This window comes from Bacillus sp. bc15 (assembly GCF_900142585.1).
GTDB classification, from domain to species: domain Bacteria; phylum Bacillota; class Bacilli; order Bacillales; family Bacillaceae_G; genus Bacillus_A; species Bacillus_A cereus.
In genome coordinates, this window is sequence record NZ_FRBJ01000001.1 from 742,047 (window position 1) to 792,947 (window position 50,901).

Below are 50,901 nucleotides of genomic sequence, written 5' to 3' on the forward strand. Positions count from 1 at the left end.
CAAAATCCAGCCATGTATACTTGTGGTGAAAATAAAAATAATTTTAGGTATCCATATTGTTATGGTGATTTCACATATGCCACAAAGGTAAATGAAAAAACAAAACTTATTGAAGAACTTCTTCAAAATGTACATAGCTTTTCTAAATAAGTTGCAGAATGAAATATAATGATACCATCAGTTATTAACAATAATATCTAAGAAAAAACTACTTTCTTTCTTAGTTCGCATAATTTTCAAAAACAAATCCCGTGGATGTTAATATTTGTTATATAATATATTTGTCAAAACATTACCCCTAAAGTTTCTAAATTCAAGCTGTAAGATAGTTTGTTTGGCCCGTATTTTCACCTTGAAAGTGGAGTTTAAATATAGTTGCAATTTTTTGAGGGGGAAAAGTAAATGTTTATAAAAACAGAAAGATTATTAATACGAAAATTTGAGTTCAAAGATTGGCAAGCTGTTCATGAGTATACATCAGATATCAATGTTATGAAATACATACCTGAAGGGGTCTTTACTGAAGAAAATACAAGAAACTTTGTGAATGAAAACATTGGTGAAAACGCTAAGAACTTTCCTGTAGTATTAATTGATAAAGATATTCTGATTGGCCATATAGTCTTTCATAAATATTTTGGTGAGCATACATATGAGATTGGTTGGGTGTTCAATCCTAAATATTTCAATAAAGGATATGCTTCTGAAGCAGCAAAAGCTACTTTGAAATATGGCTTTAAGGAAATGAAATTACATAGGATTATAGCTACATGTCAGCCACAAAATACCCCATCATATCGAGTAATGGAGAAGATTGGAATGAGAAGAGAAGGCTATTTCAGGAAGTGTATACCACATGGGAATGAATGGTGGGATGAATATTATTACGCTATTTTAGAAGAAGAGTAGTGCCTAGGAACGCATCATTTAAATTGACACTCCTATTCTTAAATAGGCAAGTTGGCTATCTTTAATGGGGATCCTTGCTACTAAAGGCGAACTTTATTTCCGGTATCGCTGACGTGCAAAACTTTGTATAATCTGATCTTATCTCTAAATCACAACTGTTACTCCCATCACCATCAAGTTAAAGTTTCATTTTATTTTGCTAACTTGATGGTGATGTGACGTAACGTTAATTATTTGAAAATTTCAAAAAGTCCCCTTAGTCATGTTAAAGGGACCTTGATCACGCAAATGATATGTAAGCCAATTTATTTTTGATATACAGATTATTTGTATAATAATTTTTATAAATAATTGCTAAATAGTAAATTTACATAAATGCTTTTAGAAGTTCTTGAATTAATGGGATTGCTCCACCTATAAATTTTAAAACTGCCATTGCGATTTCCATATTATTCTCTCCTCTTTTTCGTATTAAGATGTGATAAATCTTTATAACCTCATCATAGTAACCGCTTATAATAATAACAATACATTTTCGTATGCAATATTGCATATTTATACATTGGATCTCTATTATTCATTTTTTAATGGTACTATAGCGAGGTGAGAGTCTTTAAGAGTTCTCCTTAATAGGAGGAAATATGGAAAGAGTGCAAGCGATTTACAGTAATCAAAAATTTAAGAGTTGGGTTAAACAGGTATTAGCTGTAGGAGGAGTAATAGGGGGCTGTTATTTGGTGTTATATGTTTTCTGTTTCTTAGTTATCATGTAAATATTATACAACTAAACTAGTAGAGTCTTGCCTAGAGAGGTAAGGCTCTTTTATTGTAGTACCTGGAGATGAGCAAACTACATACAATATCTCTCAGGTTTTTCAGATCACTTTGTATAATTCCTTGTTTAGAACACTAATTTCTATTATTGAAACTAAATAAACATCTATTTAAAAGTTTCAATTTATATTGAAAACAGAATTCCATTGATAAAAAATATGTTTTTACTAGATACATATTAAAAAGACAAGCATAAATTATATTAGATTTTGGCAAAGTCTTTTTGACTTGGAAAAGGATTTAAATCTTACTTATAGATTTGATTCCTTTTTATATACTATAATCATTATATTTCTACGTAAATATAATACATTAATAATGATTTAAAAGCAAGAATTTTAGTAGCGGTACGTTCACACATCCATCAACTTAAGATTTTAAAGTAGCTCTTAAACAAAAAAATTCTTTTTTTAATTGATTAATTAATAGTAAACAAGGAAGGTTGGCAAATTAACAACTAAAGAGATTTCTTCAGGTAAGCTAATAAGTAATCTATCAAAAAGTCCTTTACAAAATTTATACCTAAGTCAATTATAAGATCATGTAAATTTAAAATAATGTAAATATTATACATTTTTGTAAAAGGCACTCATTGACACTTGTGTATATAAGTAACTATACTCGTTACATCAAATTGAATGTGTGATAATACGATTTTATTATTATTACAAACATGTAAATATAAAAATAGAAAATCCCAATTTGATAAATACAATGGTAGAGGTGTATATTTTAATGAAGCACAAATTAATTGCAACAGGTATCCTTGCAGGATCTATATTATCCTATTCTTCTAATATTTTAGCAGATACTCATACATTCCCTGATGTTCCTGTATGGGCCGATAAATCTGTTAATTATTTAGTTGATAAACAGGTATTGAATGGTTATCCAGATGGAACTTTTGGTTCAAATGACTCATTGGACAGAGCTTCGGCTACAAAAATTATGACAAAAGTTTTAGGGATACAAATTGATCCTAATGCAAAACCATCTTTTACTGATTCACAAAATCACTGGGCTACTCCTTATATTGCTGCTGCTGAAAGAGCTGGTATTGTTAAGGGTGAAGGTAATGGAATCTTCAATCCATCTGGAAAAGTAACTCGCGCTGCTATGGCTACGATGTTAGTAAATGCATATAAACTACAAAGCACAGCAAATCATAACGAGCAGGTTAGATTTGTAGATTTAAAAGGGCATTGGGGAGAAAAATACGCCAATATTTTAATAGATTTAAAAATCTCTAATGGTACCGAGAACGGTTGGCAACCAAATAGATTTATAACACGTGCTGAAGCTGCTCAACTTACTGCAAAAACAGATATGTTACAACAAAATTTAAACGATGAAAAAGAGATTATTACTGCTACCTCATATGAAGATTTAAATTTAACAGTGGCTTCGAAAATTACAGCTCAAGAGATTGATAGTTTTATTGCGAAATATCATTCGGATAGTCCTTTAGTTGGCCATGGGCAAGATTTTATCAATGCGCAAAATCAATATGGTGTGAGTGCTCATTATTTAGCAGCGCATGCGATTTTAGAATCTGGATACGGAAAATCAGAAATCGCATATCAAAAACATAATCTATTCGGTCTACGTGCATATGATGGAGATCCGTTTAAATATGCGAAATATTTACCAAGCTACGGCGATAGCATTGCTTATAATGCTAATTATGTACGAGAAAGATATTTGGAAGAAAGCGGTATGTATTATAACGGGCCAACATTAACTGGCATGAACGTGAAATATGCATCAGATAAAGGCTGGGCTAAGAAAATTGCAGGCATTATGGAACGTATTAAACCGTTTCGTGTAGAAGACTATACATATGCAAAAAAATTACCAAAGAATCCTGAAACATTAGATGTCGACGCGTTATCTAATGAAATTCCATATAAAATGTATGCAGACGATTCAAGCTCAAATGTTGTATCATCAGCTACTTACTATCAGGTACCTTATCCATTTAATTTAAAAATTAAAAGTAGACCAGATGTAGCTGTCGAGGAGAATAAAGTTGGTACAGTAACTCCTGGAACAACCATCTTTATTTATCGTGAAGATCCAAATGGATGGGTAGAATTCTCTTTTGAAGCGAATGGAGAAAAATACTGGACATTAAAAAGTAAATTAAGTATGTAATTAAAAAGATCTATTTCACTAGTTTTAATCTCATATAATTGAGAGACAAGTTTTTTACTTTCTTAAAATAAAGTTATGTATACAAGAAAAGTTAGAGAATTATTTTCTCTAACTTTTCTTCGCTAGTATTTGAAATTAAAAAGATGGTGGAGTTACTCCAAATATAACAGTGACTTTGTTTAAAGAAGTGTTTTCCCACTTATGCTTTGCATAAGGTGGGATTTTAACACTATCACCTGTATTGAGAAGTAAAACCGCATCATTTAGATATAGTTTCACTTGTCCTTCCATAATAAATGCTATTTCTTCCCCTTTATGTGCCACAGGCTCCATAGATGAAGCAGTTTGAGGTAACAGATTCATTAAAGCCAATTCTAGTGCTCCATCTAAATTAGGAGATAATAGCTCATACGAAACATTGCCGCTTTCAGGAAAAATTATTTTTTTCCTTTGGTTAGCTCGTACAACTAATTCTTCTGTATTGGTATCCTCTAAGAAAAAATTAAACAATGGAATATTTAATGCTACAGAAATTAATTTTAGTGTTTGTAATGAAGGATTTGTGATTCCTTTTTCAATCTGACTTAACATGGAAGGTGTTATATCAGCTAACTCTGCTAAACGCTTACTGGTTAATCCGGCACCTTTTCTAAATGCCCTAATTCTGTGACCAACATTAATATCGTTCATATATGTAATCCCCTTTAAATAAGTAAATAAAATTAAATAATTATTAATTTTATTTACTTATACTTAATATATTGTTAATATATACTTAATTATAATAAATTATGATTAAGTTTAAAACATCATATGTACATATGGCAGCAGCTGCGAAAAAGTGGGAAAAAGATTTACTTAGAAACAAAGGGGCTACTATTTTTGAATATACAGCGGGCTATAGTAAAGCAGTAGAAGAAGGAAGAATACAAGTTAATAAGAATCAAATGTGCTATTTGATTGACGATGAAAAATCAAAGCATTTATTTTAAGGTTATGCAGTAGCTGCTACTCGTCTGAATAATTGATATACAAATAAAAGTTGATGAATCGCATCCTCTATTTGTATATCTACCGTGTGGAGTAGGATTTGGTGGTGTTTCGTTCGGTTTAAAAATTATTGTACGGGATCATGGACATGTAATTTTTGCTGGGCCTACCATTTTCCGTATATGCTAATAGGTATGATGACCGTATTATATGATGGGATTTCCATACAAGATTTTTAATGAAAAGGATTCTAATAAGTAAAGGACAACTTAAGAGTAGACTTCAATGCTGTATTGTAAAATTTTTAAGGAAGTGAAAATAGTATGAAATCAGCTTTAAATAGTATTATGATCTCCTCGATTCTTGCAGTAGGAGGGATCCTTTCGCTTTTGTTTAATTTAATGGGGGATCAAGATTGGATCTGGAATTGGGTAGGGTTATTACTGGCATATCTATCTTTGGGCATTTTAATCGGTTTATATAATAAAACTGTGGATCACAAAACATTTCCTAAAATACTAAAAAGAACTTTGTTTATTTCCTTTAATGCTACTATATTAGGGATAATAATAGGGGTAACATACCAACTATTAGGAAAGTGGAATCTTACTATAATGATGTATTATTGGTTGATAATTTTATTATTACATTTAATTACTATAATAACATTAGTCATCCTAGTATTCGAAAACCGTAATAGTAAAAATTACAGCTTACTATATAGTTTTATTATACTTTTAAACATTGTCCTTACCTTAGGACCAGTATTATTTCCAGTAGTTCTAACTATTATAGGAAATGCCATGAACGCTAGTGCAGGGCACTAATTTTCACCTATATAGATTATTAAAATGATTAGTCCAAAATTGAGATTGGTTAAGTTAAAAAACTTAATAAACAAATAGGATAGTAAAACTAAACGACATAAAGTGGAATGATTTGATAGAAAGAAGATTATAATATGAAAATTAAGCTTAAGAAAAAAAGAATTATAAGTGTATTGTTGGCTATTACATTAGTAGCAATAGGGTATTACATGTTTCAATCTATTACGAATCCTAAGCTGGTAAATGCGGAAGAGGCAAATAGTGTTCAACAAGTGAGCAGTCTACCTAAAAATGAATTGAAAAAATCGATACCTAATCGTTTTGATGGTAAAGAAAGAAAAGTTGTATATTTAACTTTTGATGATGGACCAGGAAAATATACAGCTAATCTATTAGATGTATTAAAGAAAAATGATGTGAAAGCAACATTCTTTTTAATTGGCGATAACGTGAAAAGGTTCCCAGATTTAGTGAAACGAGAGCATGTAGAAAACCATTATGTGGGCATGCATAGTATGACACATGATTTTAAAAAGCTGTACACCAATCAGGAATATGTTAAGGAAATGAAAGAAGATCAATCTTTAATTAGAAATGTTATTGGAAACACACCGAAATTAACACGTCCACCATATGGATCAATGCCTGGCTTAAATGAATCACTTCGAAATGAAGTGGTCGGAAATGATTTGAAAGTATGGGATTGGACAATTGATTCTTTAGATTGGAAATACAATAAATTACCTGTGGATGTAGCGGCCGCAAAAATTGTTCAAAATGTCTTAGTAGGTGCGACGTCTTCAAAGGAAATTGTTTTAATGCACGATATTCATCCACAATCTGTCGCAGCAGTTCCAGCAATAATAAAAGGATTAAAAGAAAAAGGGTATGAATTTGAAGCTTATGATGAGAATAATCATTTTCCAATAAACTTCTGGCATGATAATCGTATATAAAGAGATGTATTAGTTAAAAGAAAATCAGAATGGAATAAGCAAATCATATAGGGTTTAAATATTTGTAAGAGCGTGTTTAGATAGATGAAACACGCTCTTTTTACTGGGCTATTTTATTGTAGATTTAAGTATAGGCTTTCTAATTTTAGAAAAATTTATATGATTTTTTCATTCATTTCTACATAAGCGTTGGATATTTCGTATGTTTGTCTAGAGTGAAAAGAACTCATAAAAAACCGCCATTATTCACGTTCTTCTTCATATAATTGCACCGCACTTATTTTTTGTATGTGGTTAAAACTAGTTTTTAAGAAGCATATGTTTTAGCAACTGCAGAAATTCTGTATCACTTTTATCATCTTTTATATAATCCTGTTCGTAGTTAAAAATCATTCGTACTAACATAAAAGCTGTAAGCGGTAATGGGACCTTATGCAAAGCTCCTTGCTGATAACCTTTTTCAAGTAAATTACTTATCATGTTAATTGCTTCTTCTTCAGATTGTTTAAAACAAGTTGTAATTTCAGGTGAATGGTACTCTTTATATTCTTGAAAGAGTGTAGAAACAAATGGATCTTGATGATATTCTAGGCTGATATAATGAAGAATTTTTTGTATTCGAAGTAAAACATCTTTTTCTTCTTTATATAAATTAAATAATTGTGAGCGTTTAAGCTGAATATGACGCATATAGCAGTCACATAATATTTCAGTTTTATCTGTATAGTAATAATAAATAGTACCTTTACCAACTTTAGCTGTCTTTGCAATTTCATCAACCGTTGTGTTACGGACACCACGCGTAGAGAACAGTATTGTGGCAGATTGAATGATTTTCATTTTTTTATTTTCTTTTTCTAATTTGATCATTGTCTACACCCTATCCTTGAAATATTTAGCGAAGTTTTCTGTCTTTACATTCTGTATTAGTTCATTTCTAATTTTGTAAATCCTAATAGAAAGTCCTCTATTTGCTTCTTATAGAATAACATACACCATTCTTATTTCTAGTATATAACTATAATAGAATGCAACTGTATCACTTAGGATGAAAATGAAAGTTTAAGGTAATAATTTTTTAATCGGACGATGAGAATTCAAGTGAAAGGGGACGGTGATTTCTTTCTTGAGTGAATTATTTGATTTTTTATTCAATTCATTTTATTATATAAACATGACTAAAAGATGATTTTAGTCGGATTTTTTTACGAAAAACCGACTGATATTTGATTTTAGTCGGTTTCTATACTATTTGAGAGAAGGTAGACACTATGTGTGGAATTGCAGGGTGGATAGACTGGTCTAAAGACCTGTCTAATGAACAAGAAACGTTAAAAAAAATGACAGATGCTATCATTCACCGAGGACCTGACGCAGAGGGGCATTGGTTTTCAAAACGAGCGGCATTAGGTCATCGACGTCTCATCGTCATTGATCCTGAAGGTGGCCTTCAACCTATGCTGTATAAAGATGGAAATAATACGATTGGCCTTACGTTCAATGGAGAAATTTATAACTATCAAGAATTACGTAAAGAACTTGAGGAGAAAGGTCATGAATTTCAGACCAAGTCGGATACAGAGGTATTACTACACGCTTACTTAGAATGGCAAGAAGATTGTGTTCAACACTTAAATGGGATTTTTGCTTTTGGTATTTGGGATGAAAGATTTGGGAAATTGATGCTTGGTCGTGATCATCTAGGTGTGAAACCTTTATTTTTTGCTCAAAGGGGAAGTGCAGTTCTTTTTGGTTCAGAATTAAAAGTTTTACTTTCGCATCCATTTGTAGATGCAGAGGTAGATAAAGAAGGACTTTCTGAAATATTCTGCCTTGGACCAACACGTACTCCTGGTCATGCTATTTTCAAGGATATACATGAAGTGCGTGCTGGCCATTATATGACGTTTACCTCTAATGGCTCGACTACGACACAGTATTGGAAACTTGAAAGTAAAAAACATGTAGATGATATTGATACAACAGTCGAGACAATCCGCTCCATTTTACAAGATACGGTTAAACGGCAGTTAATTGCTGATAAACCAGTGGTATCTATGCTTTCCGGAGGTTTAGATTCCAGTGGTTTAACAGGTTTAGCAGGAAATGAATTTGGGAATAAAGGGGAACGCCTTCATACATATTCCCTGAATTTCATCAATGATGAAAAAGACTTTGAGCAAGACTTCCTTCGTTTTGATCGTGATGAACCTTGGGTGAAACGTGTGGCTGAATATGTAGGAACAAAGCATCATTCTATAGAGTTAGGATCAGATAGTTTAATAGAGTATTTATTAACTCCAATGCGAGCGCGTGATCTACCTGGAGTTGGAGAACTGGAAACGTCTCTTTATTTGCTATTTAAGGAAATGAAAAAAGACGCAACAGTTGCACTTTCAGGCGAATCCGCAGATGAAGTATTCTCAGGATATCCATGGTTCCATCAAGAGAAGTTTCTAGATGCAGAGATATTCCCTTGGAGTGTTAATTTATGGTATAGCACAGAAATTCTATCAGAGGATTTTAAAGCGAAGATTAGCCCTGAAAAATATCAAAAACAAAAATTTGAAGATGCGGTTGCTGAGGTTCCTTTTTTAGAAGGTGAAAGTGATCTGCAAATGAAGCAACGTCAAATGTCTTACATGTTTATTACACGTTTCTTGCCATTTATGCTAGAACGAAAAGATCGCACAAGTATGATGAATGGCTTTGAAGTACGAGTTCCATTTTGCGATTACCGGCTTGTAGAATACTTATGGAATGTCCCATTCGAAATGAAAAGCATAGACAATATTGAAAAAGGTATTTTACGTCGAGCTTTTGAAAATGTACTTCCAGAAGATGTGCGTTATCGCAAAAAAAGTGCATATCCAAGCACAAAGGATGCCTCTTATGTACAAGGTATTAGTGATTGGATGTTACATGTGTTGAACAATCCTGAATCACCTATTTTGCCATTGATTAATGTAGAAAGAGTTCGTGCTATTGCAGAAGGAAAAGACGAAGTAATTTCAGGTAATGATGCACGAGGTATAATAGATTATTTACTTCAAGTTAATAGTTGGCTTCAGGAATATAATATTAAATTAGTATGGTAGATGTAATTTTCAAATAAAGAGAATAGCTGAAACATCAATGACCTAAGTGAACCGCATTTCCAATGGATTAGATATTTATCTAATAATTGGAGATGCGGTTTTATTATTTTGGGGTAACTAGTTCTTTTAGCATAATAGCGATGTGTTAGTTCTAAAAACTCAAGAAAGCTTTAGAATACTATTATAGTTGGTCAAGGACATGAACTAGACACCTAATTATTTCAGAGGATTTCTCGATTTGCTCTGGATCAAAATCTGAAAGGTTCGCATTAAGAATATGTTTTAGTTTTTTCTCTCTTTCTAAGTGACAGTTTAAACCACTAGGCGTAAGTTGGACATTGACAACTCTCCGGTCGTTATTTGAACGAACACGCTCAACGTAACCAGCCTGTTGTAATCCATTGATTAATTGAGTAATACCAGCGGCGGTAGTTTCTGCTCGATCAGCTAATTCTTTGACTGACAATTCGCCTTCTTCAGCTAATACTTTAAGGGTTCGAGCATGGACCATTGAAACTGCCCCTAATGTACGAGTAGCTCGCCCTCTTAAACGTCCATCGGCTGCAGTCAGACTATATATAGCTTGACTAAGTTCGTCTATCGCAGTTAACTTATTTGAAGAATTTTTCATAACATCACCATTTTCCCGTTAACTAAGTACTTAATTATATGGTGTTAACATTAACATATGAAAAAGAGTAGAGTCAAATTAAGTAGAGACTGGCTATTCATTTTCCAAGCAATATTATATATGCTCACCTTAAATCATCAATAAAATAATAAGACGACTTGGTTTGTAGTCTTGACAAAAGTACATATTATCCTTCATTATTTTAATTAAGTACTTAATTGTTAAGTACTTAATTAAAATAATGAAGGATGATTATTATGACTCAACGTTCACAATCTCAAGGATGGGCTTTAGATATAGCCCTTGCACTTGGTGGGTTTGATGCTTTGCATCCTGAAGCAAAGGCAACTATGGAACAGTTAGGACATGACCACACTGATTTTGATAAAGTTTTTTCTCAAGTAAAGAGTGGAGCAATGATACCAAAAGCATGGGCGACGGTTGCTTCTCAGGCTCAAGAACGTGCAAAACATTATGAACAAAAGGGATTCACTGTTACTGCTCGTGATCTATATCAGCGAGCTGCTGTTATGTGGGGACGTGCACAATATTCATATTTTAATGATGATCCACGAAAATTGGCATTTCGAGAACGTTGTAACGAATGTGTGGCAGCTATTTCATCACTTGGAGGAGGAACAGTACAACGTATAGTACTAGAATTTGAAGGCAAACAGATATATGCATTACTTCATTTGCCCTCAGGTGAAGTTCAGAATGCACCAGCAGTAATATTAGGTCCAGGTATGGATATGATTAAGGAAGACTATATACAGATTGCGCAACGTTATTATACGTCTCGTGGTATCATAGCTCTATCAATTGAAGGACCGGGTCAAGGTGAATCTGTATCTGAAGGTCTAAAAGTCGATTTGACTAATTACGAACGCGCCGTTAGTTGTTATATCGATTTTCTATTAAAACGGCCTGAGGTTGATCCAAAACGGATTGGATTTTTTGGTATCAGTATGAGTGGGTATTGGGGGATGCGAGCTGCTGCGAGTGATAATCGTATAAACGCTATAGCCACTTTTGAAGGTGTATATGGTGAATTTGATACCATCTTTAACAGAGCTCAGCCGAGTTTCAAAGCCAATTTTATGTACATGTCTGGTTACACTGATGAAGTTGCTTTTGAAAACGAGTTGAGTAGCCAGATGAACCTGTGGAAATTGGCGCCAAAGATTACTTGTCCAGTCTTCATGGGAATAGGAGAATTTGATGAACTTACCCGTTTGGAAGAAGCATTAAGTCTTTATGAGTTTGTAGAAGCACCAAAGGAGATACGCGTCTATGAGAATGAATTTCACCCGCTTGGTGGAGTAGCTGCAGAAATTTTTCGTTTTGGTGCAGAGTGGGTGGAACTTGCACTTGAAGGAAACTTTAAAGCTAACCATGATGAGCGTTATTACATGCATCGTGATGGGGGTGTTACTGAAGGGACAGCTTTTCCAACTTATTGGCTTGGTGCCCAGCCGGCGGAAATTAAAGCACGCAAAAAGTGTAATAAATTAAACGCTTGTAATAATTAACAAATTTATACTGATTAAAAAAGAAAACAACAAAAATAGTATGTAGCTTTTTTACACTATTTTTGTTGTTTTCTTCAAATTTTTAGACTCCTCATAATTATGGACATTGATGAGGATATTCAAAGTGCGGAAGACTTCGAATTGCTGAAAAACACGGAGGAAAGTTACAGGAAATGTTAAGGGATTTATAAAGTAGGAAGACAAACTATATTTTTTCTTGAGCACAACTAGCATACATATATTCTCTAGGGATCCAGACCCGAATTGTTGAGACAGACAATGACAAATCTACGGTCTGAGGAACATGACCTTCATAAAAGGCTAAGTATCATTGGATGGGATTGCAAGACAAATCAAAGTCCCTATTTTTGAATTTTTAAGTTGATGGATGTGTGGCGGTACCCCATAGCTATTAAGTTAATATTTTAAATTACCCCCATAACGAAAATTTTATATCACTACAACAGTCATTTATGAGAAGTTAAGGCATTTTATTTATTGCTATGCTGTTTTCTTGTGACACAGAGTACAATTATAGACAACATCTAAAATATTAAAGACTTTCTTTTTCTCATAACAGTGGAACTTTCGCCATTTTTCTGTAGGAGGATAAACAGGCGAAGCAGAATTACTTGAGTTGAAAGTTCTTGATACAATCCGATATAAGCTTAGTAAATTTCGTGGGTTTGTCCTGGTTATAGCTAGAATGAATTTGACAATTGTTACAGAAAAAAGAACTGACATTCTTACAAATCTGGAAAATTGAAAATGGCTGTTTATGAAACTTTCAATATTTATAATTAAAGTTGGTGCTACTTCTTTATTGCATTAGATAGCAATGTAATTTATAATACGTTTAAATGATTAAATTCTTAAACGGAAGGTAATGTTAGCGAAATGAACTGTAATGATAAAGTAATGCATATTTTAGAAAATTTAAGACCATGTTTCCAAGGGTTGGGAGATCCAACTCGTCAGCAAATTGTATCGCTTTTAATTGATAAAGATAGCTTGAATGTGACGCAAATTGCGGAGCATATTCCCATGTCAAGACCTACTGTATCTCATCATTTGAAAATATTGAAACAATCAGGGTTACTTCGAGTTCAGAAAAAAGGCACTGAAATGTATTATTGTCTTGAATTTAATGAAACAATAAATCTTTTAAAAGAACTTGTTTCTTTAGTTGAAGATGAATGTAAGAATTAGGTACTCATTTATAGTTTAGGGGCACCCTTTGTCCCTTTTTTTAGTGACATTATGTTTAAAGGTTTAAGTTTTTAATCATTTAAACTTATGATTTCACACTAATTAAAATGGAGGTTTCAGATGAATAAGAAAACAGTATTAATTGTTGGTGGGTATGGTGTTGTTGGTAGTCAAATTGCTCAAATTTTACATGATCGACATCCTGATTTGGAAATTAGATTAGGAGGAAGAACTTTAGGGAAAGCGTTACCTTTTGAATCAGATAGAGTAAAAATAGTCACTGTAGACAACACAACAGATGATCCGTTAAGAAATTTGGATGATAATTTCACATTAGTTGTTAATGCGGTTAATGACCCGCAAGATAGACTACTTCTATCTGCAGTTCAAAAAAAAATCCCATTGGTTGACATTACTCGTTGGACTGAACGTTTTAAGAGTTCTATTGATCGATTAAAAAATGTTGAGGTCCAATCCCCTGTTGTATTAGCTTCAGGGTGGATGGGAGGGACAGCAGCCCTTTTTGCTAAAATGTATTCAAAAGATATTCAAGAGGTTACGGTTGATATCAACGCACTATATTCTCTTCAAGACAAAGCAGGACCAAATTCAACAGCATATATGGACCGGTTAACGATTCCATTTGAAGTCAAAGCTCGAGAGGGAATGCGACAGGCTTATCCAATGACTGATCCGATCAAAGTCCGCTTTCCCAACGGTTATATAACCAAATGTTATCGTTTGGATACTCCTGATCACGTAACCCTGCCAGAATCAATTCATGCTGTTTCGACTAACTTTCGGATTGCTTTTGATAGTAAAATATCTACATATGGACTGGTTTCTCTGGTGAATACAGGAATTTGGAAACTGATTAGTGGAGAAAAATTTAATGACTTACGAAAAAATATTCTTTATAAACCCGGAAGTGGAAGTGCACATAACATAGTTATTCATCTTAAAGGTTATGATGCTAATGGTGTATTGCATAGGCGATGTGTGAACATATCAGATCCGTTAGGACAGACACATCTTACTGCTTTAGGAGCAGCTGTCCAAGCAGAGAACATTTTACAAACATCTGATATTATGGTTCTGGATTCTAAAATTTACTTTCCGGAAAATTTATTAGATTTGGGTATGAATGCATCTGTAATTTTAGATTTTTATAGGGAATATGGGGTTAATATTACGAAAGAAAATATATAAAAGGTATCGTTCTATTCGTGGTAGTACACATATGGCTATCAAGCAAAGAAGAGCAAATACCCCAAATAACTTAATGGCAGTTTAGTTTAATAAGAACCAATGGTAAAATGATGAGAATTAATTATGCTATGGGGCTGGTCAGTTGTAATTTTATAAAGGAGTTGTGAAAAGTTGAAATATCGCAAAGCAAATATCGATGATATTGATAAATTGGTCGAGTTAAGAAAAAGCAATTAGTTGATGAGGGGATAGAACCTAATATAGATATTGGTAGAGAACTATATGCTTTCTTTAAAAATAAACTAAGTGAAGGTACTTTAATTAAATGGCTAGTGGAAGATAATGAAGAAACTATAGCTTGTGGTGCAGTAATTTTTTATGAATTTCCACCTTGTTACACCAATAAGACTGGAAAAAAGGCTTATATCACAAATATGTATACTAATGAAAATTATCGTGGGCAAGGAATCGCAACAAAGCTGTTAACTAAATTAGTTGATGAAGTTAAGATTTCAGGTATCTCACAAATATGGCTTGGGGCTTCAAAAATGGGTAGACCAGTGTATAAGAAGTTTGGTTTTATGGAAACTGATGAATTTCTAGAATTAGGGTGTTTTTGCCCATCCACCGAAAAAGGGGAATAAGACAAGATATTCCAATGTGGAAAAGTAACTCTAAAATCAACCTTTATTATATATTTTGGAGTTACTTGACGTTAACTTTTCTACGGAAAGTTGACACTTTTATCCTATGCCTAAAGGCGGACTGAATTCCTGCATAGGTTTTCCAGTATCACTGAATTTGTAATGAAAAGTTGTGAACAATTGAAAAAATAATGGTTGAAATAATGAAAGGTGAAAAGGAGTTTATTTCTAATAAGCGAAATATTATATTGTATTGTTTTATCCTAAATTATTTGTAAAGGTGGATACATAATGACAGTAAAGAAGCTTTATTTCCTCCCAGCAGGTCGTTGTATGTTGGATCATTCTTCAGTTAATAGTACACTTACACCGGGTAAACTACTAAACTTACCTGTTTGGTGTTATCTTTTGGAGACAAAAGAGGGACTTATTTTAGTAGATACAGGTATGCCAGAAAGTGCTCTTAATAATGAGAATCTTTTTAAAGGTACATTTGTTGAAGGACAAGTTTTACCTAAAATGAATGAGAACGATAGGATCGCAAATATTTTAAAGCGTGCCGGATATGAGCCAGAAGATCTTCTTTATATCATTAGTTCTCACTTGCATTTTGATCATGCAGGAGGAAATGGCGTTTTTACAAATACACCAATTATTGTACAGCGTGCTGAATATGAGGTAGCACTCTACAGAGAGGAATATTTGAAAGAATGTATATTGCCGAATTTAAACTATAAAATCATTGAAGGAGATTATGAAGTAGTGCCAGGTGTGCAATTAATATATACACCGGGACATACGCCAGGTCATCAGTCATTATTAATTGAGACGGAAAAATCAGGTCCAGTGTTGCTAACTATTGATGCATCATATACGAAAGAAAACTTTGAAGATGAAGTACCGTTTGCTGGGTTTGATTCGGATTTAGCTTTATCTTCAATAAAACGTTTAAAAGATGTTGTTAAGAAAGAAAATCCGATTATTTTCTTTGGCCATGATATGGAGCAAGAAAAGGGCTGTAAAGTGTTCCCGGATTATTTGTGAGATAGCATATAAAAAGTCATGGGCTCGTTTGAGGTGACCCCGAAAGTTAGGTCATGACTTTTTGTTTTGGGGTGTTATAAAATTCTTAAGTTGATGGGCATGGGGTAATAATATGAATTGGAGGTTCCTTTCTAAGAGTAGGGAGTCTCTTTAATCTCGCTACCGATAATCAAATGATATGTTAATTAGATTTGAATATTGTATGCATCGCCTTTTCTTCAATAAATATTAAGTGATAAACTTCATATATAGTATATAAGGAGATTATCTCATGGGTTATTTGCAAATATTAGATGGGGAGTATTTGACACATACATAACCTAAAGATTTAGATGAAATTAATATAGATAAGTATTTACTACGATTGCCTTCCTATTTTTCTTAGAATTTTTTTAGTGAATCAAAATTTAAATTGCGTATACATCTTTTGTATTAGTAGACCTAAGTCTAAAAGTATGTACAATTACACCATTTGACTAATGGGTAAACTTCACAAACTGATATATACTAGTATTGTGTCTTGCCTTTTTAGGTGTAGTACACAGCCGGTGATTGGCTAGTGGATGTCCTTCCATTTTGCCAGTGCCGGTTTTTTGTTGGATAATAGAGAAGATGAAGTTTTTATAAGGAAAGAAGGGGTTGTTTTGAAAGATGTAAATTCTATCTTTATGAGAGAAAAGATTGCTAGTTTTTATCTTTATTTTATTTCTTTTCTTGGTTTGGTTACTATAACTATATCTTTACTTGAAATTAAAATCCCTTCTCATCTAACAATACTAATATTGTTGTTACTTTTTATGGGGATTGCAGAGTATTTTCCTGTAAGATTTTGGAGAGGAACTAGTTCGCTTACCTTTCCGATAATTTACGCTATGAGTTGGCAGTTTGGAATCCATATAACTATTGTTGCTATTGTACTTGTCACGCTAATTATTCACCTGCATCGTCGTTCACCGATACAAAGAATGTTATTTAATAGTACTCAACATGCACTTAGTTTGATCTTTGCCAAATGGTTTTCAGACAAATGTATGTCCTTAATAATTAATAAGATAGGTATGTCAGTTCTGTATGAGAATTTAATATCTTTGTTATTATTTTGCGTGTTTTTTTGTTTTTTCAACAATCGCTTTTATGATTTGTTAATGATACTTCTTCCGCAGCCATATTCAATTTATCAATGGTATAAAAAAACTATTACGGTATTTCTTTGCGAAACTTTTGGTTTCTCTTATGCGGCACTGATGCATGTACTAATTAGTACATATAGTGTGGAAGTAAACGAAATTACAGTACTGTTTTTCTTTTTTCCACTTGTAGCAACTTCCGTTATTAGTTCTTTTTCTGTACGGATAAGGATGGAGAAGGAACGATTATATGAGTTATTCCTTATTACGACTGAAATTAGTCGAGGATTAACCGGAGGAAACTTGAAACATATTAAACAAGCACTTAAAGGGTTTTTTGGCATACAAGCATATGTAATATGGACAAAAGATGATGGGAACTGGAATATTCTATTAAAAGATGGGAAAGTCCGCTCTGATATATCTGATGATTCAGAAAAGATCAGGGAGTTTGAGGAACTTTCTAAAAATCTTGTATTTAATGATTGGAAAATTGGCACGGCTCCTGAAGATGAAATATTTGATAGTGTTATACGCTCACTTGTATATTTTCCTCTTATAGTAAATGATGAATTAGTCGGAATGTTTGTTGCAGGGAAAAGTAGAAATGCAGGTTTCTTTCCGGAGGATGTACAGTCGTTAGCTACATTTTCTAACCAATTAGCTAACGTTGTTAAAACAAGGATATTGATTTCTGAACAGGAAAAAAGAATGATTTTAGAAGAAAGAAATAGAATCGCCCGTGAAATTCACGATGGTATTGCGCAAACATTAGCCGGGGTGATATTCCAACTAGAATCCGCGCAGAAAAAATACTGTGATAAACCAAAAGATATGCAGCAAGTAGTAGAGAAAAGCATAAAAGATTTAAGAGTAAGCCTAGGAGAAGTTCGCTATTCTATTTATGCTTTAAAACCATATCCGACACAACAATTAGGCCTTAAGCAGGCGATAGCAAGTAAAATAAAATCTTTAAAACAAGAATATGAACTAGATATTACATATCATGAAAGGGGTCATGCACGTGCGCTTAGTTTTTCAAAAGAAAGGGTTATTTTTGATACATTACAAGAGAGTTTGCAAAACATTGTAAAACATGCGCAAGCAAAAAAGGCTGATGTTTTAATCAGTTATCAAAGGGAGCACGTGCTTTTAAGAGTTAAGGATAATGGAGTTGGCTTTTCACTATTTGAGTCTATGGTTAAAACGAAGAATGAGCCACATTATGGTATATTACATATGAATGAACAAGCTGACCAATTAGGGGCTACTTTACAGATTGATAGTTCTGTAGGAAAAGGGACAGAAATTACACTGTTAATTCCAGATTCACAAACAAGGGGTGCGTAAAATGATTAAAATATTAGTAGTAGATGATCATGCTTTTTTACGGGATGCAATTCGGAGCATACTAGAGGATGAATCTGATATAAAAGTGGTTGGAGAAGCTAGCTCTGGGGATGGAGTATTGGGAAAAGTAGAAGAATGCCGACCAGATTGTATTTTGATGGATATTAATCTTCCAGGGAAAAATGGGATTGAAGCTACAGAGTTAGTGAAAAAAAAATATCCGAGTTGCCGTGTACTTGTGTTTACAATGTATGAACATGACGAGTATTTAATGGATGCACTCCAGGCCGGTGCTGATGGTTATTTATTGAAGGATTCATCATCAGATCAGGTAGTAGCAGCAATTCGAATGTTATATCGAGGCGATTCAGTCATTCATCCGCGTATGACTAAAAAATTAATTACATATCATCAGCAAAAAATGAAAGTAGAATCAAATGAAAATGAACTGACGGAACGTGAAAAGGAAATTCTCTTTGAACTAGTAAAAGGACTTAGTAATAAAGAAATTGCTGAAGTTTTATATATTAGTGATAAAACAGTTAAAATTCACATCAATAAAATTTTTAAAAAGCTAAATGTGAAAAGTCGATCGCAAGCAGTGATTTATGCAGTCCGAAATCAATTAGTTCCGCTAGATTAAATAAGAAATCTATCAAAGAACTATCGTGTCGCTTTATTCTGTATTACAAAGAATAAAGGACAAGGTAGTTCTTTTGTACTATGTAGGCATAGAATCCTTAGAGAAAAGATACTCCTTTTGTTTAATTTTCAGAATAATCAAAATGTGGAATAATAAAAATAGAATTACATTTTAATCTTGTTAATAATTCATTTTGTGAAAATCTTTTGTTGGAAATAAATGACGGAGGGCTCTTATAGAAAGAGTAAAGTGAGTGGTTAGCTATGTAAGGTATGGGGATGGTAGTAGTGTTGGAAATCTTTCATGATACAAAAGATTAAGATTAATAGAGTTTCCAATGCTACATGGGAATTTAAGAATCAATTTGTTTCAAAAAATAATATTAATAATGGGGAGATGTAATATGAAACGAGGGAAATTTGGAAAGATTCTTATTGGAACGTTAACAGCTGGAATGTTATTGTCTCAAGGAATTCCATATAACGTATTAGCGGAAGAGGTAAATACATCTACTTTAACTGGAATTGATGATGCAAATGCTATCTTAAAAGGTCTTACAAAGGAACAACGTAATGCCTTAAAAACGTTAGATACAAAACCAGGTTTTGTTATTTCGCCAGGTATCAATACAACAAGTCCTAATAATGTGAATGTGATTATAGAATTTAAGCAAGCGCCTAGCAAAATAGAGGTATTAAAACAAGCGGCTAAAGGGAAAAAAGTAGCTCTTTCAAATGCGGAACAAAAGGTAGAGGCATCACATAAAGGATTTAAAGCAGAGCTTGAGCAGCTTCAAAAGAATAAAGAGAAAGGAACAAATGTAAAATCTGCAAAAATAACAAGAGAATATAAGAATGCTTTTAATGGTGTAGCGATTTCTTTACCAGCAAATATGATCGAAGACTTAGTTCGTACCGGTATCGTTAAGCGCGTATGGGAAGATCATGAGGTTAAAATTGATTTGCCGAAAGAAACAACTAAGACTGCTGTTGAACCGAAAATGGCGGATAGTGTACCGCAAATTGGTGTGGACAAGCTGCATGATGAAAAAATAACAGGGAAAGGAATTAAGGTAGGTGTACTGGACACAGGTATTGATTACAACCACCCGGATTTGAAAGATGCATATAAAGGATATCGTGCAAAACAAGGTGAAGATCCAAGTAAAATAGATTCGAACTCCATAAAAGGATGGGACTTTGTTAATAATGATGCTGATCCAATGGAGACAACGTATAAGGATTGGCAAAATTCTGGAGGATATCCTGAGATTTATGAGGGGAGTGCATATTATACATCCCATGGTACGCATGTAGCTGGGACAATTGCTGCAGACAAACAGAATAGTGTGGATTATGCAGTGAAGGGTGTTGCTCCAGATGTAGATTTATATTCATATCGCGTATTAGGTCCATATGGAAGTGGACAAACAAGCGGTATTCTTGCTGCGATTGATAAAGCGGTGAAAGACGATATGGATGTTATCAATTTATCACTAGGAGCGTCTATTAATGATCCTTTATATCCTACTTCTGTCGCAGTGAACAATACGATGTTAGCTGGTGTTGTTACAGTAGTAGCAGCAGGTAACAGTGGTCCGGAAGAAGGTACCATTGGATCACCTAGTGCAGCGGCACTTCCAATTACAGTTGGAGCCAGTGATGCTGCAATGACGATCCCAACGTTTTCTATCGATGCAGGTGATTTACATGTGGATAAGATGATGCTACTTGGAAAAAGCTTTACTGATAAGATTGAAGATTTGAAAGGTCAATCCGTATCAGTTGTATATGCAGGGCTTGGAAAATCAAATGATTTTACAGGAAAAGATGTAAAAGGAAAATTAGCTCTTATCCAACGCGGTGAGATTACATTTGATGAAAAAATTAAGCATGCTAAGGAAGCAGGCGCAAAAGCGGTAATCGTATATAACAATGTAGATGGTGAAATTACAAGTTATCTTGGGGAAAGTACTTCGTCTATTCCATCGTTCCGCTTAACAAAAGTAGATGGTGAGAAATTACAAGTAAAAGCTGTACAAGGAGATGTGTCGTTAGCGTTTGGAGAACTAAGTAATATAAAAACAGAGGGAGATCACTTAGCTGATTTTAGCTCCCGCGGTCCTGCAACTAAGACAGATGATATTAAGCCAGATATTGTAGCACCAGGTGTGTCTATTTTCTCAACTGTTCCTGAATATATTAATGATCCAAAAGATGGAGATAATTATCCGGTAGCGTATGGACGTATGTCAGGTACCTCTATGGCAACTCCTCATACTGCAGGGGTAGCGGCACTTATTTTACAAGAACATCCAAACTATAGTCCATTTGAAGTAAAAGAAGCACTCATGAATACCGCAGTTGATTTAAAGGAAGAGCGTTCTGTATTTGAGGTGGGCTCAGGACGAATTGATGCATATCGTGCAGTTCATGCAGATACATCTATCGAGGTTGTTGATAAAACATCAAACGTTGTAGGTGATGAAGAAGTAGAAATTGAAGAAAAAACAGGTTCTATTGCATTTGGGTATAAAAATCAAATTGAAAATGGGCCTATTAAAGATAGTCGAAAAGTTTTAATTAAGAACAGCAGTAAAACAGATGGGAAAGAGTTTAAATTAGAGGTGAAATTTTCACCTACAAGTGTAGGTGTGCAAGATGCAGCGAAGAATGGTGTGAAGCTAAACGTACCAGATTCTATTAAAGTAGCTCCTGGTGCATCAGAGGAAATTAACCCTGAAATTACCATTCCAGAAAACGCTGAATTTGGTAGATATGAGGGCTATATTCATATTTCAAATAAAAACAATGAAAAAGAAGTATATCAAGTACCATTTGCAGTTAAATTCACAGAAAAAGGGATTGCGTCTGTAGATTTACTGAGAGATGCAATGGCAACAGATGCTTCTAAATTCCATCCATTTATGGAAAGACCAAGTTCGCCGTTGTCATTTAAATTAAATAGTCCTCTCGAAACCATTGATGCAATTGTGAAGGACCGAACGACAGGGAAGGCATTAGGAGTCGTTGGTACACTTAATGCAAGTAGTCTAACACCGAATGTTGAATATATGATGTTTTCTGGTATGGGAGGGTATGTACTTCCATTCACAGGAAATCCAGCTCATCCAATTGCGGATAAACCTGTTATGTTGCCTGATGGAGATTACGAATTGAACTTCGTTGGATATGATAAAGAAGGAAAATCTTATACAAAAGGCGATAGCATTATCATTGATAATGTAATACCTGAAATGAAATTTAAGGATGTACAACCTGGTATACACGAAGTCAATGATTCTATGTTTAAAGAAGAAGACGGCCAGCGTGCATTATGGGTGCATGGTAATATTTATGATTCTACAGTAGATGCATTAAAGGCAAAAGGCTTGCAATATGATCAAAAAGCGAATCAAATTGTATATTATCAAAACTCAGCCTTCCCATCGGGATGGTTGAATACAATTCAAGCAAATGGTGATTTTAAATTTGGAGTACTTCCAGAGGAAATAAATGAGCCGTTAAATTTAAAATTATTTGGATATGATCTTGCAACTGCAGGGAATATGGCAACTGGATATAAAGATTACGTCTTTGTAAAAGAAGGGACAGAATACGCTGTTCCAAGTTATGACAAAGATAAAATCAAATTAGGAGAGAAAATTACATTAACTTTGAATCTTAATAATGTAAAACAGCTTATGTCAGGTACATTTGAAATTCCTTATTACAAGCAGCTATTTAAATTTACAGATGTGAAACCAAATCCAGCACTTACGGAATATGTAGAACAACATGGATTGAACCTTAAATTAGAAGATCCGAAGATAAGTGAAGCAGGAGCTTGGGAAAACAAGGTGAAAGTTGGCGCATCATTGGAAGGAAAAGAATTTAAAGGATTAGATGGAGATAAACCATTTTTAGATGTTACATTCGAGATGACGAACGATGAATACTTTAATGATTTGACTGCATTTGGAGTAGATAAGTTCTCTTATACAAAAGTTGGTGCATCAGAAGGCATTGAGATTCCTGCGTTTAAAGATAAATCTTTTGCTATTGTTTCGAAACATTCAACGGTTACAGGATATATTGGCCCGGAAGCTTTCTTGAATGAAGAGGGGTATTTAGGTAAGAAAGACTATACAAAACTAGGAGCAAAAGTGTACGCAGTTGGAAAGGATGGAAAGAAATATACAGGAACGATTGGTGATAACGGACAATTTGAAATTCATAGTGTTCCAGTAAGCGATAAAGAATATGATATTTTCGTAGAAATGCCAGGTCATTTAAATAGTAAATTAACAACAAAAATAGGGAAAATGCAGGATGGAGAATTAGTGGGACAAAACTTTAGAGCTGACATGGATGATAACCTTGCAGGTGATGTAAACGGCGATAAAATGGTAGATATTCAAGATGCTAGAATAGCAGCTTTATCGTATGGAAAAGGAAAAGTATCTGTAAAAGATGGAGATATAAATCAAGATGGTGTTGTAGGTGAAACGGATGTTCGTTTAATTGAGAAAAACTTCTTGAAAAAGGGCCCAGATGCTAAAGGAAACGAGAAACCGAAAGAAAATGTAGGGCCAGTGACGTTAGAGAAAATTTTACGCTCTATCGGTTTAGAACCAAAAAAATAAGTGGACAAACTTCTAGAGTAAATAAAGGCATCAGACAATGGATATTAAATGAAATGGATTGGTTAACAAATGACCGGAAATGATTTACGGTAACATTACCGGTCATTTTAAGAGTCATAGTCGTTTGGGTACATGAAGTAACTAGTTTAAAGTAAGTTTGCTTTCATTATGGGACAAGGAAGTTGCTTAATTATTATTGTTGTTTGTGGGATGGAAATAAGGTTTGTAGTTTAAACTTTAACAATAGGGGGACTTGTGAAATGGGTATGAAGAAAAAACTTGGTATGGGTGTTGTAACTGCAATGCTTGGCTTATCCTTAATTGGCGGGGGAACATATGCATATTTTAGTGATAAGGAAGTATCACAAAACACGTTTGCAGCGGGTACTTTAGATTTGAGTGTGAATCCAGAAGTTGTTATTAATGTCGACAATCTGAAACCAGGTGATGAAATGGAACGTGGTTTTCAATTAGTAAACAAAGGAACCTTAGCAATAGGAGATGTGAAACTCCTGACAGATTACAGTGTAATCGATGCGAAAGGGGATAATGGAAATGCTGATTTTGGTGATCATATCCGTGTTGATTTCTTGTGGAACTTGGATAAAAATGAGGTTCCAATTTGGTCTACTACATTATCTGAATTAAAGGTAGCTACGCAAAATGGAAATATTCCTAATCTTGTAAAGAACGGTATTGTAGATCGAGAAGGAAATGGACTTGCTCCAGGTGATGATGATACATTTTATGTAATGTTTACATTCGTAGATAACGGTGAAGAACAAAATGTATTTCAAGGAGATGCGTTGAAATTAAATTGGACTTTTAATTCCATGCAAGCAAGCGGTGAAGAAAAGTAAGTGTAATAATTTGTATACTATATGTGTGAGACATATCGTATACAAGTGAAAAGAACTGTTTTGAAATGAAGGCGTTTATCCTCAATGGTAAAACTCCTTATAAAAATATGGGTGAAAAACTTGATGATGATTTCCCTTTTAAAACACATCGTAAAAATATTTTGCGATGTGTTTTGTTGTAAGTTGGAGAGTACAGAAATATTAAATGATTATCCAGCTTTTGAGATACTTTGAGGGAATTTAGCACCTTACGCTAGCTTAGCAGCTTTCCTGAAGGGGATTTTGTTTTTTTACATGACGAAATGCTTAAAAACATAATATAAAATAAACATGTTTGATTTTCATTCATGTTTAATCTTTATAAACATCCATTACCTTAAACGTTTGACAAACTAGCATTAAGTCTGGAGTAAAATTAAGTCCATACCGACTTAATTCCCAAGTGAAAAATTTAACGTGCTCACTATACCAATAATCATAGCTTAAATCGCCTTCACCCTCAGATCTTGCAAAATTACTTGTTACTTCATTCATTTTTAGTAAATCGATCTTTGTATATTTTATAATTGCTAATGGATTATTGTCTCCATCCAATACAATATCGTACTGACCAACTTTTTGAATTTCTTCCCCTTCAAGCTCATAAACACAATGTGCAGCGCATGTTCCTGTTTTGATTCCTTTAACTACTAAACTTCCTAATTTATCTCCCATTTCTTTGGAACCATCTCCAAACATCCACGAATCTGGAACACTCATGTTTAATCCATTTTCTTTAGCGTACATATACCAATATTCTTCTATCTTATTAACTGACATCAGTCACTCATCTCCTTAATATTTAAATGTTTTGAATTTAACACGTGGCATATTATCTGTCAATATTTTAGAAGAACTTGCAATACATCTACATCAATAAATGTTTATAAAAAATATAACTCTTCGTAAACATATTTTCCATTCTGTATATTAATGCGAATAAACGAAACTCATACTGTTATTCTGCTGAAATCGTTACGGAAAAGTAAAATAGTGGATAAAAGAACAAACTATAAATAGTTTTATTTACCAATAATATTTTCTTTGTTTCGTAGCATATTAAACGTACAGGAGGTGATATATGATGGCAAACAATCGTAACAACTCTTTAGTGGTTGCAGGTGCAGAAAGCGCACTAGATCAAATGAAATATGAAATTGCACAAGAATTCGGCGTACAATTAGGCGCAGATTCAACTGCAAGAGCGAACGGCTCTGTAGGTGGAGAAATCACAAAACGTCTCGTTGCTATGGCAGAACAGCAACTTGGTGGATATAACAAATAATGCTAGGTATAAAGTAGAAAAAGGAGAGATTATATCTCTCCTTTTTTTGTAAAATATTCGATTAGGAATATTTTATTTGTTATCTATCTCGTCTCTTATTACTTGTATCTTCCAGCCACTTAGAAACATATTCTTGCATACGAGATTCTAATGATTGAATCGTTTCATTTGAGATAGTGAGTGCTTGATCCGCATACTTTTTCGGGAACATGTTGCGCAAAGTAGGTTCATTTTCAGCACCATCTCCTGGTTCACGGTAATCTTCAATGATGTAATCATCCCCATTTTTTGTGACCGTCACACGGACTGGAAGTAAATGTCCTGCTTGAGAAACTGTCTGTGTTTCGCGGTTGTATCCTTGCATGAGGGAATGAAGGTAGACATACATTTTTTCATCCTTCATTTCAGTTCCATAGATTACATGCGTCTCAAATTGTTTTTCTGTATGATTTAATTTGTCTTGATTCCAGGCAATGATACTTTCTGAAATAAGGGATTCTAATTTGCTGTTTAGCGGAATCTCCGTTACATCCTTTGCATCATTTTGGACAGAATCACACCCTGTTGCAATGAAAACGAGTATGACAATGCTTACGGTAATCATTATCTTTCTCAAAATCTTATTTTCATATTTTAATGCAATACGTCTGCTCATCAATTCACTCCATTTCTCTTCGTGCTAATCATTCACTGACATAAATCTTTTATATGACAATAGTAAAACCGACTTCAAACTAGAAACTTATTCTATCCAAGGAAATATATCAAATTGTATAATACATACTATACCATTCTTACACATAACGGGAGAAATTCTATGAGAAAAGTTATAATGTATTGTGGGATCTTTATTATGATTCTTTTAAGCGGTTGTATCCGATTCGGACAAGACACTACAGATACCATTTATCTCATTCCAGAAGCATACGAAGGAGACCTATTGGTACTATATAATGTTCCAGGAGCTGAGTTGTTGCCAGAAGAAGATGGATTTCGTGTCGTCACTTTTTCTGCAGACGGGACCGCAGTTACATCTACAGCCGATATGAAATATGGGGAAGTCAATGACACGTATTACACGGTTAACAAGGAAGGTAAGCGCACCAAACTTGATGAAAGCTGTATACGCGTTGGTTCAAATGGAAGCACTACTGAAAACATTGGTAAAGAAAATGAGCATACATTCTCATACGCGAAATTGGAAGTTACAACTAGTGCTTGCTCACAAAGATTTTCATCATACGGGAGAGAAGTATCTGAAAATCAAGAACATCCTGTAGAGAAGAAATTGAGGGAATTATTGGTGCTCGTAAAAGAGCAGTATATGAAAGTGAAATACTAAATTTTCAAAAGGATGAATGGATGATGTTAGGGATAGGGTTGATTGTAGTAGGCGTTTTACTTGTCAGCGTTGTATCTTACCGAGAAATAAAGAAAGCAGGGGGCGTAACCTGGATTGAAATTCTAGTATATCCCTTTTTATTATTAATAGGCGCGTTACTCGAACATTTTGATCTGCCAGATTTTTTAATATTTTTAGGTTTGGTATGTATTGTTTTTGGTAGCTGTATGGTCATGGGCGTCAATATTCTATAACATTAAGAGCAAAGCATCTAGTTCAGATGCTTTTTTATTTTATTTTGTAGTTTTTATTTTTAATGTCTATCACACTAGTTACCCAGACATACAGGGTTCCAAGTGCTGGTAAAAAACTTAGCAAGTTGAATGTATTCTCTATAATATAGAATGAAATAAAAATGGAGGAAAAATAAATAGACAATGGAAGAAAAATGTATACGTCACGTTTTAAAGATTTTAAACTTTGCACTTTATTCACCTCAGCTTTTCTGGCATTATGTTTTAAATAAGAACCCGCAAGTTTGCAGATTCTCTTGGTGATGATTTTTAAATATGTAACTCGATTCTAAAATACGGTATATTGAGTCACTATAAAAATCAAATATTAATTTTCTAAAATAATCTTATGCAAATCTTATTGCGTTAGAAACACAGCCCGAATCATAACAATTGTAAATGGATCTAATTCGTTATCGGCCATACCAGTATCCGTATCTTAACCAATGACAAATCCTATCATACCTTTTAAAATACCAACATGGATTGTGGCATCCACATTAACTGTTACAAATTTCATCACGTTTAATTTCGTTTCTATCGTAGTCTTGGATTTCCCATGTGATCATGCGTTCTGTAAGCTAATAAAAAACGCACCGTAACCCAGTGCGTTTCAGACAAATATACCTATATGTTTTACTTTGTAATTTGGAAGGAACCACCATAATAATATGAATTGTCTACTTTTAGTACTGCCACATATGTACCTGGTGTGTAAACCGTTGTAATTGGTGTTGTGAACCTAGAATAGTAGTGGTGCCCAGCCTCACCTGCAGAAATGGTTTTGTAGCGTTGCAATTTACCTTCTCCGTTCAATCGATAAATCTTTACAACACCTACATCTTTTCCGCCTATATACACCGTCGTATCAAACGTACCACCTTGTTTTAACGTACCAGGGGCTAATTCTTTTAGATAGTCCACATTGTGATGCAATAAGAAATACGTCTGCCATGGCCAATCATCCACAATAGCTGAAGCTTGCTTAATCGTATTTACTTCAGCGCGCGCTTTATCAGGTAGCGTACTGTCTAAAACGATAAAACCCGAAAAGGTTAAGGCACCGATTAAAGCAAATGAACATAATTTTTTCATATTAAATTCCTCCCGTTTATCTGACATTGTCATAGTCCACTTACAGGTATTAGGTTGTCATCCATTAATTGGATTATTATTCTAAAATCAATATATCATTTTCTTTCAATTTAATCAAATTAGAATTTTCTAACAAGTGATGAGGATAGATAAAATTCCATCTTTCTCCGTTTTTTCTATCATACAGAAGAAAGAACAGAGGCGATAAAGAAATTTTATTCCGCTCTCTTTTCAAATTAACAACATTTCCCGTTTGTACGGTACGAGACTATATTAAACATAAAATAGACACGAAAGGGGATTGGAATTAGCGAATATTTACATGGAATCTAGGAGATGCAAGCTCAACATTTCATAACGGATCGATGGTTCCATTTCAACAGACTCCGAATCCGACAGTAATTTTGTTCTGTTTACTCATGAGGTAACGGAAGAGAATTTAGAAAAACTTGCTACAATTGCTCATCAGTATACAGAGGATACCATCCATTGTTACAATTACGGCAGTGTAGAAAAAGTAGGATAAAAGAAGAAAACATACTGTTCCAAATTAATATTCCGTGTGTTTTTTGAACATACATTCCTTTATTTAATGTATATATTGAATATATGGATATATTGTGTTATGATGTGGATTAGAAACTCGCGTGTTTCAAATACAACATTTTTATCTTCTTGATGACCTCTTATCTTTCCGTAAGAGGTCTTTTTTTATCCCTCCTCATTTGCATAGCCGTTAAAATACTATGAACAGATACTAGGAGACTACTACACTGTGATACTCTCTAGTATTTTTTCTTTATCCATATTATCTATTGTTGAGTAAATGATTAATTGTTAATTTTTGTATAATCTTTATAAAATAATAAAGGGGTATATATGAATAGGTATGTCCTTTTTATGTAATGATAATGCGAATTGAAGTGTAATACTGAAACGGTAAGAATCAGGGCCGAAACAGATAGTTAGGAAAGTAAAACAGTAACAGCAGACAATACTTATAATGAAAACGTTCATAATGGACTGTCTATGGATGGAGAAAAAAATACGAAAAGATAAAAGGGGCAAATGAATATGAACAGAGCCTTTAAAGGTATCGTATTAGCAGGTCTAAGTGTTAGCGGGTTGTACAATAGAAACATATGTCCTAACGCAGTCCAGAATATAAGCATGTAGATAAAGTATTCTTAGCTGATAAAATGGTAGAAGACAAGAAGACTATAGCAATGAAGAAATTGAAAGAGAACTAAGAGGTTTAGCATCCTGACTTTCTAAATAACATGAGTGTTTCTATAGAATGAATCCTTAGGAGGGCTATTGTGGAACCTTTAATCAATGGTATTTTATACTTTGTATTTTTTTTTGGAGCACTGTTTCTTATACTGGGTACTGCATTGGTTTTATTTATCGTGGCTGCATTACTAATAATCTGGAAGGAGAATCTATCATTTCTAATGATTAGTTTAGGTATAAATATACTTGTCATTCCATTGTCTTTTTTTATTGGCGGGATGGCAACAGATTCCCCTGGTAGTACGATGCACGATTTTTGGAAAGTATTTTTCTTTATTCAGGTAATTCCGTTCCCTCTAGTACTGCTATCTTTAGTTTGGTGGCTTATTCGTCGAAAAAAAGCAAAAGTTCATGTGTAGCGTTTTTAATGCAAATAAGCTGTCCGTTTGGGGAGTGTATTGTATTTATTACTAAACGTGATTATTTCCAAAATGAATGCAATAACACTATACAGTTAAATAGAAGGTGAAACATATTGAAATCTTATCAAACGTTAGCCCACTTGTATGCATTAGGACTAGGCTGCGGGCTTTGGGATAGAGAGGAGGTAATTTCATGGTGCGATAGGTTGATTGAAGCAAATGAGCACCCGCCATATGAAATTATGGAGATATCTTTAATGTCTAAAGCAAAGCTGATATATATAGAATCGGCTTTACTGTCATATAGCCGCATAGTTGATGAAAAATACTCGGTAAATATCCTTCTTTCTGTCTTAAATGAAAAGTTAGTAGCTCAGAAATGTAATGTGAAACAAGCGCTTACTTGCTCCACTCGTTTACTAGTAAACAGAGGCGTATATTGGGAAGAGGAATATTTTGATTTATACAGCCTTGATGATAGCTATGATATTGCACAGGAAGGGATCCATTTTAATAAAGAAGATGTGATTACTGCTTATATCGATACATTAGGTGCTTTTCGCGTCCATTTTAACGAGTTTGAAGATCTATATTTGCAAGTCATGAAACAGAAGTGGCAAGGGTAGAAGGCAGGAAAAGGAATCATTGAATCGTAAGAGTTACTTCCTGTATTTATCACCAAATTTATCTAGCCAAGACGAATCTGTCTTCGTGTTGATGAATTTTTGTCTCTTAATAACTTAATGCTATCATCTTTAATTTTTCCGACAGCAAGCAAAGCTAGCATTTTTAATGCATAATCAGACGCTTGTAAAGGAGCATCACTAATTAAATTTTTACCAGAGAGTAATTTATTTAATTAGTAGAAAAAGGAAGGGACCTATTTGGCTCCTTCCTTTTTCTCATACATACATAACGCTTGTTGACAACTTATGAAATAATAGCATTCATCGCTATTAAAATATAGCACTAAAAGCGATTTAATGGATATGCAATTATACATATCTGTTTAATTGCATGAATGGGAACAAAATGATTTAACTCTTCCGGTATGGAAACAAATAGATTCAGGTATATTTAGGGTAAGAAGACCTGATTATTGATTGCTGGTTAAATCATATTTCTACGTATCTGAAACAAATTATTTCACTGGATTGTATGTTATAGATGGTGAGGGATTTATGAAATGTAGATTGTTTCTTGGTTTTTTGCTCGTGATTTTACTTTGAGGATACATCGGAAAAGAAGTTACGTTATATACGATTCAAAAAGGGTTATTAGTTAGTGCATCCATAGATACGCTCCGTTTCCTGTTTCCTATCCTACTAAATTACCATTCCAAGCAGATACCTTCTCTTTCAAACAATTCATCCATTGAATAAAGATAATTCCGCCATACGTATCGGAGGGCATGAAGCTTTCTTAATACCATTTGGAATATATTTCAATATACTTCCGATACTATAACAGATCGAAAATTTCTCTATTGGAGGTATATAATGGCATATCCATTTCGTAACTTAGTATTTGAAGGTGGCGGAGTAAAGGGAAGCGCTTATATAGGTGCCATCCGTGCACTAAATGAAGAAGGGATTTTACCAGAAATACAACGATTTGGGGGGACTTCAGCAGGAGCGATTACTGCATTACTTTTAGGTCTTTCCATTCCATTCGCAGATCTTGTAAAAATCCACAAAGACATGAATTTTAAAGCGTTTAAAGATGATGATTTTTCGATTGTACAAGATAATATTCGTTTATTTTTTGATGGTTTTGGTATCTATAAAGGGGATTTCTTCACTGAGTGGGTAGGAAAGATCGTTGAAAAGTGGACAGGGAGTAAGGACACAACCTTTCAGCAGTTATATGACAAAACAGGAAAAGACGTGTTTTTCCAAGGAACGAACATTTCTACACACCAGCTTCGTACGTTTTCTCGCGAAACGACACCTGATGTCCCGTTAGTAGTTGCTGTGCGGATTTCGATGTCCATCCCATTCTTTTTTAAATCTGTGGAATGGGATAAAGATTATTATGTAGACGGAGGTGTACTGGATAACTACCCAATTCGTTTATTTGATCGGAAAAGTTTTGTGAATAAAGAAGAACACTTCACGACCACAGATACGATTGACGAGGTTAATAAACTGGTAAGCAATACGGAGGATCATTCTACACTAAGAAGCTTACACACGAAATACAATGCATCTTTCTTTGATCCTGCAGATGAAATTGTCTACAACAAAGAAACACTGGGTTTCCGTTTAGAATCTCAGGCCGAGATTGCCATGTTAAAACATATCGCAACTTCAACAGAACATCATATTGGCCATTCTCTTATTCATTTTGCATGGAATTTGTCTCAAACGATGATCAAAGGTCATGAGAGCGGAAAAACAACCAAAGAAGATGCTGCCCGTACTGTATTTATCAATACATTCTTTACGCCGTCGTTTAATTTCGATATCACAGAAGAAGAAAAGAAAACACTCATGAATTCAGGCTATACTTCTACTAAAGACTATCTACATCAGTTTAATACGTCTGAAGTAAAATTGTTTAATCGACCATAAAGCCGAGTGCAATGCACTTGGCTTTTTTTAATCGTCCTGTAAATTCTTTTTTTAGTAGCTAATAAAAATTCAGATAGACTATGCATAGAACAAGAGAAAGGAGATAACAGAAAGTAATAAATATAAGTTTTGATGACTTCTTATTTTGTAAAACTAGGGTGTAGAAAGGGTGAAACAGGTGGAAGAAAAACGAATTATGATTTATACAATTTTTCGGCTAACACAGTACAAAAGAGAAGCCTAAAACGGTGGATAGGAATGTATCAAAAAATGAATAGAGTAGCAAGACGGATTTATTGTGAAAGTAGGGATTTTCCTTTTTCTTTCTACTGATAATAAAGCGTTATGTAGACTGGGAATGTATAAGGTATTCATTGCTATTCCTTCAAAATGCTGATGTTACATCATATTAAAATAACCTCTAATTTAAGTATTGAAATTCTCTAAATCTCAATGTATTATATTCTTGTATTTTCTCACTTTGCTAAGCCTAGAAAACATCATCACTTCTGAAAGAACTCGAACTCCAGCGGGTTCTTTGAATTTACTTGAACTTATTTTTGAATCATTGTATTATATTTCCGAGTCTTACTCATATAAATCATTATCAGGAGAATCTGCAAATTTGCAGGTTCTTTTTTATTTTATTGAAAGTAAAATTTTAGCCAGTCATTTATTTTCATATTTTTGGTTTTTATACGTGTTTGGTAAAAATCAATGAGTTGCAAAAAAATACTATGCTGAAATCTAGTTCGGTATAGCAATGTGCATATAAAAGATCCCACTTTGCTATATCCCCTAAAAAGAGTCATAAAAATCTATATTTTTTTAATTCAGTTGCATACTACAAAACTTCTTTTAAAAGAAATGTATGTACATACACATTATATTTTGTTCCATAACTCTCTAACTTTTGTTCACGAGAGTCTGTTAAGTAAAGGATTATTGGCGGGTGGTGCAATAGGTGCAGAAGATGTGAAAACAAATGAAAAAGTACAAGTTGCTGTTGCAGGTAAAGAGGGAAATATAACGTATAAAGAAATTGATAAAGCAGAATCTCCATTGTTATTTGGAATGTATCCTTTATGTTAAGATCCGAATGGGAAGTTTGTTTTTTCTGATAATTAATATTTATACAAATTGTGTAATTAGTATACGGAAGTGGTTTTAAATTTCATTAATGTATTCCTTTTCATCTGAATGAATTATTTATTGCAACAGATTTCCCGTCCAAAATAAGATGTTCAAACAAAAGACAATATAAGTATCTTTATAATGATTTTTCAATATAATCAATGTGTTTATGAAAGGAACTCTGTGTTATTTTTGCTTTTTTACTAACTAATACAGCTTCAAACAAAGGACACAATTGCTACATACTAAGTGTGATTTATTACCTATTCAAAATTCTGTCTATTCAATCTTTCTAAAAATAAAAAAAGATTAAACTTATAAATATACAAGTTATAATGAGGGCGTCGAGACACAATTTATTACCTCTAGAGAAAATATCAAACCTTGTTTTGGATTAAAAATTCTAAAGAACTTGCCAGTAATTTTTTAAAATTGGACATACTGATATGATTACTATACGGTGGATAGCGGATTAGAAGGAAAGTTTATTCAACTCAATAAAGAAAGCGTTATCAAATGAAACTTGTTTTGAATCGATCATTCTAACAACTTAGATTCAACTACAGCTAAAAATAATAAATTATGGGGGTGCTTATATGAACATAAATGTAGCATCTATTAAAGAAAAAAAGATTGTTAAATACAAAAGTTGTTTTGATGTGATTGGGCCCATAATGATAGGCCCTTCAAGTTCACATACTGCAGGTGCTTTGGCTATTGGAACAGTTGCTAATAAATTATTTCAAGGTCTTCCCAAAAAAGTTGTGGTAAAGTATTATGAATCATTTGCTGAAACCCATAAAGGTCACGGAACTGATTTTGCAATTATTGCTGGTATATTAGGCTTTGCTGCTGATGACAGCAAAGTGCCAGATGCTATTAAAATAGCAGAGTCTAAGGGAATTGACATTACCTTTATTGAAAAATTGGGTAATAGTCCTGCTGGTCATCCAAATACGGCAGATGTATATGCAGAGGATGAAAGTCGAAGTATTAGAGTAATGGGGATTTCGGTCGGTGGTGGGTTGATTGAAGTCAAACATGTTGAAATTGATGGATTTAGCTTAAATCTGCAGGGGCCATTGCCAGTTGTTATTGCGATTTCAGAAAGAGCTGACTTTGAATTTGTTTTACGCAGGATCTTTAAACAATATGATGTGGAAATTAACAACTTTCATAGTTTGGAAGATAAAACAAAATATTTATATGCATTCGCTTTGGATTCGATATTGCCAGGTAATGCTCAGAAGGAATTAGGAGATTTAAGCAATATAGCTAATCTTATTATTCTTTAGTCACATTTAGGAGTGAAAAATATGTATATGGCCATAAAAGAAATTGTGGATGCAGCTAATAAAAGCCAAAAGCAAATTTATGAATTAGCAATCGAACAGGAAATCAAACAAACTAAAATTTCTTATGAAGAAGTATGGAGTAAAATGGAACGAAATTTAGCGACTATGCAACATGCAATAAATAAAAGTATCGAGGGCGACGGTGTATTTTCTCCAACAGGTTTGACCGGAGGGGATGCTGTAAAAATTAAAAACTATCGAGAAAATAGGAAAACTCTTTCTGGAGATTTGATGGTGTTAGGGATTCAAAGTGCTATCGGTGTTAATGAAGTAAATGCTGCATTAGGAGCTATTTGTGCAACTCCAACAGCAGGTGCGAGTGGGACGACTCCGGGAGTCCTATTTAGTATTAAAGATACGTTGCAGTTAAGTCATGAAGATATGATTCATTTTCTATTCACTTCAGCGTTATTTGGAACGATAGTCGCAAACAACGCTTGTATTTCAGGAGCGTACGGAGGATGTCAAGCTGAAGTAGGAAGTGCCTCAGCGATGGCGGCTGCAGCTGCGGTAGAAGCTGCGGGTGGAACGCCACAGCAATCTTCTGAAGCTTTTTCGATTGCATTACAAAATTTACTCGGTTTAGTTTGTGATCCGGTCGCTGGTTTGGTAGAAATTCCTTGTGTAAAGAGAAACGCCATTGGAACGGCAAATGCTTTAGCAGCAGCGGACATCGCATTAGCCGGCGTAAACAATCTCATCAATGCTGACGAAGTGATTGAAGCCATGTATAGAGTTGGAAGACAGATGCCTCGCGAATTAAGAGAGACAGGTTTAGGTGGTATTGCAGCTACACCTACAGGAATTGCCATTAAAAATAAAATCTTTGGGGAGAAACAATTAAATCAATAAGTTATCGAGTGTATTGTGAAATTTTTAACAATCTTTACTCTATTGTTCGCCTAAGGATGTCTGTATATTGGGGGAGTTATCAATAAAATATACTACTATATAATTAAAATATTTTATAAGTGGTAATAAACCCTTCAGGTTGATGCTTCGCTAATTTTTTGATTTTTATTAACCTAGAAGGGGGATATTCGTTGTGGCGCACTATATAAGCTATTCATTTTTCAAGAACGGTCTATATTCCTATATCTTAAAAAAGAAAATTAAGAATAGGACACAAGGAGGAATTATTATATGGATGGGAATACTGCAAAAAACATAGAATTTCAAGCTGATAACACTGCAGTAAAAAATGAGAAATATCTAGACCCTAAAAAGTGGCATAAACAGGATACTACCTGGGCATTGAGCCTTTTTGGAACAGCAATTGGAGCAGGAGTACTCTTTTTACCGATTAATGCAGGTTCAGGTGGTTTATTATCATTGCTGTTAATTACCATACTTGCATATCCTGTTATGTATTATTCACATAGGGCGCTTGCTAAAATGATTTACGCTTCGAACTCTGCCGATGAGGGGATTACAGGTACAATAAGAGAGTATTTTGGAAATAAGGCAAGTATCATTTTTAATATTGTGTATTTTGTCTCCATTTATACGATCGTGCTGATGTACTCGGTCGCACTTACAAATACCGCTAGTAGCTTTATCGTGCATCAATTGCACATGTCGGAGCCTCCAAGGTCCATTTTATCGCTTGTCTTAGTACTCGGTCTTATCGCTATACTAAATTTTGGTCAAGATATAACTGTAAAGATCATGAGCATGCTAGTGTATCCTTTTATAGCTTCTCTCCTTTTTATCGCAATATCTTTGATTCCACAGTGGAATACGTCAATGCTTAGTTTTTCAAGTGTTTCTACTGCTTCAACAGGAACAGGATATTTAGGAACGATATGGATGATACTTCCAATCATAGTATTCTCGTTTAATCATTCGCCTATGATTTCGTCATTTGTTATGAAACAGAGAGCTACGTATGGAATAGATGCTACTGATGCTAAATGTGCTCAAATACAAAAAGTTTGTTATATTATGACATTCGTAGTTGTTATGTTCTTTGTTTGGAGCAGTACCTTAAGTTTGACTCCAAATGATCTTAAGGTGGCAAAAGAACAGAACTTGTCAATCCTATCATATCTTGCTAATGAGCTTAATTCGCCAGTAATCACTATTGCAGCTCCTATCATTGCATTTGTGGCTATTACAAAGTCTTTCCTTGGTCATTATATAGGAGCGTATGAGGTAATGCGTGACATGATTATCAAGTCCAGTAAAAAACGTGGGAAAGATATAGGAGAAAAAACAGTTAAGACAATGATTCTTACTTTTGTCGTATTAACATGCTGGTATGTTGCTTATACAAATCCAAGTATTCTTGGAATCATTGATGCCCTTAGCGGTCCGCTAGTTGCTGCTATCTTATGTATACTACCAATGTATGCAATCCATAAAGTATCAGTACTTGCTAAATACAAAGGGAAATCGAGCAATGTATTTGTCATTATTATAGGTATTCTTACTGTCCTAGCAAGTATTAAGTCATTATTCTAATCCACTATTGTTAGTATCGATGCAAAAATCGTGGGATATGGAAAAAAGAAAGATTCTTATCGGAACTGAATTCTATATTGTTAAACTAAAGAAATCATGGTTTTGGACAAACTCCTCACATTGGAGAGTTTGTCTTTTTTTATTATATGCATAACTTTTATCATTTTAACCAAGAAGACCCCTTCCTCAAGGAACGCGAAATAAGTAGGTGGGAGATGAATTGGCTAAAATGATAAACTGGTGACCCAGTATGTAGAAGTGAAAAAGGGGAAAACTATTGTATAATTATTGATAATTTAGGGGGCGCCAAATGAAGCATAATAAAGAAGTAACACTTGGGGATTACGTTCAATTTTCATATCGTAAAAATCCTAATTTGCAATTAATGGGATTTGTGGTGAATGTTTTACAAAATACAATTGTTATAGATATTGCGGAAAGAATGGATATCGAGGTAGATGATTTTAGGCAGGTTGTAAAGCATGGTTATTATAATAAAGTGGTTCATAAGCAAATAAAGAATAGTGTTTCATAAAAAAGTGCTCCTATATAAATTTAGGAGCACTTTTTATGGAGAGAATTTCCGCAAAGTTTTTTTGTCAGAGGTATAAAATTTTCATATGAAAATACGTTTTGAAGATATTTTCTTATTTGTTAATTAATAATTTTTTCAATCTTTATAGCTGTTATGAATTTAAAATATTATTCATAAAAATTTCACATAATTTTATTAAAAAGAAAAATACTAATACTTGTTTTAATACTTTACTTAGAGTTATTAAAACAAATTTACTAACTGCGAAACAAGGAGGCATCACTGTGGACATTCGTGAAGGATTAATTCCAACAGCTTTAGGTACAGCAGTGACAGCAGCAGGTTATGCTCTTAAACAAACTCGTGGAACTAATAAAATGATTGCAAATACAGTATTTGGTTTTGGTTTAGCACACGTCGTTTTAGGTGTAATCGATCTTGTTGAACATCGTCGTTAGAACGAAAGGCAAGCATTGATATATGCTTGCCTTTTTGGGAGTACATTTATTATTCATTTTTCAAAATATGTTTGTATGGCGTAATCATTATCAATGTAATTAAATAGTTACACTACAAGGAAATTAGAAAGTAAAACTGTGAGCATTGAATTTTATGAAATGAGATGGTGATGGAATGGAATTTTCTTCTGAAAGTAATACGTATCATGCTGGTGACATTGTTTATATTTTTTACCGAAATCCTCATACTCAAGACGTAGCTAACATACAAGCTGCAGCAGTTGTAAATAATCCTGAAAGACCTAATGAATTAGCACTATTTCTTTACGAAACGTATTATCCACTAACAAATGAGATGGCTATATATGCTACCGAAGATGAGGCAAACCAAGCTTACACTTACTATTATGGTGATATTTCAGAGGGGATGTTAGAATGAATAAGCCATTTATGCCTAAGCTCGTATATTTTGAACCGAAAGCATTAGATTATCCTTTGGGGAAAGAGCTGTTTGAGAAGTTTTCAAAGATGGATGTTGAAATTCGACATACTACTTCCCATAATCAAGTAAGAGATTTGCCAGGGGATAACGATTTTCAAAAGTATCGAGTAGCAAAATCCACGCTGGTTGTTGGTGTTAGAAAAACACTGAAATTTGATACTTCCAAGCCTTCAGCAGAGTATGCAATTCCTTTTGCAACGGGATGTATGGGGCATTGTCATTATTGTTATTTACAAACAACGATGGGAAGTAAGCCTTATATACGAACGTATGTAAATGTTGAAGAAATTTTAGATGCTGCTGATAAATACATGAAAGAGCGTGCACCTGAAGTAACAAGATTTGAAGCGTCGTGTACTTCAGATATTGTAGGAATCGATTATTTAACGCATACCCTTAAACGGGCCATTGAGCATTTTGGAGAATCTGAATATGGGAAATTGAGATTTGTTACGAAATTCCACCATGTAGATCATTTACTTGATGCTAAACATAATGGAAAAACAAGATTTCGCTTTAGTGTAAACGCTGATTATGTGATTAAAAACTTTGAACCAGGAACTTCTCCCTTAGCTAAACGAATTGAGGCAGCAGGAAAAGTAGCTAGAGCTGGATATCCTCTTGGTTTCATTGTAGCTCCTATTTACCTGCATGAAGGCTGGAAGGAAGGATACTATCATATGTTTGAACGCCTAAATGCTGAATTACCTCTTGATGCACGGGATGATATTACATTTGAATTTATTCAACATCGTTTTACAAAGCCAGCTAAGAGAGTAATTGAAAAAAACTACCCGATGACAAAACTAGAATTAGATGAAGAGAAAAGAAGGTATAAATGGGGGAAATATGGAATCGGAAAATACATTTATCAAAAAGAAGAAGAAGAGGATATAAAAAACTATCTGTATTCCTATATGAAACAGTTCTTTCCTAATGCAAAACTAGAATATTTTACATAAAAGAAACGAACAAAATTCATTACATCATCAATCTAAAAAATTACTCACTCAAAAAAGTGATATTGGTCAACAATTCGCTAATAAATCATTTGAAAAATTTATATACGAAAGTCTTTTATGTAAAAATATGTTTCATTATGAGCTGAATCCCAACAGTTAAACAGAAAAATACAGTGGTTGCTCTGAGTTAATGGAGATAGAAGAAAGAGGATTTGTAGTAGGCGCGTCTTACGATATTGTTAAGGAAAAGAAATCAAATCCAATTATGAAAGGGACGTATCAGATGGTACTTCCCAGTAAGTTAGCGCAGCAAGGTGGAAAAGGGGCAGGGAATAATTATATTAATGTGAGTGCAAAAGCAGATAGTGTATTTGAACAAATACGAATTATTGCTAAAAAAATTAGTCGTGAATTATTTTTTCCGCATATACAAGTGATTATTTTTTCTGAAAAATTACTCTCGAATCCTAATGTTTTACAGAATACGCTAGATGTACATATTCGTGATCATGAAATGAGAAGAAACATCCGTCTATTTGTTTCTCGAGGGTACTTTGGCGGAGTTGCATTTTAGCGATTATAAACAAGTTATGGATGAAAAACGCTTAACGAAGGATATTTCAAAAGAGATGGAGCAAAGGATTCAAAAATCAATAAAGCTTGTTCAAAAAAATATAAGGTGGATGTATTAGCATTAGGAGAAGTATATAAGCGGAATAATTATAAAGAATGGAAGAAAATAAGTAAGAATTGGGATCAAGGTGAAAATTATTTTAGTAATGCTGACATTAATGTTTATGTTCATCTAGTAATTGAACATTCAGGCTCAGCTTTACCGAAGAGAGTGAAATAAGGTGATTTAAGTCGTTAGCGGATTAGAAATACGCTAAACGATATTAATGCTGGTTCTGCATTTTCAATCAGTGCAGACTTATGTACTTTAAACGTGATTAATAAATTATATTTGGCTTATTATGATCCTTTGCTTAGCACTAGTTAGAGTTATAGTAAAAATATTAAGCAGAAACGACTTATTTTTAATAATAAGAGGAAATATGTTACTGAAAAGTAAGGAGACAAATTATTACTTTTTTAAAGAGTAATTAGGTCCGTACAATGACGCATTAAAGTGATTCATAAGGGATTCTGAATGCTAAGAGAGTGAGAATGAATTACAAAAGAAAGGTGCATAGGCGCCTTTCTTTTTTTGAAGGGATTTTTTGTTACGAGTTATTACAAAATTGGGTTCAGGGGGTACTATAAAATTTTAGCTTGATGGCGATGGGGTAGCATCCACGTCTATCAACATCACTACACCTATATTTAATACTGCGTTACGTGCCTTTAATCAAGTGAAAAACAAGACCCATTTTGTAAAAACTGAAACCAACGTTTTCTAAACTGAACTTGAGCCATATCTGCATGAACATGGGCCTCCATTTTTAAAGCTTCTGGTATAGGTCTAGGATGTTGACTTTCTACAATAATTTGATCCTCTTTTAGTACTCTTAAACTAAATTTAGCTAAAATTTGGTCTAGTAAAGGGAAGTACTTTAAAAATGTCCTTCCGGTATATCCCATAATTAATGTCTCTTCTTCATCAATTGGTGTAAACGTAATGTACTGAATAAATGACTCATTCTCCTGTTTGCCACTGTGAAGCATCCACTGATGTGGGAATTTGTATTCAAGGTAAGCATTACCATTTGAGAATATAAACTGATCCAGTGTTCCCTCCAGCTTATAATTGGTTGATTCGGCTTTTGTTTTTCTACCAATCGTTTTTTTATGTACATAAGCAAGATGAGCAATATCCAGCACAGATTCGATTGATCGAGTAAGGTGTGCATTCCAAGTGGCGTGGAAGAAAGAGAGTTTAAAAGGAGTGTTCTCCATTACATGAAAAGTTTTCCATTCAGGTGGAGTTTCCTCACTATCAGGGTATATCCAAATCAACCCAATCTTTTCTTTTACAGGGTATGAGGAGGTATGAGCAAATTTCGGGATAGGTTTATTGGGTTGGGATGGAATTCTTACACAAGTACCACAACTATCGAACTCCCAACCATGGTAGGGACAGACTAGTTTACCATTTACTACTTGTCCCAGTGATAAGTCAGCGCCACGATGAGGGCAGTAAGGTGATAGAGCCTGAACTTCGCCTTTTTCATCCCGATATAATACAAAATCTTTGCCAGCAACTCTTTTTTTTACTGGAATCTTTTTTATATCTTTTGCATAACTCACAGCATACCAATTACGTGGGAATACTCTATTTATATTTAGAGTCATTTATTTTCTCCTTCTTTTTATTCACCTAGTAGATATTAGTGGTGTCTACTGTATACTGTCTATTCTATGCTATAAAATATTTTAAATGTTCGTTTAAAATTAATAAATCTACAGTTTGATCAAATCATTATGAAAGCCTGTATAATCTCTCTAAATGTAACAAAAATGACTATAGTACAATAGATTTTAAAAAGGAGAAAGTCTTATTTTATTGAAAATTGAGATATTAAGCAATATTCCTATTGCTATTAAATTCACCATTAAAGAGCTGCCACCAAAACTTACAAATGGAAATGGAGTACCTGTAAGAGGAAATAGTCCCGTAATACCACCTAAATTTACAACTGATTGCATACCAATCATACATCCTATACCAATTGCTATAAAACTGCCGAAAGGATCTACACATAATTGTGCAATTTTTAAGGAGCGAAGTACTATAGTCAAAACTCCAACCAATAGAATAAATACACCAATAAATCCTAGTTCTTCAGAAACTATTGCCATTATAAAATCAGTGTGTGGTTCTGGAAGATAACCTGTTTTTTGTATGCTATTTCCAAATCCACGACCAGTGATTCCTCCAGAGCCCATGGCAATAAAAGAGTTTACAAGCTGGTATCCATTTCCTTGCGCATCAAGAAAGGGATTGAAAATCGTAGTAATACGTGTCTTTTGAACTTCTGATAAACTATATTGAATCAAATAATATAAAATAGGTAACCATAAAATAGAACCGATGGTAGTTCTTTTGATTAGTAGATTTATATTTATTCCTGAACAAAGAAATATGCTAAAACCTATACCTAATATTAAAAGTGCAGATCCTAAATTTGGTTGTTTAAAGATAAGAAAAAAAATTGTAGCTAAAAAAAATAAAAGTTTTCCGATACCACTCCAGTTATTTTTAGCTTGTTCTTGTCGCAATGCAAAAAAACGGGCTGTTACAAGGATTGTTCCTAATTTAAGAAATTCAGCTGGCTGTATTCCAAAGATCCATGATTGAGCATTATTTACCACTTTTCCTTTCCATAAAACCATAATTAATAAAAAAATCCCCCCAACCATAATACAGATTGAGACTATTCGTTTTTTCCATATTTCATATGGGAGTAAAGCACAAATTATTAATCCTATTGTTCCTAAAAGTAGCTTTGTTAATTGAGAATCAACAAAATGTCTACTGTTATAACCGTAATGTTGGACAGCGACAATGGAGCTTGCACTATACATCATGATAATACCTAAAGTACATGTTATGAATAGAGGAAGGAGCAATAGATAATCGAGTTTTAATATTTTTTTCATTTTAATATCCTCCTGATTTAAAACAAAACATAATATTACATTTGCTAATGAATAGAATCTTGTTCTCGTCAATTACTAAATATGACTTTTGTTTAGGAAGATTCTATCGCTTATTCCCTGTTTTTTACGCAAAAATCCCCCTAGTATGTAACTAGAGGGATTCAAAATGGCATGAGTAAATAAGGCTTTTTTCCCTCTAGTAGAGCTTTGGCACTATACAACGTAAAGTAATGAAAATTCATTACTTAGCTATCTTAAGAAGAGCCTTAATCCGACAATTCCTGTTCTACCCATTGGCGTCTTTCGACATTTTTGGGCAATAGCCTGTGTTTGCATAGGAGCCTCACCTAACAGGTTAAGCAATATAAATTTTATGTGTTTGTTTCGTGTAGCAAGCATAAATATATTTTTTTTGCTTGTCAAGCAACCATATTGCTAATTTTATTTGTTTTATTGCTTTATAGTTCTTTGAGAAATGATATGAAAAAATGTCTGTAATCATTCTGTATAAGTACATATTTTTGACTTGTAGTGTATCGTTTGATTAAGTAGTTTAACCATATAAATTTGATAAACAGTAAAGAAGATTTTAATCATAAAAGAAGATTTTTTTGTGAATGTTCTTTTGATATACAGAATGACTAATTATTCATCTTTTGTTATAAAGTTGGAATTTGATTAAAAACAATAAGTTTCATATGTTTTATTACGTTTCTTCGAATTAAATCTATTTGAATTCTATGTTTTTTAAGGGGAATTTTAAATTTATAATAAAATATAATTTCATTTTCTATAAAAGATTTTTTTATGAATGGAATTGAAAGTCAGTTGACAAATATTAAATTCTGGTTTAAATTTTGAAGTAATTCAATAAACTTTGTTAGGTGAGGCTCCTGTATAGAGAAACGCTGCTGCCCAAAAATGTCGAGAGACGCCAATGGGTCAACAGGAACGGTCGGATTAAGGCCCTTCTTAATGTAGCTGGTTATAAAAACCTATGCTATACAGTGCTAAAACTCAACGAGGGAGTGGTATACGATTTGGTAGAAAGGCACCTCTGTGATTTCGGCAGAGCTGTCTTAATAATCATTTATTTGTATTGTGATAAAACCTTTACTCCTTTTTGAGTAAAGGTTTTTCTGTTTAATGTTATTTATTTTTATCTTGTCTATATTCAAAAAGGAGGTAATTCTAAATAATGAATTGATTGCAATGTAACTATTATTGCTCTAATAAAAAATTTTAGAAAGATAAAATAAAACAAAACCACTCATGAAACTCTAGAGTCTCCCTTAGCAATATGAGGAGGAGTTAACATGAAGAAATTATTAAAAGAATTACTTGTAACCAAAAATAATTTGGATGCAGAGAAAGTTTTACGTCTTCCGTCGTATGATGTTGCGCAAGAAGTAAAAAGATTTTCAATTGAAGATCAAATCATATTGCTAAATACGATTCCCGTATTAAAAAGCTCTAAAATTCTTCAATATATGAGTGCAGAAGAAAAATATAATATCTTAATTCACTTATCTGAAAACAAAGCTAAAAAGTTACTAAATTTACAACCGATTGATGAATTAGTAGATTTACTTCTAGCGGTTCATCCTGAAAAACAAGCTAAATTAATGGCGTATCTAGACAAAATTACAAAACATAACGTAAAAAAATTGATGAATTTCAAACCTGAAACGGCAGGAAGTCTTGTCACAAGTGATTTTGTTGCAGTTAGAGGAAATTGGTCAGTAAAAATGACATTGAAGTACATTAGGGAACATTCTGAAAATGTAGAATCAATATCTTATAGTTATGTTCTTGATAGTCATGGTTATCTTGAGGGAATCGTTTCCATACATGAGTTATTACTAGCAGCAGATGAAGAGATATTATCTACTATCATGATGCCAGAGGTAATTTCAGTACATGCTGAAGTTGACCAGCAAGAAGTTGTAAAAAAGCTACTAAATTATAATTTAGCAGCCATACCTGTGATAACAGTAAATAATAAAATGATTGGTATTATAACATTTGATGACGTAATGAATGTTATGGAAGCAGAAGCTACAGAAGATATTCAAAAGTTAGGCGGAAGTGAACCGTTGAATCAATCTTACTTTGAAGCTAGCGTTTGGAGTATTTTCTTCAAACGTCTACCATGGTTATTACTTCTTTTTGTTGCTGAGGCATATACAGGTACAGTATTAAAGTATTTTGAAGACGAAATTGAAACTGTAGTTGCCCTTGCTTTCTTTGTTCCATTATTAGTAGGTACTGGAGGGAATACAGGAACACAGGTTGTAGCAACAATTACTCGTGCAATTGGTATTGGAGAGGTGAAATTTAAAGACATTTTCCGTGTAATGAAAAAGGAATTTGCAATAGGTATGCTTCTTGGACTTGCACTTGGGATAGCTGGGCTCACTCGTGCTTATATGTTAGGAGTTGGAACAGAAGTTGCACAAGTTGTAGCAATTACTTTATTATTTATTGTTATTTGGGCCTCTCTTGTAGCAGCTGTTTTACCTTTGATTCTAAGAAAATTAAAACTAGATCCTGCAGTTGTTTCAGGTCCATTTATTACAACATTTGTTGACGGAACAGGATTAGTAATTTATTTCATGGTTGCAAAAATGTTATTAAATTTATAAATATACACTGAAAAAATGAAATTCGGAATAAGTATTTTGCCCTAATTGCTAAAATATAGCGGGGAATTCAGGCATGAGGAAATCAAACACCCTTGTCTTTATTAAAAAATATTTTAAAAGATTCATTGAATGTAATTAATACCGGAGGATAAAACTATGAAACATCTAAGAAAAATCTTCAAACGAATTTTGCTTCTATTGTCTATTTTCATGCTTATTGGCATAGGAATATTATTTGGTACTAGCTATGGCCGGGAGCTTCGCATAACAATGGCTGGGAGTATACTAACTTCTCAGCATCCACAATATGCGAAGTATACATTCCTATCCCAAAAGGAACTAGATAAATTGCAAGATAGAATTAATCATCCAAAATGGTCAAATAGTGATGAGCATATTTATAAAAAAATAGCAGGAAAAAGATTAGAAGAATTTAAAAATCAGCCATTAGAAATTGATGTAGAAACGATTAAAAGTAACAAAGATAGTCGCTTTCTTTTTGAAGGAAAATTAGTTACTATTAGCAATCCCTTCAATGTTAAACTTGTTAGCCATCAAGGAACACAGGGCGCTAACAGGGGAGAAAAAATTAGCGTAATGGCAAAACGTAATCATGCACTTGTTGCTGTGAATGCAAGTGGATTTGCTGACGAAACAGGAAGGGGTGGAGGAAATGTTGCTACTGGAATTGTGATAGAAAATGGGAAAGCTATTGATACAAATATGGATAGAAATGCCCCTACAATTATTACGGGATTAACAAAGTTTGGTCAAATGATAACAGGAAATTATTCTACCCAACAACTGTTGGATAAACAAGTCGTTTCCGCAGCTGGATTTATGCCACAGTTAATTGTAAATGGAGAAAAAATGATTACAGAAGGAGATGGCGGTTGGGGGTCGGCTCCAAGAAGTATTATGGCCCAAAAAGAAGATGGTACAATTATGTTTCTAGTTATTGACGGTAGACAGACGCATAGTATAGGGGCTACGTTAAAAGAGTGTCAAGATATTCTATATGAAAAAGGCGCTATAAATGCAATGGCAATGGATGGAGGTTCTTCTGCTACGCTATATTTAGGAGGAAAGGTTATAAATTCACCGTCTACATTATCCCATGAAGATCGTTATTTACCGAACGCTTGGGTGGTAACAGCAAACCAAAAACAAAAAATAAAGATGACAATTGATGGGAGAAAAATAGATACCAAAACATCAGATGAATTTGATGCGAACATTTCAACGAATTTATGAATTATTAAAAATAGAACAAATACATGATTTTTATCTCGTTAGTTGGAAAATTAAAATTATTTTTTAAAATTAGAAATTATTATTACATATTCATGATTTGCACAATATCAAACGAGAGTGATGAGGATTCCAAATTTACGGAATTCTTATCACTCTTTTTTAGTTTTTTGTAAATATGGAACAATATCCTTACTTTCACTGTCTATTAAGCGTTAAAACATTTTTTATTAAATAAATTAAGAAAGGAATCATCATTTTTAACTAAGGGAGAAGATTGAATTGAAAAAATTATGGATGCTGTTTTTCATTTGTTTCGCAGTTATGTTGGTAGGATGTAATAAAAACGAACCGCCAAAACAAGCATTTGAAGAATATATTAATTTATGGAATGATAAAAAGTTTGCAAATATGTATGATCATTTATCAGATCATGCCAAAAAATCGATTTCTAAAAAAGAATTTACAGAAAAATATCAAAAAATCTATGAGGGGATTGGAGCTAAGAATTTAAAAGTTAAAATGAAAGGAGAGAATACGAAAGATAAAGAGCTTTTTCTTTTTGAAGTTAAGATGGATACGGATGTAGGACCAGTTTCATTCATCCATGAAGCAAAACTTGTGAAAGATAAAGAGTCTTGGAAAACAGATTGGACACCAGACTTCATCTTCCCAGGTATGAAAAAAGATTACAAAGTACGTATGCAAATAGAGCAAGGAAAACGCGGAGAAATATATGACCGCAATGGAAAAGGGCTTGCAACGAATGGTAAAGCAACTGAGGTTGGAATTATTCCAGAGAAACTAGGCGAAACAGCAGTGCAAACGAAAGAAATAGTAGCACAATTACTTGATATGTCTATAGAAGAGGTCGAACAAAAGCTCACAGCAAAATGGATAAAACCAGACTCCTTTGTACCAATTGGTATTTTAAAAGAGGGAACCAGACAGAATGATTATATTGAATTAGAAGGAGTTTCATCTCGCCCAGTAAATATTCGTACGTATCCATTAGGTGAAGCAGCGGCACACTTAACTGGATATATCGGAAAGGTGAATGCGGAGGAGTTAAAATCACTTCAAAAACAAGGTTATCAAGCAGATGATTTAGTAGGTAAGACCGGTTTAGAGAAAGTGTTAGAAAATAAATTGCGTGGTGAAAAGGGTGGACGCGTATTTATAGAAGATGAGAAGGGGAAAGAGATTAAAAACGTAGCAAAAAAAGAAGCAAAAGAAGGAGAAAATGTTACGTTAACAATTGATGCTGCAATTCAAGAAAAAATCTTTAATGAGATGAAAACTGAAGCAGGGTCTAGTGCAGCGGTCAATCCTAAAACAGGTGAAACAATCGCACTTGTAAGTAGCCCTGCTTATAATCCAAATATAATAGTTAGAGGAGCATCGAAAGCCCAACGAGAAGCATGGAGTAACGACTCGAAACTACCAATGACGAATCGCTTTACACAAGCATTTGTACCAGGTTCCGTATTTAAAACGATCACAGGTGCAATTGGTTTGGAAACAAACACAATAAATCCGAAGGAAGAATTTAAAATTCAAGGATTGAAGTGGACAAAAGATTCATCTTGGGGAAATTACTATGTAACGCGTGTAAAGGATGCAAGTCCAATTGATTTTGATAAGGCAATGAAGTACTCTGATAATATTTATTTTGCTCAACAAGCTTTGAAAATGGGAAAAGATCAGTATGTAAAGGAATTTAAAAAGTACGGATTTCATGAAAAATTACCAATCGAATACGAATTTCCTATTTCAATCATTGCAAAAGATGGGATAAAAAACGATATTCAACTAGCAGACACGGGCTATGGACAAGGACAAGTATTAATGACGCCACTTCATTTAGCATTAACATATGCACCGATTGTGAATGAAGGGAATATTCCGTCGCCACATCTTTTAAAAGAAGCAAAAGTAGCAGGGAATTGGAAAGAAAATGTGGTTTCTAAAAAGAATCAAGAGATATTAAAGAGTGCATTAATCAAAGTCATTAATGACCCTGATGGTGCAGGGAGAATTGCAAAGGTTGATGGTGTAACGCTTGCTGGTAAAACTGGCACAGCAGAACTGAAAGAGTCGAAAGAAGCAGACGGAAAAGAACTGGGATGGTTCGCAGCTTTCGATGCAAATGCGCCAGACATGATTGTTACAATGATGATTGAAGATGTAAAAGGAAGAGGAGGAAGTAACGTTCCAGGTGAAAAAGTAAAACATGTATTTCAGAAATAATACTTAATTATATGGTGAATTTTTTGACTAAATTTATTACATGTTTGCTTAACTCAAAGATATAAATTGGGGAAAATATAGAACAATTAAATTTCAAAAAAGCATTCTCGATTAGAAAGAATGCTTTTTTGCTGTGATTCTAGAAAAGTTGACATTGTTAATGGCAAATAGAAGGAGATAGCAAATTGAAATGGACAAGTGGAGTGTTACGTTAAATTCAAAAAACAGATTTTCATGAGTAGAATTTTATCATTGTATGCTTTACTTGTTTTTTAGTAGTATTATTCTGCTTGAAAAAAGATAAACAATGGAACAAATGAAACTTGTATCTTGTCTATATATTGAAACCATAATAAAAGTGAGGGCAGTTTTTATGTTTATTCAAATAAGTTTGAGGTGTGGAAATGGAACAGACGTTTATTGAAAAGTGTAATCATGATGAGCTGGACTATGTTATAAAAGACTATTGGCAAGATGTATGGAATTATTCATTTATTATTACGAAAGATCCACACTTATCAGATGATATCACGCAAGATGTATTTATAAAGGTGTTTAAAAATTGGAATTCATTTCGAAAGGAGTCATCTATTAAAACGTGGATATTAAAAATCACAAGAAATACGGCAATAAACTATTTGAAATCCTCTTATTTTAAAAGGATATCTATAATAGGATTTTTTAGTGACGATAAGCAATCCCTGTCAGCAGAACAAGAATTTTTTAAGCAAGAAGAAATGAATGATGTGTGGAAGGTTGTATTAGAACTACCTAAAAAGCACCGTGAAATAATTATATTGGA

At 33.6% G+C, this 50,901-nt stretch carries 42 protein-coding genes, 3 pseudogenes and 2 riboswitches (1 of these 47 cut by a window edge); of the genes and pseudogenes, 36 read left to right on the plus strand and 9 right to left on the minus strand.

All coding sequences use genetic code 11. From position 1 onward, the window contains the following. Nucleotides 1-150, plus strand: the 3' end of a protein-coding gene (locus BUA87_RS03655) for a lysozyme family protein (protein ID WP_000655741.1). 498 nt of this gene lie to the left of the window's left edge; the window shows 150 of its 648 coding nt (coding positions 499-648); its start codon lies off the left edge, out of view; the stop codon is at nt 148-150. Nucleotides 151-402: 252 nt separating this feature from the next. Further along, nucleotides 403-909, plus strand: coding sequence for a GNAT family N-acetyltransferase (locus tag BUA87_RS03660; protein WP_000470143.1), 507 nt, complete (start codon nt 403-405; stop codon nt 907-909). A gap of 367 nt (nt 910-1,276) precedes the next feature. Here the strand turns inward: BUA87_RS03660 and BUA87_RS03665 are convergent, their stop codons facing one another. Further along, nucleotides 1,277-1,462 carry a hypothetical protein gene (locus BUA87_RS03665; RefSeq protein WP_002094014.1) on the minus strand — a complete coding sequence of 62 codons (186 nt, stop codon included), beginning with the start codon at nt 1,460-1,462 and terminating at the stop codon, nt 1,277-1,279. Nucleotides 1,463-1,550: 88 nt separating this feature from the next. Between BUA87_RS03665 and BUA87_RS31625 the strand changes: the two genes are divergently transcribed. Then, nucleotides 1,551-1,682: a hypothetical protein gene (locus BUA87_RS31625; protein WP_000442767.1), complete on the plus strand. Its 132-nt coding sequence runs from the start codon at nt 1,551-1,553 to the stop codon at nt 1,680-1,682. Nucleotides 1,683-2,478: 796 nt separating this feature from the next. Beyond that, nucleotides 2,479-3,897 carry an S-layer homology domain-containing protein gene (locus BUA87_RS03670; RefSeq protein WP_025118711.1) on the plus strand — a complete coding sequence of 473 codons (1,419 nt, stop codon included), beginning with the start codon at nt 2,479-2,481 and terminating at the stop codon, nt 3,895-3,897. Nucleotides 3,898-4,032: 135 nt separating this feature from the next. Here BUA87_RS03670 and BUA87_RS03675 read toward each other — a convergent pair whose 3' ends face one another. Then, entirely contained in the window at nt 4,033-4,587 is a 555-nt protein-coding gene (locus BUA87_RS03675; RefSeq protein WP_000997928.1) for a helix-turn-helix domain-containing protein, read from the minus strand. A 101-nt stretch (nt 4,588-4,688) separates the two neighbouring features. Here BUA87_RS03675 and BUA87_RS03680 point away from each other — a divergent pair, with 101 nt between their 5' ends. From BUA87_RS03680 to BUA87_RS03690, 3 genes are all read left to right on the plus strand, one after another. After that, a complete protein-coding gene (locus BUA87_RS03680) occupies nt 4,689-4,889 on the plus strand; it encodes a hypothetical protein (protein WP_002094015.1) in 201 nt (66 codons plus the stop codon). A 321-nt stretch (nt 4,890-5,210) separates the two neighbouring features. After that, a complete protein-coding gene (locus BUA87_RS03685; RefSeq protein ID WP_000833547.1) occupies nt 5,211-5,714 on the plus strand; it encodes a DUF3902 family protein in 504 nt (167 codons plus the stop codon). A gap of 134 nt (nt 5,715-5,848) precedes the next feature. Next, nucleotides 5,849-6,670, plus strand: a complete 822-nt coding sequence (locus BUA87_RS03690) for a peptidoglycan-N-acetylglucosamine deacetylase (RefSeq protein WP_072938457.1) — start codon at nt 5,849-5,851, stop codon at nt 6,668-6,670. Between the two features lie 300 nt (nt 6,671-6,970). On the opposite strand, the gene BUA87_RS03695 is transcribed toward BUA87_RS03690, so the two are convergent. After that, nucleotides 6,971-7,540, minus strand: coding sequence for a TetR/AcrR family transcriptional regulator (locus tag BUA87_RS03695; protein WP_000593069.1), 570 nt, complete (start codon nt 7,538-7,540; stop codon nt 6,971-6,973). A 401-nt stretch (nt 7,541-7,941) separates the two neighbouring features. Between BUA87_RS03695 and asnB the strand changes: the two genes are divergently transcribed. Beyond that, nucleotides 7,942-9,768 (plus strand): asparagine synthase (glutamine-hydrolyzing), encoded by a 1,827-nt coding sequence (gene asnB / locus BUA87_RS03700; RefSeq protein ID WP_071714852.1) that lies wholly within the window; start codon nt 7,942-7,944, stop codon nt 9,766-9,768. Nucleotides 9,769-9,949: 181 nt separating this feature from the next. Here the strand turns inward: asnB and BUA87_RS03705 are convergent, their stop codons facing one another. After that, nucleotides 9,950-10,399 carry a MarR family winged helix-turn-helix transcriptional regulator gene (locus BUA87_RS03705; protein ID WP_000798525.1) on the minus strand — a complete coding sequence of 150 codons (450 nt, stop codon included), beginning with the start codon at nt 10,397-10,399 and terminating at the stop codon, nt 9,950-9,952. 257 nt (nt 10,400-10,656) lie between these two features. On the opposite strand from BUA87_RS03705, the gene BUA87_RS03710 reads away from it, so the two are divergent. The 9 genes and pseudogenes from BUA87_RS03710 (at nt 10,657) to BUA87_RS03755 (ending at nt 24,662) form a co-directional block, all read left to right on the plus strand. Further along, nucleotides 10,657-11,931 (plus strand): alpha/beta hydrolase, encoded by a 1,275-nt coding sequence (locus BUA87_RS03710; protein ID WP_061660955.1) that lies wholly within the window; start codon nt 10,657-10,659, stop codon nt 11,929-11,931. 897 nt (nt 11,932-12,828) lie between these two features. After that, the gene (locus BUA87_RS03720; RefSeq protein ID WP_000995770.1) at nt 12,829-13,140 is read left to right on the plus strand and encodes an ArsR/SmtB family transcription factor; all 312 of its coding nucleotides are present in this window, start codon (nt 12,829-12,831) and stop codon (nt 13,138-13,140) included. A 120-nt stretch (nt 13,141-13,260) separates the two neighbouring features. Beyond that, nucleotides 13,261-14,349 carry a saccharopine dehydrogenase family protein gene (locus BUA87_RS03725; RefSeq protein ID WP_072938460.1) on the plus strand — a complete coding sequence of 363 codons (1,089 nt, stop codon included), beginning with the start codon at nt 13,261-13,263 and terminating at the stop codon, nt 14,347-14,349. A 171-nt stretch (nt 14,350-14,520) separates the two neighbouring features. Next, nucleotides 14,521-14,993, plus strand: a pseudogene (locus BUA87_RS03730) (GNAT family N-acetyltransferase). A gap of 291 nt (nt 14,994-15,284) precedes the next feature. Next, entirely contained in the window at nt 15,285-16,037 is a 753-nt protein-coding gene (aiiA, locus tag BUA87_RS03735) for a quorum-quenching N-acyl homoserine lactonase AiiA (protein ID WP_000216603.1), read from the plus strand. 644 nt (nt 16,038-16,681) lie between these two features. Next, nucleotides 16,682-18,514: a GAF domain-containing sensor histidine kinase gene (locus BUA87_RS03740; RefSeq protein ID WP_002094017.1), complete on the plus strand. Its 1,833-nt coding sequence runs from the start codon at nt 16,682-16,684 to the stop codon at nt 18,512-18,514. Nucleotide 18,515: 1 nt separating this feature from the next. After that, the gene (locus BUA87_RS03745) at nt 18,516-19,157 is read left to right on the plus strand and encodes a response regulator (RefSeq protein WP_000590664.1); all 642 of its coding nucleotides are present in this window, start codon (nt 18,516-18,518) and stop codon (nt 19,155-19,157) included. 403 nt (nt 19,158-19,560) lie between these two features. Then, entirely contained in the window at nt 19,561-23,802 is a 4,242-nt protein-coding gene (locus BUA87_RS03750) for a S8 family serine peptidase (protein WP_072938464.1), read from the plus strand. A gap of 260 nt (nt 23,803-24,062) precedes the next feature. Further along, complete coding sequence (locus BUA87_RS03755; RefSeq protein WP_016077688.1) at nt 24,063-24,662, plus strand: TasA family protein; 600 nt, start codon at nt 24,063-24,065, stop codon at nt 24,660-24,662. A 351-nt stretch (nt 24,663-25,013) separates the two neighbouring features. Here BUA87_RS03755 and BUA87_RS03760 read toward each other — a convergent pair whose 3' ends face one another. Then, a complete protein-coding gene (locus BUA87_RS03760; protein ID WP_000115719.1) occupies nt 25,014-25,481 on the minus strand; it encodes an ASCH domain-containing protein in 468 nt (155 codons plus the stop codon). Between the two features lie 304 nt (nt 25,482-25,785). Here BUA87_RS03760 and BUA87_RS03765 point away from each other — a divergent pair, with 304 nt between their 5' ends. Next, complete coding sequence (locus BUA87_RS03765) at nt 25,786-25,986, plus strand: alpha/beta-type small acid-soluble spore protein (RefSeq protein ID WP_000002881.1); 201 nt, start codon at nt 25,786-25,788, stop codon at nt 25,984-25,986. Between the two features lie 79 nt (nt 25,987-26,065). On the opposite strand, the gene BUA87_RS03770 is transcribed toward BUA87_RS03765, so the two are convergent. Then, a complete protein-coding gene (locus tag BUA87_RS03770; protein WP_072938466.1) occupies nt 26,066-26,641 on the minus strand; it encodes a peptidase M56 in 576 nt (191 codons plus the stop codon). A 162-nt stretch (nt 26,642-26,803) separates the two neighbouring features. On the opposite strand from BUA87_RS03770, the gene BUA87_RS03775 reads away from it, so the two are divergent. Both BUA87_RS03775 and BUA87_RS03780 read left to right on the plus strand, forming a co-directional pair. Continuing rightward, the gene (locus BUA87_RS03775; protein WP_001233341.1) at nt 26,804-27,328 is read left to right on the plus strand and encodes a DUF6843 domain-containing protein; all 525 of its coding nucleotides are present in this window, start codon (nt 26,804-26,806) and stop codon (nt 27,326-27,328) included. A 20-nt stretch (nt 27,329-27,348) separates the two neighbouring features. Continuing rightward, nucleotides 27,349-27,582 (plus strand): hypothetical protein, encoded by a 234-nt coding sequence (locus tag BUA87_RS03780; protein ID WP_002094019.1) that lies wholly within the window; start codon nt 27,349-27,351, stop codon nt 27,580-27,582. A gap of 675 nt (nt 27,583-28,257) precedes the next feature. On the opposite strand, the gene BUA87_RS03790 is transcribed toward BUA87_RS03780, so the two are convergent. Further along, nucleotides 28,258-28,716 (minus strand): DUF5065 family protein, encoded by a 459-nt coding sequence (locus tag BUA87_RS03790; protein ID WP_071714856.1) that lies wholly within the window; start codon nt 28,714-28,716, stop codon nt 28,258-28,260. A 1,319-nt stretch (nt 28,717-30,035) separates the two neighbouring features. Here BUA87_RS03790 and BUA87_RS30795 point away from each other — a divergent pair. The 12 genes and pseudogenes from BUA87_RS30795 to BUA87_RS30805 all read left to right on the plus strand — a co-directional run. Further along, nucleotides 30,036-30,368 (plus strand): hypothetical protein, encoded by a 333-nt coding sequence (locus tag BUA87_RS30795; protein WP_000433527.1) that lies wholly within the window; start codon nt 30,036-30,038, stop codon nt 30,366-30,368. 116 nt (nt 30,369-30,484) lie between these two features. After that, a complete protein-coding gene (locus tag BUA87_RS03800; protein ID WP_000844532.1) occupies nt 30,485-30,997 on the plus strand; it encodes a hypothetical protein in 513 nt (170 codons plus the stop codon). A gap of 873 nt (nt 30,998-31,870) precedes the next feature. After that, nucleotides 31,871-32,944: a patatin-like phospholipase family protein gene (locus BUA87_RS03805; protein ID WP_000331130.1), complete on the plus strand. Its 1,074-nt coding sequence runs from the start codon at nt 31,871-31,873 to the stop codon at nt 32,942-32,944. Between the two features lie 1,730 nt (nt 32,945-34,674). Beyond that, nucleotides 34,675-35,373, plus strand: a complete 699-nt coding sequence (gene sdaAB, locus BUA87_RS03820; RefSeq protein ID WP_001024890.1) for an L-serine ammonia-lyase, iron-sulfur-dependent subunit beta — start codon at nt 34,675-34,677, stop codon at nt 35,371-35,373. 21 nt (nt 35,374-35,394) lie between these two features. Then, nucleotides 35,395-36,285 (plus strand): L-serine ammonia-lyase, iron-sulfur-dependent, subunit alpha, encoded by an 891-nt coding sequence (gene sdaAA, locus BUA87_RS03825; protein ID WP_000281775.1) that lies wholly within the window; start codon nt 35,395-35,397, stop codon nt 36,283-36,285. Nucleotides 36,286-36,576: 291 nt separating this feature from the next. Next, nucleotides 36,577-37,896 (plus strand): aromatic amino acid transport family protein, encoded by a 1,320-nt coding sequence (locus tag BUA87_RS03830; RefSeq protein WP_000348957.1) that lies wholly within the window; start codon nt 36,577-36,579, stop codon nt 37,894-37,896. A 310-nt stretch (nt 37,897-38,206) separates the two neighbouring features. Beyond that, entirely contained in the window at nt 38,207-38,431 is a 225-nt protein-coding gene (locus tag BUA87_RS03835) for a DUF2187 domain-containing protein (RefSeq protein ID WP_071714857.1), read from the plus strand. A 284-nt stretch (nt 38,432-38,715) separates the two neighbouring features. Further along, complete coding sequence (locus BUA87_RS03840; protein ID WP_000354585.1) at nt 38,716-38,889, plus strand: hypothetical protein; 174 nt, start codon at nt 38,716-38,718, stop codon at nt 38,887-38,889. Nucleotides 38,890-39,064: 175 nt separating this feature from the next. Continuing rightward, a complete protein-coding gene (locus tag BUA87_RS03845) occupies nt 39,065-39,328 on the plus strand; it encodes a transcriptional regulator SplA (RefSeq protein ID WP_000396091.1) in 264 nt (87 codons plus the stop codon). Continuing rightward, on the plus strand, nt 39,325-40,353 hold the full coding sequence (gene splB, locus BUA87_RS03850; RefSeq protein WP_001039638.1) for a spore photoproduct lyase: 1,029 nt from the start codon (nt 39,325-39,327) through the stop codon (nt 40,351-40,353). Before BUA87_RS03845 ends, splB begins: the two co-directional genes overlap by 4 nt. A 190-nt stretch (nt 40,354-40,543) precedes the next feature. Beyond that, nucleotides 40,544-41,206, plus strand: a pseudogene (locus tag BUA87_RS31630) (Ger(x)C family spore germination C-terminal domain-containing protein). 181 nt (nt 41,207-41,387) lie between these two features. Next, nucleotides 41,388-41,456, plus strand: a pseudogene (locus BUA87_RS30805) (HXXEE domain-containing protein); the annotation flags it as partial. Nucleotides 41,457-41,697: 241 nt separating this feature from the next. Here the strand turns inward: BUA87_RS30805 and BUA87_RS03860 are convergent. Together BUA87_RS03860 and BUA87_RS03865 are read right to left on the minus strand one after the other, a co-directional pair. Further along, nucleotides 41,698-42,645 carry an aromatic ring-hydroxylating oxygenase subunit alpha gene (locus tag BUA87_RS03860; protein ID WP_071714858.1) on the minus strand — a complete coding sequence of 316 codons (948 nt, stop codon included), beginning with the start codon at nt 42,643-42,645 and terminating at the stop codon, nt 41,698-41,700. Between the two features lie 186 nt (nt 42,646-42,831). Next, nucleotides 42,832-43,953 (minus strand): FtsW/RodA/SpoVE family cell cycle protein, encoded by a 1,122-nt coding sequence (locus tag BUA87_RS03865; protein ID WP_000722116.1) that lies wholly within the window; start codon nt 43,951-43,953, stop codon nt 42,832-42,834. A 185-nt stretch (nt 43,954-44,138) separates the two neighbouring features. Continuing rightward, nucleotides 44,139-44,315: riboswitch (M-box (ykoK) riboswitch) on the minus strand. A 507-nt stretch (nt 44,316-44,822) separates the two neighbouring features. Next, nucleotides 44,823-44,988: riboswitch (M-box (ykoK) riboswitch) on the plus strand. A 281-nt stretch (nt 44,989-45,269) separates the two neighbouring features. Here BUA87_RS03865 and mgtE point away from each other — a divergent pair. From mgtE to BUA87_RS03885, 4 genes are all read left to right on the plus strand, one after another. After that, nucleotides 45,270-46,598 carry a magnesium transporter gene (gene mgtE, locus BUA87_RS03870; RefSeq protein WP_000734827.1) on the plus strand — a complete coding sequence of 443 codons (1,329 nt, stop codon included), beginning with the start codon at nt 45,270-45,272 and terminating at the stop codon, nt 46,596-46,598. Nucleotides 46,599-46,754: 156 nt separating this feature from the next. Beyond that, complete coding sequence (locus tag BUA87_RS03875; protein WP_000681834.1) at nt 46,755-47,852, plus strand: phosphodiester glycosidase family protein; 1,098 nt, start codon at nt 46,755-46,757, stop codon at nt 47,850-47,852. Nucleotides 47,853-48,131: 279 nt separating this feature from the next. Then, entirely contained in the window at nt 48,132-50,099 is a 1,968-nt protein-coding gene (locus BUA87_RS03880; protein WP_016512814.1) for a penicillin-binding transpeptidase domain-containing protein, read from the plus strand. Between the two features lie 404 nt (nt 50,100-50,503). Further along, on the plus strand, nt 50,504-50,901 hold a 398-nt coding region (locus BUA87_RS03885; RefSeq protein WP_142953278.1), incomplete at its 3' end, for an RNA polymerase sigma factor.

Bases quoted from the DNA above. Each gene is read 5' to 3' on its own strand.
- BUA87_RS03775 (WP_001233341.1), top strand. From the start codon at position 26,804: ATGAGAAAAGTTATAATGTATTGTGGGATCTTTATTATGATTCTTTTA.
- BUA87_RS03755 (WP_016077688.1), top strand. From the start codon at position 24,063: ATGGGTATGAAGAAAAAACTTGGTATGGGTGTTGTAACTGCAATGCTT.
- BUA87_RS03780 (WP_002094019.1), top strand. From the start codon at position 27,349: ATGATGTTAGGGATAGGGTTGATTGTAGTAGGCGTTTTACTTGTCAGC.
- BUA87_RS03725 (WP_072938460.1), top strand. From the start codon at position 13,261: ATGAATAAGAAAACAGTATTAATTGTTGGTGGGTATGGTGTTGTTGGT.
- BUA87_RS03675 (WP_000997928.1), bottom strand. From the start codon at position 4,587: ATGAACGATATTAATGTTGGTCACAGAATTAGGGCATTTAGAAAAGGT.
- BUA87_RS03830 (WP_000348957.1), top strand. From the start codon at position 36,577: ATGGATGGGAATACTGCAAAAAACATAGAATTTCAAGCTGATAACACT.
- BUA87_RS03865 (WP_000722116.1), bottom strand. From the start codon at position 43,953: ATGAAAAAAATATTAAAACTCGATTATCTATTGCTCCTTCCTCTATTC.
- sdaAA (WP_000281775.1), top strand. From the start codon at position 35,395: ATGTATATGGCCATAAAAGAAATTGTGGATGCAGCTAATAAAAGCCAA.
- BUA87_RS03685 (WP_000833547.1), top strand. From the start codon at position 5,211: ATGAAATCAGCTTTAAATAGTATTATGATCTCCTCGATTCTTGCAGTA.
- BUA87_RS31625 (WP_000442767.1), top strand. From the start codon at position 1,551: ATGGAAAGAGTGCAAGCGATTTACAGTAATCAAAAATTTAAGAGTTGG.
- BUA87_RS03770 (WP_072938466.1), bottom strand. From the start codon at position 26,641: ATGAGCAGACGTATTGCATTAAAATATGAAAATAAGATTTTGAGAAAG.
- aiiA (WP_000216603.1), top strand. From the start codon at position 15,285: ATGACAGTAAAGAAGCTTTATTTCCTCCCAGCAGGTCGTTGTATGTTG.
- BUA87_RS03860 (WP_071714858.1), bottom strand. From the start codon at position 42,645: ATGACTCTAAATATAAATAGAGTATTCCCACGTAATTGGTATGCTGTG.
- BUA87_RS03690 (WP_072938457.1), top strand. From the start codon at position 5,849: ATGAAAATTAAGCTTAAGAAAAAAAGAATTATAAGTGTATTGTTGGCT.
- BUA87_RS03680 (WP_002094015.1), top strand. From the start codon at position 4,689: ATGATTAAGTTTAAAACATCATATGTACATATGGCAGCAGCTGCGAAA.
- BUA87_RS03760 (WP_000115719.1), bottom strand. From the start codon at position 25,481: ATGTCAGTTAATAAGATAGAAGAATATTGGTATATGTACGCTAAAGAA.
- BUA87_RS03705 (WP_000798525.1), bottom strand. From the start codon at position 10,399: ATGAAAAATTCTTCAAATAAGTTAACTGCGATAGACGAACTTAGTCAA.
- BUA87_RS03695 (WP_000593069.1), bottom strand. From the start codon at position 7,540: ATGATCAAATTAGAAAAAGAAAATAAAAAAATGAAAATCATTCAATCT.
- BUA87_RS03765 (WP_000002881.1), top strand. From the start codon at position 25,786: ATGGCAAACAATCGTAACAACTCTTTAGTGGTTGCAGGTGCAGAAAGC.
- BUA87_RS03660 (WP_000470143.1), top strand. From the start codon at position 403: ATGTTTATAAAAACAGAAAGATTATTAATACGAAAATTTGAGTTCAAA.
- sdaAB (WP_001024890.1), top strand. From the start codon at position 34,675: ATGAACATAAATGTAGCATCTATTAAAGAAAAAAAGATTGTTAAATAC.
- BUA87_RS03875 (WP_000681834.1), top strand. From the start codon at position 46,755: ATGAAACATCTAAGAAAAATCTTCAAACGAATTTTGCTTCTATTGTCT.
- BUA87_RS03805 (WP_000331130.1), top strand. From the start codon at position 31,871: ATGGCATATCCATTTCGTAACTTAGTATTTGAAGGTGGCGGAGTAAAG.
- BUA87_RS03665 (WP_002094014.1), bottom strand. From the start codon at position 1,462: ATGCAATATTGCATACGAAAATGTATTGTTATTATTATAAGCGGTTAC.
- BUA87_RS03710 (WP_061660955.1), top strand. From the start codon at position 10,657: ATGACTCAACGTTCACAATCTCAAGGATGGGCTTTAGATATAGCCCTT.
- BUA87_RS03750 (WP_072938464.1), top strand. From the start codon at position 19,561: ATGAAACGAGGGAAATTTGGAAAGATTCTTATTGGAACGTTAACAGCT.
- BUA87_RS03845 (WP_000396091.1), top strand. From the start codon at position 39,065: ATGGAATTTTCTTCTGAAAGTAATACGTATCATGCTGGTGACATTGTT.
- BUA87_RS03745 (WP_000590664.1), top strand. From the start codon at position 18,516: ATGATTAAAATATTAGTAGTAGATGATCATGCTTTTTTACGGGATGCA.
- BUA87_RS03835 (WP_071714857.1), top strand. From the start codon at position 38,207: ATGAAGCATAATAAAGAAGTAACACTTGGGGATTACGTTCAATTTTCA.
- BUA87_RS03790 (WP_071714856.1), bottom strand. From the start codon at position 28,716: ATGAAAAAATTATGTTCATTTGCTTTAATCGGTGCCTTAACCTTTTCG.
- splB (WP_001039638.1), top strand. From the start codon at position 39,325: ATGAATAAGCCATTTATGCCTAAGCTCGTATATTTTGAACCGAAAGCA.
- BUA87_RS03720 (WP_000995770.1), top strand. From the start codon at position 12,829: ATGAACTGTAATGATAAAGTAATGCATATTTTAGAAAATTTAAGACCA.
- mgtE (WP_000734827.1), top strand. From the start codon at position 45,270: ATGAAGAAATTATTAAAAGAATTACTTGTAACCAAAAATAATTTGGAT.
- BUA87_RS03670 (WP_025118711.1), top strand. From the start codon at position 2,479: ATGAAGCACAAATTAATTGCAACAGGTATCCTTGCAGGATCTATATTA.
- asnB (WP_071714852.1), top strand. From the start codon at position 7,942: ATGTGTGGAATTGCAGGGTGGATAGACTGGTCTAAAGACCTGTCTAAT.